This window comes from Bellilinea caldifistulae (genome assembly GCF_001306055.1).
Lineage (GTDB): Bacteria > Chloroflexota > Anaerolineae > Anaerolineales > Anaerolineaceae > Bellilinea > Bellilinea caldifistulae.
Genome location: NZ_LGHJ01000016.1, coordinates 115,344 through 171,824 on the forward strand (window position 1 = coordinate 115,344; position 56,481 = coordinate 171,824).

Here is a 56,481-nt window from a genome sequence, read left to right on the forward strand (position 1 = left end):
ATCGGCTGCGGTTGCCAGTTCGGCGGTGATTTCTGCGCCAGGGGAGTCGGTCATCTTCTCTACGCCGACAGCCAGCGCAATATCCATAAAGCCGGAAGCAACTGCCATCAATGCCGAGCGAAAAGCAGCCGCTCCCGAACTGCAGGCTGATTCAACGTGCATGGCATCGGCATAACGTACGCCAATCCAATCTGCGACAAATGCGCCCAGCTGCTGCTGGCGGTTGGCGGAGCCGGACATCATGTTGCCGACAAAAACGCCGTCAACACTGTTAATACCGGCATCTTGAAGAGCCGCCAGGGCGGCTTCTCCAGCAATTTCTCTGAGGGACTTATCCCAGTGTTCATCAATCGAGGTTTGACCAATTCCCAAAATGGCTACTTCACGCATAGCATGTTCCTTTTCTCAGTTGATTCAATGCTATTATAGCGATGTTAACTGTCAATCTCTATCAAATCCAGCGCGTATAGAACCTTTGAGGTAGTATAATTTCCGCCGTGTTTACCCAAAGGATATTAAGTCGCCCGGCACTGGTTTGGATACTCGTTTTGTCTTGCCTGTTAAGTCTGACTGGCTGTCATTCTCTGGCTCGTGAAGAACTTTCAACCGAAGCCGCTACAATGACAGAAAATCCAGAAATTGCAATTACAACCGGACCCTACCAGACAATGCCAACGTCCATCTTACCCCAGCCAACCTTCGAATTCGACTCCCCGGTTTATATCCATAGCGATCCTTTACCAGAGAATGTACAGGCTTCTTTGAAAAGCGAAAATAATATAGAGTGGGTTGAAAGCGACGAACTGGCAGATTACTCGATCAAAATTGTTCACTCGGGGGTTGCTCAAGGCACGGTTCTCATCCGGTGGGTTTACACCATTGTAGCTGCTTTCCCAACGATTCAAGATGAGATCAGCCTTGGGAGGGTGGTAAATTGTTGGCGAGGCGCCTGCGGTGGAGAATTTCGCCTTCTGGTGTCAGAAGAAACCCTGCCGATTTTTCAAAATTTATGGGGGAATCCTGATCCTCAAAGTGTTCTGGTCCTGCCGGCTGACAAACTGCTTGAAAAAGCATGGCAGGAAAGGGATTTGCGTGTCATCCTGCCGTTTGACCAGCTGGAACCACGCTGGAAGACATTGCGCGTAGATGGAATTTCACCGCTGGATCAGGACTTTGTGTTGGAGGACTACAGTTTAACCATCGAATGGGAATGGAGGCTTAATCATGATAAGCCGAATGATTTTCTCAAAAATCGAAAATCCGTCATTACCAACCGGCTGCCAGAAAAATTCACCAGTTTGATCCTCACCGGTACGACTGCGCTGGTACGCCATACTGCCGAGAGGATGGAGCTGAATGGATTGGACTATCCCTTGCAGGACATTGGCGAGTGGTTGCGTTCAGCGGATCTTGTGCATGTCAGTAATGAGGTTTCTTTTTATGAAAATTGTCCACCTGCGCTGCCAATGAGGGGCGGGCAACGATTTTGTACAAGCCCGCGATATGTGGAGTTCTTAAAGCTGGCTGGGGTGGATGTGGTGGAATTGACCGGAAATCATTTGCTGGATTGGGGTCCTGAACCATTCTTATATACTTTGGATCTCTATAATCAAAACGGAATAAAGTACTATGGAGGTGGTAGAAATCTGAAAGAAGCCCGTCAACCACTCCTGATCGAACATCATGGCAATCGTTTAGCCTTGATCGGCTGTAACCGAGCCGGTCCGGAAAATATCTGGGCAACCGATGATCAACCCGGTCCATCCCCTTGTAATATGAAGGAATTGGAAGAGGAAATTAGAAATGTTTTGGACAAAGGGTATTTACCGATTGTCACCTTTCAGCATTATGAGGTTGAGGACTTCATGCCGATGAACCTGACTTTGCAGGAATTTGAACAGACCGCCCAATTCGGGGCGGTAATTGTCAGTGGTAGTCAGGCACATTTTGCCCATGGGTTTGGTTTTTATCGAGATCATTTCATGCATTACGGTCTTGGGAATTTGTTTTTCGATCAAATGTTTCCCTTGCACCGCAGGCAATTCATAGACCGACATGTATTTTACGATGGAAAGTATCTCGGTGTGGAGTTACTTACCACAATTCTTGAAGATTATGCCAGGCCGCGGCCGATGACCAAGGATGAACGCGCAGAAATGCTGGCGGATTACTTTCGAGTAAGCGGATGGCTGGAATCGGAGAAGCCATGAGAAAAAAATGGATTACCTATCTTTTAATCGCCTTGTGGATTAGCGGTTGTAATGCCTCGTCTGTTAATCCCACTGTTACCTCGTTTGCTCAGGAACCAACCCAATCACAGAAAGTAAAGTCCACCGTTACAAATGTTCCCACGCTGGCGGTTCAACCATCACCGACTGCAGCCCCGCAGCCGGTAATCTGGCTGGATGCTTCTCTCCCCGAGGGATTACTCAATCAAATGGCTCACCAAAACTTGATGAGAAGCGAAAGCCAAAAAGAAAAGGCGAATATCTGGTTAGAGCCGGGTGCGTCAGATCGGGCAAACGTGACATGGGTATATGCACTGGTGACTCCATTTTCCTCCCTAATCGAGCAGATTGGCTTTGATCAATTAAGAAATTGGTGGCAAGGCAAACCCGATGAACAGGCGATTTCAATTTTTGTCACTGAAAATACTGCGCGCGCTCTTGAACCAATTTTAGGCAAATTCTCAACACACCATGTGGTTTTGAAAGAGAAGGATGAACTGTTAGATGCGGCATGGGAAAAGAGAGATGTGTTGGCAATTATTCCTTTCGAACAATTAGAACCACGTTGGAAAGTAATCTCGCTCAATGATCAGTCTCCGATCAGCAATCAATTCAAGATTGAGGATTATCCGCTGGCAGTCCATTATCACTGGAACTCCGCATTGTTCACGGATGAAAGCCTGGAATTACCAACTCTTGACTCGAATCGGGATGGAAATAAGTTAACCGTACTGGTGATGACGGGGGTGACCGCCCTTGTGCGGGCAACGGCGGTTCGGATGGAAGAAAAGGGAATGACCTACCCCGGTGAGGCAATTGGCGACTGGCTGAGAAATGCGGATCTGACGCATATCAGCAACGAGATATCTTTTTCTCCAAATTGTCCAGACCCAAAAATGGATCCCTATCCGCTAATCTTTTGTAGTAAACCCGAATATATTGAATTGCTCGAATCGGTAGGAACGGACATTGTTGACCTGACCGGAAATCACGGTGTAGATTGGGGGCGGGATGCTTTGTCCTTCTCTCTTGATCTCTATCGTTCTCGCGGATGGGCGTATTATGCTGCTGGCGAAAATCTAAATGAAGCGCGCGATGCCGTTTTGGTTGAGCACAACGGCAACCGCTTTGCTTTTCTGGGTTGTAACCCGGCAGGACCGGCTTACATTTGGGCTGGGGAGGACTTTGGAGGTGTGGCTCCGTGTGATTATGAATGGATTCAACAACGCATTCACCAGTTGAAAGATGAAGGATATCTGGTAATTTTTACGTTTCAATATTTTGAAACCTACCGTCATTGGGTTGAAGAATTCGAACGACGGGATTTCCGCATTCCTGCCGGGGCGGGTGCCGTTATTGTCAGTGGTTCACAAGCCCATCACCCGATGGCGATGGAATTTTATGGAGATTCTTTCATTCATTATGGCCTGGGCAATCTGTTTTTTGATCAGATGTGGGTGGATACGGTTACCATACCGGAAGGCACTCGAAAAGAGTTGATTGATCGGCATGTGTTTTATAATGGAAAACACATCTCAACCGAATTGCTGACGGCTTATCTGGAAGATTATTCCCGCCCGCGCCCGATGAGCGCCAGCGAGCGAGTGGATTTCCTGAAGGCAATATTCACCGCAGCAGGGTGGGGACCATATAATCCATAAATTTTTCAGGAGGTAATGATGAAAATTTGGGATATTTCTGTAACCATTTCGCCGACTCTGCCGACCTGGCCGGGTGATCCTAAAGCCATTGTCGAGCGGGTGAGCGCAATTGCCAAGGGTGCAAATGCCAATGTTTCGCGTATGGATATGGGGGTGCATACCGGTACGCATGTTGATGCGCCTCTGCATTTTATTGACGGAACAAGCGCCGTAGAAGCCATGAATCTGGAAGTGTTGATTGGCCCGGCCAGAGTGGTACAGGTTGGGGATGAAGTCAATGTAATCACCCGTGAAGTGCTGGAGGGTCTGGATATTCCATCAAGCACTAGCCGTTTATTGTTCAAAACCCGCAATTCGTATTACTGGGCTAATCAGGTGCAGGAATTTCAAACCGATTTTGTCGGAATTGATGAAAGTGGTTCAAAATATCTGGTTGAAAAAGGTGTTCGGCTGGTTGGGGTGGATTATCTATCGGTTGCACCGTATAAGCAATCCCGTCCAACTCACCAAATTCTATTGGGCGCAAATATAGTGATTATTGAGGGGCTTGATCTTTCGGCTATTCAGCCGGGTGAATATCAATTGATTTGCCTTCCCTTGAAAATTGAGGGTAGTGATGGCGCACCGGCGCGCGCGGTATTAATTCACGAGTGAGTCGGCCGGGATTAACCCGGCGTAATCAAGGTATAACCGCCGTCAATGACAATAACTTGCCCGCGTATCATAAATGCCTCCGGGCTGCAAAGGAAGGCAACCACTCTGGCTACATCTTCCGGTTGAACCAGCCGTCCGGCGGGGGTGTTTTCGATGGCGCGGGTGATGACCTGCGGACTGGAGAGTGAGGCGAAATGCTTGAGGGCATCGGTCTCAACAAGGGATGGTGAAACAGCGTTCACCACAATGTTCAACGGCGCCAATTCAACTGCCAGATACCGGGTCAGGGATTCTAAAGCGGCTTTGGATGCCCCAACCGCCACATAATCCGGCAAAACGCGATGACTGCCCGGCGATGAAATCGCCACAATTGCTCCACCACCTCTTTTTTGCATAAGCGGTGCAGCCCGTTGCGCCGAAAAAAGAAATGCGCGGGCATTGACATTGATGGTGTGATCCCAACCCGTTTCTTTCTGCTGGAGCGCCGGTCGGTTAAAACCGGAGGCAGCATTGCTGATAAAAATATCCAGTCCGCCAAATTGCTGTTCGATGAAATCAAACAAGCGGTGGATGTCCTCAATTTTTCCGACATTGGCGCGAAAAATTTCTGCCCGACGTCCCATTTGGCGGATTTGTTGGGCAGCTTCTTCGGCAGGGGCTTGATTGCGGACGAAATTAATCACCACATCCGCACCCCGTTCGGCGAGCAGCAGGGCAATGGCTCTGCCAATCCCACGTCCGCCGCCGGTGATCAGTGCAGTTTTACCAAGAAATGGGAGGATCTCATTCATTCAGGAGTCCCTTCCAGGAGAATGGGTTTCAATAAATCTCTTTCAAACTGGTGAATGTTTTCCATACCCAGTTCAATCAACCGTTTTTCGGCTTGAAGGGCATCATCTTTCAATTGAGCGAGGTTAACTCCACGATAGAAAGCAGGGTAAGCTGCCAGCCATTTTTTGGCACGGTTGAACATCTTAACCGCTCCACGATAATTCCCATTCAGGATATGATGATACGCAACCCCAATTTGGAGAATGCCGCGGTAAAATTCCCGGACTGGACCGGGTTCTTCTCGCCATGCCAACTCTAAAGCTTCGTGGGCTTCAAAGTACTCTCCCTTGTTAAACAATTCAATTCCAATACCGGCTTGAGGGTGAAGTTTCCCATAGCGGGATTGCTCAATCTCTTGCGGGTTAAAGCGTTGTTCAGGGTAAACCGGTTCGTTGGGCATAAAACATTTGCATAAATGGTGGCTTTTATTTTGGGGGATTATAGCACAGGTAATTCACGAATTTCCTTATCATTCGTTCGAGAGTTGTGATAGGATAGAAAAGACAATCCTCTAGAATTTTCAAGGTTAGAATATGTCTTCAAATCCCTCTGTTGACTTTTTACAAGCCTGCCTGGAGCATAATTTTTGGACGTGGTCCGCTCAAAGCAAAGTTAATCCTATCCCGGTCACCAAAGCCAAGGGGGTGTATTTCTGGGATGTTGATGGAAAGAGATATTTAGACTTGAATTCAATGGTGATGTGCGTCAACATCGGTCATGGTGATGAAAGGGTAGTTGAGGCAATCGTGGAACAGGCACGTCAGTTGCCATTTGCAGGTCCGCAGATGGCAACTCAAGCGCGAGGCGAGTTGTGTAAAAAATTGACCGAGATTGTTCCGCCGGGTCTGTCTAAATTTTTGTTTACCCTTGGCGGGGCTGATGCCAATGAAAATGCCATCAAACTGGCGCGGGGTTATACGGGTCGTTTTAAAATTTTGACACGCTACCGATCTTACCACGGGGCAACTTATGGAGCGATTTCGTTGACCGGTGATCCGCGTCGGGTAGCCTGGGAACCCACTACCATGCCGGGGGTGGTTCATTTTCTTGACCCCTATCGTTACCGTTCAACCTTTCACCGATTAAATCCAGACATCACCGAAGACGAGTTTTGCCGGGATTATTTGAATCATCTTGAGGAAATTATCCAGTATGAACGCCCTGAAACGATTGCAGCGATTTTGATCGAAACGGTCACTGGTACAAATGGGATTATCGTCCCGCCCGATGGCTATTTACAAGGCGTACGTGAGATTTGTGACCGTTATGGCATTGTGATGATCTGCGATGAGGTGATGAGCGGATTTGGTCGGACGGGTGAGTGGTTTGCGGTGGATCACTGGAAGGTGGTGCCTGACATCATGACAATGGCCAAGGGATTAACTTCAGCGTATGCCCCATTGGGGGCGGTTGCGATGAAACCAGAAATTGCCAATGCTTTCAATAATAAGGTCTATGAGGGGGGGTTGACCTTTAATGGTCACCCAATTTCGCTGGCAGCGGCGATTGCAACCATCCGAGTGATGCAAGAGGATCATCTCGTTGAACGGGCGAAGCAGATGGGTCAAGTGATGGCAGACATGCTGGCCGAACTGGCTCAGCGGCATCCTTCTATTGGAGAGGTGCGCTCGATTGGATTGTTCGGGGCTATCGAACTGGTGAAGAATCGAAAAAGTAAAATCCCAATGGCACCATTCAATCAAAACAGCCCGGAAATGATTGCTTTACGTAAGTATTTGCTTGATCAAGGCGTCTTTCTATATACACACTGGCATACGGTTTTGCTGGTACCCCCATTGATCATCACCGAAGAGCAATTAGCAGAGGGGTTTGAGGTGATTGACCGCGCACTGATCATTACCGATGCTGCCGTTGAAAAGTGAGTGCCCTAAATGTAACCAAATGTGGATTTTCACATCTAAACACTGGAATTTGAGATCATTGAGGAGATTGCACTATGGAATTTAATCTTTCTGAAGTTGGATTGGGCAAAAGCTCAAAGAAAGAAAGCAAAGTGGAAAAGGTTTTGATTTTAGGCGCCGGGCCGGCAGGGCTTTCGGCTGCTTTATATGCGGCAAGAGCGGAATTAAGTCCGCTTGTGTTGACCGGGACGGAGATGGGTGGACAAGCATCGCTCACTCATACCATTGAAAATTACCCCGGTTTTCCAGAGGGAATTGCTGGTGCTGAATTAGGTGAATTGTTTCGCCAGCAGGCAGAACGATTTGGGGCACGCTTTGAATATGATCTGGCTACGGCAGTGGACTTAAGCCAGCGTCCTTTTAAGGTTCGTACTTACAGTAATGAGTATCTGGCGGAAACTCTGATCATTGCAACTGGCGCCAGCCCCAATCATCTCAATGTACCCAAAGAGAGCGAATTGACAGGGCGGGGTGTTTCCTATTGTGCTACCTGCGACGGTTGGTTTTTCAAAGATAAAAAAGTGGTTGTCGTTGGTGGTGGAGATAGTGCCCTGGAAGAAGGCTTATTTTTAACCCGTTATGCAACGGATGTAACTGTTATTCACCGCCGGGATCAATTGAGGGCTGGCGCGATCTTACAAAAGCGCGCACGCGAAAACCCGAAAATTCACTTTATTTGGGATACGGTGGTTAGTGAAATCCTTGGGAATGGGGTAGTCAACGGTGTGCGCTTAAAGAATGTAAAGACCGGAGAAACAAGAGATCTTGAAACTGATGGTGTGTTTATCTTTATTGGTCACACGCCTAACACACAGCTCTTTCAGGGCCAATTAGACATGACACCTCAGGGATATATCGTTACGGATATGCAAATGCGGACAAGTGTTGAAGGTGTCTTTGCGGCTGGTGAAGTAATGGATCCGCACTATCGTCAAGTGGTCACTTCTGCCGGAATGGGCGCGGCAGCAGCGATCGAAGCTACACGATTTTTAGAGGCACATTCCAGCGAGTGAAGTTTACTGGATGATAAAACGGGTGCGCCTCCGCGAGAGCGCACCCGTTTTCGATTCAGGGGGTTGGGGAAGGCGGTGCACTTCCGGCGCTCCACCACACGAAAGTCCGTGAAGTGCTGGCAGCACCTGCGGTATCATAAATCGGTTTTCCGTCTGCGGAAGTGCCAATTTGCCGAACAGGGACTACATACCAGCGTAACACATGGGGAGTGTTGTCGGTGGGACGGAAGGAGGACGGTACGATGAATTTGGTATCGGTGACGTACTCGGTCAGACGCCGGCCTTTCCCTTCGGTGATATCTTCCACGCTCACGGCGTAGGCTTCATTTTGACGCAAGGTGCCCACCGATGCCCATTGTAAGGTGACCGAGTCGTTTGCTGCGGTGAATACAGCGCCATCAGCCGGAAGCAGGAGGTTGGGGGCTGCATAAGGTGGTGGATTTGTGGGAGTTGGGGTGGGGCCAGGGGTCGGCAGACGCTCGCAAAGCGGAATGTTGAGCGTCATCCCTTCATAGACCACATCCGAAGGTAAGCCATTGTAGGATTTGATGGCATCTGCCGAAACATTGTAGTTGCGAGCAATGCCGCTCAGGGTATCTCCGCTTTGTACTTTATACGGGAACATTTGACAGGCGACCTCGGTTGCCTGTTGGGGGCTGAGTGTGTTGGTGGGCTGCGGTGAGGGGGTTGGCGTCGGCTGTGGAATTAGCAGAATGTTGCCGGGGACCAAATTGTCACAGGCGGGTGATAGTTTGTTGAGTTGGATGATACTGTTGACCGAAACACCAAAATTGTACGCAATGGTCAGACATGTGTCTTTGGGTTGTATGCGATACTCTTGAGGTGGTAAGGGGGTGAAGGTGGGCTGCGGTGTAGGCGTTTCGGTGGTTGTGGGGGTCAGGGTAATTGTGGGGGTAAGGCTGGCGGTGGGGCTTGGGGTTGCATTGTCTGCTACGGCAGGAGCAGAGGCTTGAAACACGGCAAAAACTGTCCCTGCACCAATCCCAAGCAGCAAGAGGATCAAACCAATCGCCGCCGGAAGTGAGAGGGTTAGTTGGGGCATTCGCGGAGTTTCAACAAGATCCGCTTTCTTTTTCCCTTCCGTTGAAGAGTTTGTTTTTTCTGGATTGAATTGGCGGCCGCACACCAGGCATCGGGTTGCATTGATGCTTAATTTTGTCCCACAGGTTGGGCAAATTTTGGTTTTTGAGGTAAGTTCTTCAGGACTCATAGGCTCTATTTTAATCCAATCACCGGGAAACCCCCGGCGCAAGAGATTATAACACATTCAAAAATTTGACAAGGGCAAAATCGTTTTTGCACGGAATTTTTCAATGTGGTATGCTATGAGGAATGCCGACCAAAATCAGTCTTTATATACATATTCCCTTCTGCCGCCATCGGTGTGCCTATTGTGATTTCAATACCTACGCTGGTCAGGAGAGCCTGATACCGGCCTACCTCAAAGCGTTGCAGGCAGAAATTGAACAGGTGGCGGTAAAGTTAAACTTCCCCCACGAAATTGGTACGATATTTTTAGGGGGTGGAACGCCATCCTACCTTCCGGTTGAGGGGTTGCGAGAAATTCTCAATACTTGTCGGCGAGTGTTCCCGATTAGGGATGATTGTGAAATCAGCATCGAGGCAAATCCCGGAACAGTACATCGCGAGGGTTTGTCTGAATTGCGAAGGGCGGGGTTTAACCGGATCAGTATGGGGATGCAAAGTGCGAACATCCACGAGTTGAGACTGCTGGAGAGAGAGCATGATCCGATTGCGGTCATCCAAGCCGTCGCATCGGCACGTCTGGCCGGGTTTGAAAATCTTAACCTCGATTTGATATTTGGTATTCCCGGACAGACTATGGATAGCTGGAAGAAATCCATCCACTTTGCATTGGACTTGAAGCCAGATCACCTCTCACTTTATGCATTGACGATTGAACATGGAACGCCGTTCAAGAAATGGGTGGAGCGGGGTTTGATTAATGTACCGGATGATGATTTGGCGGCTGATCAATATGAATATGCCTGCCAGATACTGGAAGAAGCCGGGTTTGAGCATTACGAAATTTCTAATTGGGCGTTGAAAACCGGTGACCGGTCAAAAATGTGCCAACACAACCTTCAATACTGGCGTTACCTGCCCTATATCGGTGTGGGAGCAGGAGCGCATGGCTTTTTGGAAAACCATCGAACGGTTAATGTGAGGGGGATAAAAGCATATATTGATAGAATGAATTTTTCAGTAGAAATGCCCTTTCCGGCCTCTTCGGCGGCTGAACAGGTGGGTGAACTGGATTTGTGGACGCAAATGCAGGAAAAAATGATGGTGAGCCTTCGCTTGCTGAACGAGGGGGTCGAGGCGGCTTCTTTCGCTCAACGATTTGGAGTTGAGTTAGAGGAAGTATTTGGGGATCAAATTGCCAGGTTGACCAGGCAAGGTTTGCTGAAATGGGCAGGCAGCTCAGATCAGCGGCGTTTGCGTCTTACTCAGCAGGCATGGCTTTTGGCAAACCGTGTTTTTCGGGAGTTTATCGGCTTGAAAGAACCGCCAGTTTTCCGTAAAAATGCTCATTCGACCACAACGCGGGTGCCGTAACCGCGCCTTTCCATGTCGCCTGGTTCTGAAATCGGTAGAACCCAGCGAAAGAGCCATTTGGCTTCTTCGGTGCGCATATTAACGCAGCCGTGCGAGCGAGGGGTGCCAAAATCCTGATGCCAGTAGGTACCATGAAACGCAACCCCGGTTTGTTCAAAAAAACATGTCCAGGGCACACCAGGAAGTTCGTAATCCTCCGGATTTCCGGTTAGGCGTCCATCGCCCATGTGTTTTGAAGGCATTTTTGAATAAATGTTAAATTCGCCCTTCGGGGTCTCCCATGGGATCTCACCTTCGGGCTTATAGTTCAGGCCGGTGGACACGCGAGTCTGAAAAACGATTTCGTCGTTTTCGTAACAGGTCACTGTTTGGCGGCCGCGGCTGACAACGATGCGTTTCTTATGGTGTGGGACTTGCGGAGAAATGGGAGCGAGTTCTTCGTCTGGGATTAAGCGAAGATGATATGCTGGTACATGATATTCAATTTTCAATAATTCATCCAGGATTCGGTACCAGGCTTCGCCATCCGGGCCTTCGTCTATACTGGTGACCCAATGTACGGACTCATAATACAGGCGGTAAAGGGTTTGCCAGCCCTCAAAAGAGGTGTACCGCATAGCCTGGGAATAAGGTACGGTCACTTCGGCGAGCTGCCCTCCTTCGCGGATTTGGGAAGCGATGGGGTTGTACTGCACTCTTACCCGCTGGGTATTGGCGCGGTGAATGTAGCCGCCCCAAACTCGATACCAGAACGGGTTGTAGCCGGGGCCGGCTTCTGATTCGATCTCGTAGTAGACATTGACTAACTCATCCCGAAAGCGCTGAAACAAGATTTGGCTTTTATCGTTGGGCTGAGCATAAACACTGACCGAATGAACGGTGATGCGGATCAGGTCGTTTTTTTGATTATCTTCCTCAAAACCGGAAAATGGGCGAAATGCCAGGCCGGCCAGACCTGCTGCGGCACATAGCTTAAGAAATTCTCGGCGAGATAATCGGATTCCCATGGTGGGAAAATTATACCAATGATTCGGGTGTGATTTTTATTTTGTATTGAATGATTGAAGGTAGAATGGTTGATATGTCGGCGGTAATACTGGCTGTCTTTTCGGCAGTTTCGGGCGGGTTGGCAAACCTTTTTGCGCGGCGGTTGGTTTCGGTTAGTCAGACCCGCAACATGCTCAGTTTTAATTTTGCTTTGATGGCCGGTATGTTACTTCCGGCTACTCCGTGGTTTTTCCATCTCAACCTGAACACCAAAGGTTTGATTCTGTTGGCAGGCGCAATCAGTTTGGATGGACTGGCAAATTATGGTTACTTTCGTTCGTTCGAGAGAATGGATGCAGTGACGGCAAGCGGCTTGCTGGCAGTTTCTCCGCTGTTTGCGTTGGCTCTGACACCGCTTTTCTTGTATCAAGGTTCAAACCCTGGTTCAGGTCAGATTCTGGCGGTAGGTTTATTCACCTTCGGGATCATCATGATTCTTGTGGGATTGCGGAAGTATTCTGTTTCCCAGAAAAGTTTTCCGACAAAAGAGTTCGTCTTTCCCTTGGGAACGGCTTTTTTGTTTAGCATCAGCATGTTTTTCGTAAAGGATTTATTTCTTGGAAATTTTCTAAATCCCTTCACTTATTATTTTCTCCGGGCAGTAGTCATCAGCGTTGTTTCGTGGGTGCTCATCAAACCTGACCTGGGATGGATTAATGGTTTCAATCTCCTGTTAACCGCCGGCCGATTGATTTTCGTAATTGGACAATGGCTGTTTCTACTCACTGCCTTGAAAACCGGTCATCCGGCTGTGATTAAAGCAATCGCAGATCTTTCTCCGCTGGTTGTGGTAGTGTTTTCGTGGAGTGTGCTGCGGGAAAGGCCGTCATTCTTGCAAGTCGCAGGGATGATTATGATTCTGGCTGGGGGAAGCGTGTTAGCCTTTTACAGGAATTGAATGGGATTGATCTGGAAAATTAAAACACATCCCCTTACCATTTTTTTTGGTAGGGGTTATTTAAGTCGGGGCGAGAGGATTTGAACCTCCGACCTCTTGCACCCCATGCAAGCGCGCTAGCCGGACTGCGCCACGCCCCGATGGACGAGGGTTATTATATTCCCAAACCGTTGTTTTGGCAACCTTTTACCGGTAATTTTATTTCTCGCCTTTGGATTCAAAAAAATTGGTGTAGGCTTTATCCTCATCGAGGATGTGGTTGACCAGCCACTCCTTCAAGAAATTCATCATCTGGACACTCAGGCCGATTTTGCCCTCCTTGTATTGATTTTTGTAATCCATTACTTGTTGAGTCAGGCGATCATGAGATTCCTTGTGTTGGGTGTATTGAGGATAAGCGTGCTTGAGCATGAGCGCCTCTTCACTGGAAAAATGCCTGCGAGTATAGTCAACCAGCTCGTCAAGTATTTTTCCCAATTCTACCTGGCCTTTACCGACCTTCATGGCTTCGTATAGTTGATTGATCAAGTTGACCAGCTGCTGGTGTTGTTGATCAAATTTGGAAATTTTTACCGAATAACGATCTTCCCACTTAATCAGTGACATCTTGTTCTCCTGTTTGCAATTGTTCATGCTCATCTGAATATAGGGTTTTTGTTGATGGGTATCCATAAATTTGGAGTAAATTTTTTAGGGGACAAAGCCAATCGCATAAAACGTCGGTACGAATAAGACACGTGTTCCCTCCAGCCATGCATGGCGGTCGGCTTTTTCTAGTGCTTCGATTTCTTCGGGTTTGCAATAATTTTCCAGGTCTGAGCGGATGACCGACCACTCAAGATCAATCTCCTGCGGATGAGGTTGATCTTTTGTCCATTGAGCAGCCATAACCCCGCTTTCGATGTCAATTAACCCCGCCGTCTCGAACCAGGCACGAATTTTTCGACCGGTGAAGGGGTCTGCGCCTTGATCGCGTAATGATTGAATCTGATATTTTCCAATCGCACTCAGGGAGGATGGATAATCTATCCTGCCGCCGTAATCCGGTTCAGCCATGGCGATCACCGCGCCACCGCTACGTGTGATGCGAATCATCTCTTGCAGGACATTTGCTCCATTGACCCACATCAGAAAAAAATGACAAAAGCAATAATCCATGCTCTTCGAGACAAACGGCAGGTAATGAGCATCTGAACAAATCAGTGAGGCGGATGGCAGCAAAGTCTGAGTGATTTGCAGGCTCGAGAAATCTATATCCAGTCCAAATATACCGTTTTCGCCTGAAAATTCTCGCAATACTGCGCCGCTACCGCAGCCAACTTCCAATACCCGATTTAAGGGTTGTATTCCGGCTTTTTGGATCAGGTATGCGCGTAGTTGAGCCGTCCACCGGGCCTGTTGTTGATAGCGTTGATGCCAGTCTATCATGCTTCGGTCTGATTCAATTTTTGAGCATTTTGCCAGATTGTTGCCCAATCATCGGTGAGGAAATTGCCAAGAAGAATGGTTTTACCTTGCGCAGGTAGTACATCTCCATCGGGTTCAACGTAAAGCCAGGCGTTGCCAGCGCCGTCAAAATATTCTGCCTGTCCTTCGGTTTGTAATTCAAGACCGATGGGGTTTAACTCGGAGTAAGGTACTGGTAAGTCCCATACAAGGGACATCTGGTGAGCAAACGCATGCTCCTGCGCTTGTTGAAGGATGGGTTTCAAGGAAGGGTCTTCAATCGTAAGACTGAGCGATTTAACATTCAATTCTGCCAGTTTTTCAAGGATTTCGTTCAGCCGATTCTGATTACGAACGGAAATGGTCAGATGAACCGTTACAAAAAGGTCAGATGCAATCGAATCTCGGATGGCTTCCCAGCAGTATTCTTCCTGTTCGTCCAGCACAATCATCAAATGATCGAGACCTGCCTGAAGGATATCCGAAAGAAATTTATGCTCGGAGAAGCGGTATCCGCTGGTCAGCACACCGGTTACCATTCCTATCCTTTCGGCAAATTCAACCAGTTCAATTAGATCGGGGCGTAAAGCCGGTTCACCGCCCGTGAATATCACATGTGGAATGCCAGCGTTCCATGCTTTTTCCAAAATGGTTTGCCATTCTTTGGTCAGCAATTCCCTCTTTACCCTTTCAAGCGGGGTAGAACCGGTGGTACGGGGGGTAGGGGTAGCATAAGTCAAGGCGCAATCCAGCCGTAGCGGAGCACTCAACCGACGCTCATGCACATTCACGCGGTCAAATTCCAGATATGTAACCGGATCGAGGTCGGTTGTTTCAATCAAAGTCATCAACCGGTCACGGAATGAGATGAAATCTTGCCGGACCTGTTCTTTGCTGACCCGATATCGTTTGGATAATTCACTGGCGACTTCTTCTTCAGTATGCTGCTGGATGAGGTGATAGGCGTACTCTGCCCCCGTCTGATTGAGGTGAAGCACCGTTGAGGCATTGAGGATGAGTACACCGCTCCCATCCCCCTCGATTCGGAGATGAAGACGATAGGGAAAGGCGGCTTCGGGTGGGGCAATGAAAGTATAAATCCCCGCTTCCAGTGGTTGGACGGGTTGAAAAATGCGATTGATAGTCTCTCGAATTCGATTGAACATGGCCACCTCTGCTTTTAGTGGATGACATTTGTTGGAGTTTGTAAAGATTCGCGGGCGAGAGGACATCCGCCACCACATTCAACCACTAATGCACAATCGTGACATTTGGCGGGTAGATTTCGGCGTTCTCTAAGCGATTGTGCCAGCTCGTGATTCCAGATTTGATCCCACGAGTCGGTGATGATATTTCCCAACGAACTGTAATAGGATTGACAGGGAAGTACACTGCCATCCGGTTCAATGCACATGTTATAGAGCGCGGCAGTGCAGCCCTTAACACCCAATTCCATTTGAACAGGGTCAAAATTGCAGTATTCGGTTGGGGTGTACCAGATTAGGCGTTGGTTGTTTTGGGCGGTTTTGGCGCGGGCAATTTCCAGCAGGGCGGGCAGTTGATTTTCCGGAATGCCACTATTGACATTTTTGCCACGCCCGGCGTAGATCAGAGCGTTTAATCCCACAGTAGGCACTCCAATTTCTGCCAGAAAATCAAGTGTAGCGCTTAAATGAGGTGCATTGTCTTTCAGGAGAGTTGTGTTGGTCATCACAAAAAGCCTGGATTGTAGGGCATTTTTCAAACCATCGAGGGTTTCCTGCCATGCTCCCTTATGCAATACCATTCGATCGTGAATCTCTGGAATGTGGGACTCAAAAGTGATTTGCACATGATCCAGACCGGCGTCAATCAATTGGGAGAGGAAAGAAACATCCTTCAAGCGTCTTCCGTTGGTGTTAATGCCGGTGATTTGTCCATTTTGTTCGGCATGAGCTATCAGCAAAGGCAGATCGTCGCGAAGGGTAGGCTCGCCTCCTGTAAACACAATATGAGGGATGCCGATTTCCCAAAGTTTATCCAAAACTGAATACCAGAATTGGGTATCTTTTTCTGGGAATGCACGTGACCGGGCGTTATAACAGTGAGCGCAGGCATTGTTGCACCGGTAAGTAATTGCCAGGTCCATGCGGTACGGCCGGCTGGGATGTTTTGTAAATGGCGGAATAGTTTCAATTTCCAAATCACAAACCGGACAAACGCCTTCCGGGTTGATCAATGAGCGGAGCTGTTCGACAAACGAAAGGTAGTCCTGAGTTGCCTGTTGACGGGAAACCTGAAATAACCGCGTCAGCCAGCCAATCGCCTGATGTTCAGGAATTTTACTCAAAGCAAGGTAGGCCATGAGCGCTGCCGATGGGTTGAAATGATAAATGCGGCTGGCGTTGATCAGTAATGTTCCGCTCTGATCACTTTCAATGCGTAAATGAAGGCGGGCTTTTCCGCCATTCTCTTCAATCAAAAAGGAGTAAAGGCCGGCTGGCGGTGGAAAATGAACTTCCGAGGAGGAAAAAGTTCTGCGCAATTTTTCAATCCAGCGGGTTGAGAGGAAAGACATCCTGAATCTCCTGATTACCGTCCACCGCCAGCACAGGCGCAAGCGCAGCCAGCGCAAGCGCAGGCACATGCACAACCTCCGCCCCCTCCTCCGGAACGCCCGCTATAAGAGGAGGGTTTGGGCGGTGGATTGGTCTTATTCGTGATCCTTTCTGTGAAGGTGTTGACATTGCCTAATACACCGCTAGAGAAGGACTGAACGCCTTTGACCATGGAGGCAGCAAAGTCTGAACCGGGCAGTTTCGGTAGAGTGACGCTTCCACCGCCTGTAGGGGTCGGGATAGTGGTTTTTGCCATCCCGCCGCCACTGGTGGAAGGAGCACTGCGAATTACGGGATCGTAACGCCACCACCACGTGGGAACTCGCACCGGTCCGCTTTGGAAGACTTCCCGTGTTCGGTCATCCCAACGGCGATCAACCATCGTCCAATCCATGACCTGTTCATAGACATCCGACTTAACTTCGGGTGTTTCGGCGGCGGCAACCTGCTGCCAGGCTTTTTCCATGATGGTTTTGTAATAATCAATGGTTTCTTTGCGGCTAAAGCCTTTCATTTTTTCTGAAACCGATTTGATCAACCCAATGACGGTATCTTGAAGTTTCGCTTCTTTCAACTTTTTGTTGGTCTGCTTGAAAGCCTCCAGGAATGTCATCTCGTAGGGTTGGAGATTTTCGGGTAATGGATCACTGATTTTCAAGACGAGCGGTTCCCGGCTTTCAACGATGGCAGCCCCTTTTTTCAACACTGAAAACAGGATCATGGTTAACACTTTATCGAGAGGCTGCTCCATCAGGACCGCGGCTTCTACGGCGGTCAAACCGCGTTTAATGCCATGGCCCTCAACCGCAATTTTGGGCGGCAAATATTGTAATTTGCGCCGATTTGCCGCTACAGCCGATAAAATGGGGATAATGAAGAAAAATCCCACAAAGCCAGCTGTGCATAATGTACCAATGATCGCCTCAAAGTCAACTGTGCGAAGATTGGGCGTTTCGGTTGCGACAACCACCTGAGCAGGTACGAGACGAATGGGGAATGAAGCCCCAAATTTGTAAGGGGTATAGACGTTGGCTTTTTCAGCGTACCACGTGTAATAAACCCGACCCTGGTTGTCAAAACCCGACTCGACCGGTTCATTGCTGCCCGGCCAGTTGCCGGATGGGGTATGGTAGCGGGGTTCTTCGGGTTTTAAACCGGTCGGTAGTACAATGGTGAAATAGTATTCGGTGGTACCGCGAGTGAAATTCCGGTCGAAATTATTTGGAGTAATAACCAGGCTGGCGTACTCTTCGGCTTCTTGCAGGGTGGATTTACCCAATGCGCGTTCGACTTTTCCAACGTACACATGCAGAGTTCCCGTTTGTCCAGGCTGGATGGCATTACTTCCCAAATGGATTTCAACACCCGGATTGACATACTCCGAAGGGCGGATGAGGGTGGCTGGCTTTCCGTCAATCTCGGCAGAAATGGATTTTAAGTCGTAGTTTGAATTGGGCAGACCAATATCTACGATGTCAATCGCATCCCGGCCGGGCAGGTTTTTGAAGGTAATGGTGTAGTCGAGGCTTACGCTGCCATCTGAATTGACAAAAACAACCACCTCTTGTTTGGGAACTTCAAAGGACAGATTTTGGGCATGGACAGGCTGGATGCTCATACCGAGCATCAATGCAATGATCAACCATAAGAAAAAGAGACGAAGAGTTCGCATCTCACCCTCCCGGCTTACCATTTCGGTTCCTCGGTCAACTGATAGGTTGTGTGACAGTAAGGGCAGGTGACTACGGGCGCTCCGGCGACCATTTTGATGTCTTCCGGCTTTAAAGTTCCACCACAGGAACGACATTTGATGGCATCCATATTTACATTTCCGGGCAGATCAATTTTCAGAGTAACGTTGGTTTCGTCGGGTTTGGCTGATTTTCGCGTAGCCAAGAATACCAGCGCTAAGCCAATCCCCACCGTTATAACCCCAATCGGAATCCAACCCAATGAACCCTGATCGCCGGTAGAACCCCAGATGAACAACACCCCGAAAAAGATCAAAATTCCGCCGACGATCAAAGCAATAATTTTCCATGCGCTCATGGTCACCTCCAATCAAAATTCAGTGTAACATTTTCCAAAGGGGATGACAATTTGACAAAACTCATATTCGTAGTCTGAAAATTACACGATATTTACGTTTTTTACCTTTGATTGTATACGAGAAATTCAATTATTGGTTTTACCTTCCTGCTATAATTCGGTTGGGAGGAGTATGGCATGGAAGAAGAAGCTTTGAAGCAGGAATACGAAAGGCTCAAACAAGAATTAAACTACCATTCCTTCCGGTATCATGTTTTAGATTCTCCGATCATCAGTGATTGGGAGTATGACCGGATGATGCAGCGATTGCTGGAAATTGAGGCTCTGCATCCCGAATGGATCACTCCCGATTCGCCCAGTCAGCGGGCGGGGGCTGAACCACTCGAGCGGTTTGTCAAAGTACGCCATCCTGCGCCGATATTGAGCCTTGCAAACGGATTCAGTGCGGCTGATGTGCGAGCCTGGTTTGAACGGTTGGTTCGACTGGATGAGCGAGTTCTGCGTACCGATTTCGTGGTAGAACCGAAAATTGATGGATTAACCGTGGTGCTTCATTACCATGATGGTCAATTTGTGCTGGGCGCTACCCGAGGTGATGGTGAAGTTGGGGAAGACATCACCGCCAATTTGCGGACGATAAAATCCCTTCCCATTCGTATTCCGGTTAACCGGGATGGCCCGGCAGCCGAAGGCCGCATTGTTGTACGGGGTGAGGCGTTTATCAATATCCGGGATTTTGAAATCCTCAATCAACGCTTGATTGAGCAGGGCGAAAAGCCCTATCTTAATCCCCGCAATACGGCTTCGGGATCATTACGTCAATTGGATCCAAAATTAACTGCTTCGCGTCCGCTTCGATTGCTGGTTTATCAGATCGTTCAAAGCGATCAACCTGTGCCTGACACCCAATGGGGTACTCTCCAACGCTTGCGCGAGTGGGGCTTTCCGGTCAGCGATCAAGTCACTTATTGCAAAAATATTGATGAGGCTATTCGGGTTTGCGAGGAATGGGCAGACAAACGGGATACCTTGTCCTATGAAGCCGATGGAATGGTGATCAAAATCAATGATTTACGGCTTGCAGCAGATTTGGGGGTGGTTGGGAAAGACCCGCGTGGTGCTTTGGCTTTCAAGTTCCCGGCGCGCGAGGTGACAACCCGTCTGCTGGATATCGGAATCAACGTGGGCAGAACTGGGGTGTTGACTCCGACAGCCGTGTTAGAACCGGTTGAAATCGGCGGTGTGGTTGTCAAGCAGGCAACGCTCCACAATTTCGACTATATCTTCGAAAAGGACATCCGCATCGGTGATCGGGTTTTGATCAAACGGGCCGGGGATGTCATTCCGTATGTGATTGGGCCGGTAGCGGATGCCAGAACGGGGGAGGAGAAAGTTTTTGAGCCGCCTAAAACCTGTCCAGCCTGTGGTCAACCGGTTGAACATGTGCAGGGGGAGGTTGCCTGGTATTGTGTCAATTCGGCTTGCCCTGCCCAATTGATCCGCAATGTGGAGCATTTTGTTTCACGAGGAGCGATGGATATTGTCGGGCTGGGGATAAAAATTGTGGAACAGTTAATTGCCGCCGGTTTGGTGAAGGATGTTGCTGATTTGTATCGGCTGAAGAAAGAAGACTTGCTGAAACTGGAAGGGTTTGCTGAGAAAAAGGCGGAAAACCTGCTCCAGGCCATACAGGATTCCAAAAACCGGCCGCTCCAGCGATTGATCTTTGCATTGGGCATTCGAGGTGTTGGCGAAGTTCTGGCAAACGATTTGACCAGGTATTATTCCGATTTGGATGAACTGAGTCGCGCAACTTTTGAAGAATTGCAGCAAATTGAAGGCGTTGGCCCAAACATCGCTCAAGCGATTGTGGATTGGTTTAATCGTCCATCGAATCGTCAATTGTTGAAAAAGTTAAAGTCAGTAGGGGTTTGGCCGGTTGCCGAAAAAGTTACTCCCACAACCGAAAAACAACCTTTTCAAAATTTGACTTTTGTTGTGACCGGAACACTCTCCGGTTTCACGCGCGAAGAGGTGAAACAATACATCCAAAAGTTGGGTGGAAAGGTCAGCGACAGTGTCTCCAAAAAGACCGACTATCTGGTTGCTGGGGAGAATGCCGGGTCGAAACTGGAAAAGGCGCGGGAATTAGGAGTCAAGATCATTGATGAATCAACTCTGAGAAAGATGGCTGGCGAAATGGAATGGCGACTAGACCATGGGCGGTAAGAGAGTTATCCTCAAGGCTGGAAAAGAGAAATCCATCCTTCAGCGTCATCCATGGATCTTTTCCGGCGCGGTGGCATCTGTGGCGGGTGATCCACAAATCGGTGAGACGGTCGAAGTTTGCAATGATCGGGGAGAGCGATTGGGTTGGGCTGCATACAGTCCGCATTCCTCGATCCGTGCTCGGGTTTGGAGTTTTAATCCAAACGAGGTAATTAATCCTGAATTTTTTATGCGAAAAATCCAGGCTGCCCTTCGATTACGCGAGGTACTCAATCTCAATGAGCAAACTAACGCATACCGTTTGATTCATGGAGAGGCAGATGGAATGCCCGGCATGATTGTGGATTTGTACCCCGAAACAGCCGTGGTTCAGATTCTTTCCGCTGGAGCGGAATACTGGCGGGATGTCATTGTTGATCAGATTCAGCAAATTACCGGCTGCAAAGCGGTCGTAGAGCGTTCAGATGTAGAAGTTCGGCAACTGGAGGGGTTGCCCTTCCGCGAAGGGGTTATCAGAGGCAGGGACGTTCCGCAGCGTCTCAAGATTATTGAGAATGGCATTCAATACTGGGTTGATGTGATGGGCGGCCAAAAAACCGGCTTTTACCTTGACCAGCGCCAGAATCGCAAACGCTTGACTGACCTGGCGAGAGATCGAGAAGTGCTGAATGCGTTTTGTTACACAGGAGGCTTCACCCTTTCAGCACTGGCTGGCGGAGCAAAAAGTGTTCTGTCCATTGATTCTTCGGCGGCCGCCTTACATCTTGCAGAAGAGAATTTAAAGTTAAATGGATTTGACCCCACCAAAAATGAATGGCTGGAAGCAAATGTATTTGAGGAATTGCGACGATTAAGGGATCGGAACAAGAAGTTTGACCTGATCGTTTTAGACCCGCCGAAATTTGCTCCAACTTCTGCGCAGGCTCAAAAGGCAGCGCGGGCTTATAAGGATATTAATTTGCTCGGGTTTAAGTTGTTGCGAAGCGGGGGTATATTGGTAACTTTTTCCTGCTCTGGCGGGGTTAGCAGAGATTTGTTTCAAAAAATTGTGGCGGACGCTGCCCTCGATGCCGGAGTGAATGCCAAGATAATCGAAGTGCTAAGTCAGAGCGGCGACCATCCCGTGGCTTTGAACTTCCCGGAAAGCGCTTACCTGAAAGGTTTCATCTGTGTGGCGGAATGAGTATTCAGCAAACAAGGACACCCTCTTTGAGTGTCCTTGTTGGAGAGGTGGAGATGGCGGGAATCGAACCCGCGTCCGAAAGATTAGACCCACGAACCTCTACGAGCGTAGTTGGTCTTTGTTCTCACGGTGGATGCGCTGACCAACAGAACACATCCACCGCCAGCCGCTCGGACCCGAAAGTCCTCTTTCGCATTCTGCACGGCGAAGAATGCGGCAGCCTGACTTTGTCACGCCTGTTCTGCTACCGGTCAGGCAGCGGAGCAGACAGACGTGGCCTCACGAGGAGACCATTTGCGCTCAGCTCGGCTTAGGCAGCCAGAGGAAGAGCAGCGTAGTTTGTGCGATTGGCACTTATTTTTTGTGCTGATTTTACGAGGTCCGCACCTCTCGGCTCGCAGTCCGGGATCAGCCTCTCCCGTCGAGACCGTTCATCCCCGGAGCAATAGAATTATAGCACGGAAAGTTAAATATTTTATAAAAATTCTGAAATTCCTTGTCGGTAGTAAAATTGATTTGAACCATCCCATCTTTAGCGAGGGGTTATGATCAGAATTTATAAAAGCACTGAAAATGGTTTAATCCAACTGGATGATTTCATTCCAAACTGCTGGATTAATGTCGTGGATCCTACACCGGATGAAATTGAACGCCTCACCGTTGAAGGCATTCCGATGGATTTTATGACCTATCCCCTTGATCTGGATGAGCGAGCCCGAACCGAGCGGGAAGATGACGGAAAAATGCTCATCTTGATCCGTATTCCGTACTATCAAGGTCCCAAAGCGGATGCTCCCTACATTACTATTCCCCTTGGGATTATTCTGACCGACCAATATATTATTACCGTGTGCCGCTGGCAGACGGACATTATCCGCGAATTTGAAAGCGGGCGGGTGAGAGGTTTGTCAACCGGCAAACGCATCCGTTTTGTACTGCGGATATTATTGAGTAATGCATCCAAATTTCTTGCATACTTAAGGGAAATAAACCGGAACGTGGAGCAGACAGAAGACCGATTACAACAATCGCAACAAAACAAAGAAGTACTGGAATTGCTTCAATATCAAAAAAGCCTGGTGTATTTTACAACTGCCTTAAAGGCTAATGAACTTCTACTGGAAAGACTGCAGCGGACACAATTATTCCGAATGTATCCCGATGATGAGGATTTGTTGGAGGATGTCATTACCGAGAATCAACAAGCGATTGAAATGGTGAATATCTCTTCAAACATTTTGAGCAGTATGATGGATGCCTTTGCTTCGATCATTTCTAACAATTTAAATGTGGTAATGAAAATCCTGGCCTCGGTAACCATTCTGGTTAGCCTTCCCAATTTGATTACCAGTTTTTACGGGATGAACGTGGAACTTCCTTTGCAGCAAAATCCCATTGCCTGGGAATTGATTCTAGGAATATCCCTCTTCATGGTGGGAGTTGCTTTATTTATTTTCATCAGGCAACGATGGTTTTAGAGGATGTTTGGAATATAAAATGAATTTAACGGGCGGAAGCCCGTTTTTTTTTGAGCGGCTTTGTACAGTATTTTCACAATCTGGTTAATTTTCATTACAATCAATTCAGCGTGGTGACGAAAGGAAAATCACAAAGATGAAACGCGTCATTGAAAACTCGAAAATTTGGCGTATTTCCGCAAATGGAAATCATTGCGCCGATTTTATTCAGCTAATCAACTTAAAGAAAACTTATGCTGAAGGTGGGCAACGTCACGTTATTTTGGATGGGGTAAATTTAACGCTGGCAAAAGGTGAAATGCTGGCAGTCGTCGGTAAAAGTGGAAGTGGAAAAACCACATTATTGAATGTCTTGAGCGGAATCGACCGATTGGATGAGGGACAGGTCATCATTGATGGAATTCACTTGAATGAACTGAACGAAAATCAGCGTACGCTTTTCCGCCGAAAAAAGATTGGTTTTGTATTTCAGTTTTTTAACCTCATTCCCACTCTCACGGTTTGGCAGAACATCCTCTTGCCGCTCGACTTAAATCAACAGGCAGACCGGACTGGCCTGGAGAGGGCGGAAGCCTTGCTGGATGAGGTGGGATTGCTCTCGCGCAAAAATGCCTATCCGGATCGTCTTTCAGGGGGTGAACAACAGCGGGTTGCGATTGCCAGAGCGTTAGTGCATGACCCGTTACTGGTTTTAGCCGATGAGCCTACCGGTAATCTGGATGAAGTAAACAGCGCCAGGTTGCTGGACTTGCTTGACCGCCTGACGCGGCAAATGAATAAAAACCTGATCATGGTTACCCACAGCCGTGAAGCGGCGGCGATTGCTGATCGAGTGGTGGATTTAAAAGATGGGCAATTGGTCGAGCGTTATGAGTAATCCAAAGAGGTTGTGGCTGCCAAATAGTTTGCTTCAAATTGCTGTTCAAACGCTCCTGCGCCGGCCGTGGCAGAGTGTTTTGATCTTGCTGGGAGTTGCGCTGGGGGTGGCGGTAATGGTTTCGATAGACCTTGCCAATGCCAGCGCCAGCCGGGCTTTTGAACTCAGCACCGAGGTGATCACCGGCAAGGCCACTCATCAGATTATCCCTTCTGGTATTGGAATTCGAGACGATGTGTATGCTCAATTGCGGAGATCCGGAACGCTGAATCTGGCAGCCCCAATTGTGTCTACCTATGTTTCGATCCCAACCATCAAAGGCCAGGCGTTTCAACTATTGGGGATTGATCCATTTGTTGACCGACTTTTTCGGGATTATTGGATGCCCGATTCGTTCAGCGGGCAGGCTTTTTTTGAATTGCTCACCCGGCCGGGAACCGTGATGGTCTCTACCACTCTGGCTGAACGTTCAGGGTTAAAGGTGGGAGATGAGCTGGTCATTGAAGCAGCCGGCCGGCAACAATCAGTAAGGATTGCAGGTGTATTGCAGCCGAGTGACCGATTAGCAGCACGCAGTCTGGAGGGTGTCTTAATCGCCGATATTGCCACGGCTCAGGAGATCAGTGGCAAGGTGGGTTACCTTGATCGTATTGATCTGATCCTGCCCTCGCAAAATCTTGCGGTCATTGAAAAAATCCAATCCCGGCTGCCACCTGACTTGCGGTTGGAAACGGTGCAAGCAAGACAGGGTAGTGTCCGTCAAATGACTGAGGCGTTCCAATTGAACCTGTCGGCCTTGTCTTTACTGGCACTGGTGGTCGGTTTATTCCTGATTTACAATACCATGACCTTTTCGGTGGTTCAGCGCCGGGATTTATTTGGCGCGATGCGTTGTCTTGGGGTAACCCGCCGCGAGCTTTTCTTCCTTGTCAGCGGTGAGGCATTCATCATCGGTTTGATTGGCTCGGGTTTAGGAATACTGCTGGGGGTTTTGCTGGGTAGAAACACTGTCGGGATGGTTTCCCAGACAATCAATGACCTTTACTTCACGACTACTGTTCAAACCGTTGGCATCCCGGTAGAAAGTTTAATCAAGGGTGGGATTGTCGGTGTGCTGGCTACTCTTGGTGCTGCGATCCCGCCAGCTTTAGAAGCTGCCTCGATTGAGCCGCGATTGGCGTTATCTCGTTCTGGTCTGGAAAGAAAAGCCGAATCGGTGATCTGGTTGCTGGCTGCGGGAGGGCTTTTATTGAGCATCACCGGATACCTCGTATTTCAGGTTCCGGGTAATCATCTGGTGTTTGGGTTTGGGGGGACTTTGCTGGTTGTAGTCGGTCTGGCCATGTTTTCGCCTCTTCTCATGAAGTTGCTACTGACTGTTCTGAGACCCGCTTTGGAAAAAACATTTGGATTTTTAGGAAATATGGCGCCCGGAAATTTATTAAACTCCATCAGCCGGACGGCTGTTGCGGTTTCTGCCTTGATGGTGGCAGTTGCAGTAACGATTGGGGTGAGTCTGATGATTGACAGTTTCCGTTTTACCGTTACGCAATGGCTTGAACAAACCTTGCAGAGCGATATTTACATCTCTGTGCCGGGTTTTAATGCCAATTCGTCCTTCCTCCCCATAGATCCGTTGGTCGTTGAGCAATTAAAGATGCGGGATGATATTGAACGGCTGGACACACTGAGGGCAACCCGAGCAATCAGTCAGGTGGGAGAAATCAATCTCTCGGCTACTTTCAACCCTCAAATTGGCGCTGAGCGGATCTTCAAAGAAGCCGTTGGGAGTGCCGATCAGATTACACTGGCGATGCAGGAAGGAAAGGTAATTATTTCCGAACCTCTGGCGAATCGAGCAAGATTAAAAGTCGGCGATCGGATCGAATTTCAGACCCCCAAAGGCTCGCGTCCCTTCCAGATAGCGGGAATTTATTATGACTATGCTTCGAGCGAAGGCAGTGTATTGATGTGGCAAGATGTTTATCGTCAATACTGGGAGGACGATGCAATTACCGCAATTGGGCTGCGTTTGAAATACGGTATCAATCCGGACGAAGCCGCCGCGCAGATCCGGGCAGGTTTACAAACCAATCAAAACTTGCTGGTTCGGGCGAACGCAACCTTGCGGGAGGATGTGATGGAAGTATTCGACCGCACCTTTGCGATTACATCTGCATTGCGGATTCTGGCAACCCTTGTCGCGGTCATCGGCATTCTCAGCACGCTTTCTTTACTGCAAATTGAGAAGCAGCGCGAAACCGGAATCTTGAAGGCTTTGGGAGTAACCGGTAAGGAATTATGGCGTTTGGTAATGCTGGAAACCGGTTTGATGGGATTGATTGCCGGATTGCTGGCCGCACCAACAGGCTTTGTCCTGGCAATTATTCTGATTGAGGTAATTAATTTGAGATCCTTTGGCTGGACAATTTTGCTTTCCATCAATCCAATGGCATTTTTTCTGGCAATTTTTATTGCACTGGGGGCGGCTTTGACGGCGGGAATTCTTCCGGCAATCAAAATGAACCGCCTTTCAGCAGCGGAGGCAATTCGTTATGAATAAGATAAGAACTGTATTGGTGGTGGGCTTGGGATTGTTCGCTTTGGTTTTGGGGTGGCGATGGGGTTTTGCCTCACAGGAAAGATCGGCGGCGGTGCAAACCAGCATTATCGGGGAATTGAATTTGCCCGGCGAGGGTAAATTCGTTCGCGCAGAAGCCCCAATGGTGTTTGAATTTCCCAAAGATCACGGCGCGCACAACGATTTTCAAACCGAATGGTGGTATTACACCGGTAATCTGGCAAGCGAAACGGGCAGACGCTTCGGGTACCAGTTAACTTTCTTCCGCCGGGCAATTGTACCGCCGGATATGCGCACAGGCCGGCCTTCCGAATGGGGAGTTGAACAGGTTTACCTGGCCCATTTTGGGTTCACCGATGTTGAAAACGACCAGTTTTACGCCAGTGAGAAAATTGGACGGGGTGCAGCCGGCCTTGCGCAAGCGATTGGAGAACCAGCCTATCAAGTCTGGTTGGATGACTGGCAGGTGGTTCAAATTGGGGACAACCAGTATGAGATGAAAGCCAAAACCGATCAGGTGGCGATTGAACTGGAATTGAGGAATTTGAAAGGAGAGATACTGCAAGGGGATCGTGGTTATAGCCGTAAGGGCGAGGAAGCCGGTAACGCATCTTACTACATCAGTCAGACCAGACTGGAAACCCGTGGAGAGATCCGGATTTTAAACGAACAATTTGAAGTGAGTGGGTTGAGCTGGATGGATCATGAGTTTAGCAGCAGTGCTTTGGGGGAGGATCAGGTTGGATGGGATTGGTTTGCCCTGCAATTGAATAACGACATGGAACTCATGTTGTTCACGTTGAGGAAATCCGATGGGAGTATAGACCGTTTTTCAAGCGCAACCCTTATTTTACCGGATGGTCAAACGCGACAATTCACATCAGATCAATTTTTGGTTGAAGTAAAGGACCAATGGAAAAGCCCAAAAACCGGTGCTGTGTACCCATCGGCGTGGTCAATTCGGATTCCATCGGTTGATCTGATTCTTGACCTTCGGCCGCTTGTCTCCGATCAAGAATTGGTGGTTTCGTATATTTATTGGGAAGGAGCAGTATATGCGGAGGGGAAAATTGGAGAACAGATTGTCAGCGGTTATGGGTATGTTGAATTGACCGGCTATGGACAATCCATGCGCGGCCGCTTCTAGGTTGCTGTGGGCGGAACAGGACTCGAACCTGCGACCCCATCCTTGTAAGGGATGTGCTCTAACCTACTGAGCTATCCGCCAAAATTCGACCACATCCTTCGTGTACAGTCATGTAATTGTGGTCGTTTTTGGGAATTTTAAGGTTCGAGGTATTGACAAGGGATGTGGTCGTTTGTTTCAGTATCCACAAGCAGATCATAGCGGGACAACTTAGAAGCTTGTCGCCAATTTCGGGAGTTAAGAGATAAATCAATGATCATATCGTTGATTGAAAGATGAATTTGAGCATGGTTACAGTAAATATCCGGTCCATTCTGAACGGAGACCGCCTTTTTCAGCATATCCAGAATTGGGTTTACGGAAGTGACGGGTATTTTTTTGGACATTGGATTTTCCTTTGTTAGAACACCAGTTCTATTTCTCTTTTAACGCACTTCGAGCCGGTTTTGTTGCCCGGCTCGGTGTGGATGAGGGTGGTTTTTTGTCTTTTTGGCGTTCTGTCTTGAAGCGCAGAAGTTCTAGTATTTCCTGACGCTCATCGGGGGAAAGTTGCGAAAGGTAGTGAAAGAACTGCTCTTGATACTCAGTATCTGGCGAAACCGGCGGAAGCAGACCGGCGGCACGGAAGACGGTTTCGGGGGGTAGATTCAGCGCGCGAGAGATGGACACTAAAACGTCACTATCTGGCTTCTCTCTTTGTCTATTGATGTAATTGCTAATAATTTGTCTAGGAATACCTGCCCGTCTAGCCAATTCAGCCTGTGACCACCCTCGTTTATTTATTTCATTCAATAGCCAATCTGAAAAGTCCATAACTGATTACAGTTTGTCATAATTTGCGTATTTTTTGGATGTCAAACCGTAAACACGTATTGACAATTTGTTTATATTTCTGTATAATGTCATCAAGCGTTGACATTTAGAAAACAAAGGAGGTCAAATGCCGGACTTTTACATCAGGACAAGCGATCAAGAGGTTGAACGCATGCTGAAACAGTTGGCTGAAGAAGACATGCGCTCGATTTCAATGGAGGTAGCTTGGCTCATCCGCCAGGAATGGGCGCGCCGGTACTCGCAGCCAAATCCGGCAATTTCGGTGGCGGATGCAATGCTGGCGAGCGAAGAGGTCAAGAAGGGGGAATAGATGAATACAACCATTATTCAATCCCTGAACACAATTGAAGACCTCATTGAATCCGCGCGCAAGATGGTGGATTATGGCGAATATACCCACGACCCGGAAGGCTTCACCGCCGCCAGGAGTGCTTTGAACCAAGCGATTACGCACATATCCGAGGTGAAACAATCTCTCAAATCCATCCATGAAGCCATTGTACAGGAGCGCGTATGACATGCGAAATTCGGCTGGATTACGGCGTGATTACGGCGGTCTTGCTTGGGCTGTTGTTGTTCGGCATTGGCTACAACAGCCTCGTGGCATGGCTGGAACGCCGGGGCTACACCGAGGGCTTCTTGAGCCTGATTGTGGCTTTCGGCGTAGCCATGACGCTGGCTGGCGTTGCGATACTGAGTATCCATGCTGCACTGCTGACCCTGCTGGCATTTGTAGCCACCGGTACGCCGATGATTGTTGGCTCCATTGTGCGATACCTGCGCCGGCGGGATGAGGCAAAGCGGGCAATGCTGGATGAGGTTAAACGATGACCAAACCGCGTGAGTGGCCTAACAGCGCGAAGGAAGCGCGAGACCGGAGCGCAGAGGAAGCCATCCGGGCTTTGCGGGCCATTGAGCCATTGCTGGAAAAGGAGGTGACCGAAATAGAAAGAGTACGCAGACTGGCTATTGCGATACACGCACTACAAACCATCCTGCGTCTTCTGGAACGGGAAGGCGCGCAGACAAGACCGTAGAAAGGAGAAAAGATTATGCCGATGAGTTGGAGTACTGAGTATGGCTTGCGGCGCGCAATTCGAAGTGGCGATGAAGAACACATTGAGGAATTGCTTCACCGCAACAGATTTGTCGATTTCGACGAGGTAAAGCAAATTTTCGAGGACGAGCGCAAAGGACGCATTCGTCCGATTGGAAACATTGAATACGGCGATCTGGAAATCCGCGATAAGTTTGGCCGACCTGATGTGCGGCGGAGGTGTTAAGTGGAATACAGAAAAATCTATACCCAGTGTGGATGGGTGTACTTGGAGGAAAAACCAATGACGCTGGACGAAATTGTTGAAATCATCGGCGACGCACTTGAAGATGCGTATCCACACCGTTCACTAAAGTTCGCTGCCATGTACTTGATTGCTGAGTACGAGCGGCGGCTTCTGCCCGACTGGATCGAGGCGCTGGCAAACGGAAATCTGGACGTGTGGGATGCGGTGTTAGACGAAGTGCGAAACCTGAAGAAGGCGGAGGAAATGGAAAATGACAACTATGACGATGTCTAATTCAAAAACCCTCTCGCCGTACCCGATCGTCCTGACGCTGATTGTCATCACTATGGCGGTATTGTCATACCACGCCATAGCCAAACACGGATCAGCAGCATACGCCGCTTCACAGTGCGCCGACAGCCCGGAGGTGCGCATGATCAACCCAATGAACGGAAGAGTTGCGTACATTTGCTGGACTGAGCGCGGCTGGGGGGTGTATATCCAAGCGCCCGATGGGACGAACGTGACCGCGTTTGTCAAGGAGAAGTTGAAAAAACTGGCAGACGTTATTCGCTACATGCGGAACACCGGCTACGAACTTTTGCAATAAAAAACCGCCCTGTGCGGGGGCGGTTCAGTCCACCGTGGACAGTGGACCCAGGTAATCCCATTATATCACGAAAGGAGAAAAAATGGTTGAAAATCGTGGACAAAAATATTTAGACCCAGGTGAAGCAAGCCGGGTGCAAAACCATTATGTTTGTGCGGTTTGCTGGGGCCACCTGATGAGCTTTTACAGGGTCGAAGAAGGCAAGCCGCCCTATGTCGAAGTGGTGTGCGCCCGCGCGGTTGACGGGAAGTGCAGCGGCACAACCTTTGTGACCAAAGCGTATGCCGAACGCCGGCGGCAGGAATCACAGGCAGAGCTTTGGGAAGCGCGCGCCAATTTGCGGGAAATTTTAGACCTGCCGCAGTCTGGCAAGACGGCAGACGAATTGATTGACGAGTTATTCGGAGGGTAAGATGCCAATTGCAGGATTGACCGACCGCGGGCTGGCTTTTCCACAGATCGGCGTTATCCGCAAGGGAGCGCCGAAAGGTGAAAAATCCCCCGGCAGGGATTTGACATACTTCCGTGTGGAATTCGATGCCAGCCGGCCGGATTTGAAAGAAAAATTCGAGTCATATTACGGCCCGCAGCCGCGCCGCTTGAATGTAGTCTTTCCGTTCAACGACTTTGACCGCCAGGTTAGCATCTGGTATGAAGCCTACAACAAAGGACGCATGGTAGCGCGGGCCGGGACGGTGGCCGGATTGGACCCGGCCAGAAATTACTATCTTTTCAAAGCCGATCCGCGCAACGGTGAAGTGCTGGCAAAGGACGGGTACTGGTTATCGTCCGGTGAGCCGGCGGAATACGACAAGAGCACGCCGGAATACACCATGACCTACACCGGTAAGGACGGCAAAACCAGACAACTGCCCGTGTACTGCAAGCCGATCACCCGGGTCAAACTGGTGATCCGCGAGCTACGCGAGATGGCGTATGTCTTACTGCGCTCATCCAGTATCTACGATGCGATCAACATCAGCGAGCAGCTGCTGGCATTGTGGGAATTGACCGGCCACCGCTGGGCCGGTGTGCCGTTGATTGTGTCGCGCAAACCGGTGCAGATCATGTGCCCGGATGAGAACGGCAATCGCACCTATCGGGAAAAATGGCTGGTGCAGTTCCAGGCCGATCCGTTATGGAGCGAGCAGAAACTGCTGGGCATGAACGCTGAAGCCCTGCGGCTGGCCTCTGGTGTGGTAGATGCCAGCAGAGCCATAGCCGCCTTGCCGACCGGGATACAGGCAGACGAAGATGATGAAGATGAAGATTACATCGAAGCGGAAGAACCCGATGGCTGGGAGGTGAACGCACCAGAAGTGGAGGAAGCGGATGAGGTCATCGAACCGCAGCCGGTCGTTGTGAGCGGGAAAACCAACGGTGCGCGTCCTTATCCGCCGGAACAGTTGAAAAGTCATCTGTTTGAAGCGGCGGAGAAACTACCGGAAGCAAGCGCGAAGATGATTTCCGAGGTGGCGGCCACGTTGGAATACATCTATATGTCGAAGGACAAGCGGCAGATGTTTCTTAACTGGTTGTGCGGGAAGGAATCGCTGCGCGAGACGGATAAACAATTGACGGCAGCGCTGCACAGATGGCTTAAGCCGCAATATTCAAATCAAGCGACTGCATACATCCCTCAGGATGAACACGCCGCAGCGGAGGCAAATGCTGCGCTTGAACAGTATCTGGCGGAGACTGGGCAGGAAAAATTGCCGATTTAGTCTTTGCCAGCGTCGGCGGCGAGCCTCCCGCACGCCGAGCCGGATAGCGTAACCGGCATTCTGGAGGAAATTATGCGCATCAAAACATTTGACACCGGCACGCAATTCGCTGATTGGCGTCATCGAAACTGTGAGCGGTGCGCGCTCAGATGGAGAGACAACCGATACTTCTGCCTCATCGAGCGCGCGCTCGATGAAGCGTACATTGGAGATGGCTATGTAGATGATGATATCGCGGCGCGAATGGGATACAGCGATACTGAGTATACCTGGGACTGTCCAGAAAGGATAACAAGATGATCGAGCTATTGAAACGCTGCAAGCAAAGGAAATCATGGAGAAATTCTATACGCCAGGCAACCCTGCCGTGAAAATTGAATTCAAAAATAACAAGGAGGAACTATGTATCTAATTCGCTCTATCGCATCACCCGAAACCGCCATTTGCATCACGGAGGAACAACTGGAGGAAATACGCCAGATGGTCAAAGAGGTTTGCAGGATGTTAAAAAGAGCCAAACTCCCTATAACGGACGTCCAAATGCCGTTCGATAATCGCGAGTATTACAACGTCCCTTCGATTGGACTACCAGAACACAATCGCAACAAACTTTATCGCGACTGGTTCTGCGAAATTTCCGAGAAACCCTCCGCGGGGATGGAATTTCGCGGCGTTTTTTTACAGTATGGCATATTTACTGATGACAATAAACGTATTGAGTCGGTGAAGGTAAAACCTTACGTTTGCGCTTACCACAAGGAAAACGAGCAATACAAGGCAAATTATTTTGAGTTGCCGGAGGAATTACTGCAAACACGAAGAAACGGCAGAAAACTCCAGAAAAATACGGCGGGCGATGTGGTGGGGACACGCAACTGTCGGCGAGTATTGGATGCCACGCGGGAATGACATACTCATCAAAAAGCCGACTCCCCGCAATCGGGTTCAAATCCCGACCCGCCGACTAATAAAAACGCAGCAAAAGGAGGAAAACATGAAGTTCGATTACTCAGAAATAATACCCCAAAAGGAGGCAGTGATGACGATGAGCCGGCTGGGTGTCAGTGGATTTGGAGTACTGCCGGAATGAGCGACTATATCTCGTTGCAGCCTGGACTTGAGCGCGCCGTACTGCGCGTGCTGGACAACTACCGCGGAAGAACGAACGCCATCGGGCGCAATGAATTGACTGCGCTGGTAAAGCGTCTGGGATACCCGACCAGCGAGCGGCAGGTTAGAGAAGCAATCAAGCAGTTGCGGCGGCAGGGGCATTTGATTTGCTCCGCTCCCGGCGATGATGGCGGGTACTACATCGCTGAAGATATGGCGGAATACCAGGAATTTCGGCGGATTGAGTACGCAGCAAAGATAAACGACATGATGGAAACTCTGCGGGCGATGGATGATGCAGCGAAAGCGGCGTTTGGCGACAGCGTCCAGATGCGGTTGTGGTGAGGGTGGAATGAAGCAATGGATCAAGTTATACATTGAAATTCTGGACGATCCGAAAATGGGTCGCATGTCAGATCGTCTGTTCCGGCGCGCAATCGAATTATTTTTGATGGCGGGCAGGAGCGGAAATGACGGCGTTTTGCCGCCGGTTGACGATCTGGCCTGGATTTTACGCATTGAAGAAACAACACTCGTTGAGGATTTGCATAGCCTCGCGGCAGTTGGTATTGTCCACGAACAAGAACCGGGCATCTGGGTTGTTACGAATTTTGCCGAGCGACAGGATGCAGACACAAGCGCAGAACGCATTGCAAATTATCGAAAACAGAAACGTGTAACGAAACGTTACAGCACACGTAACGATGATGTAACGAAACGTTACAACAATAGTAACGAACATGAAACGAAACGTTACGGAGATAAAGAAGAAGAAGTAGAAGAAGATAAAGAAGAAGAAGTAGAAGAAGAAGTAGATGCAGATGCAAAAAACAGCGGCGGCAACAACAGCGATGACATTACTGCATATTTTTCTCCCGAAATGCAACCGCTGATTGAGGCATTTACGGCAACCACAGGCATTTACGCGCCTGTTGGTGGTGGTGGACGCACAAAACGTTGGCATGATGCCATGATCGAGCTGATGCGTATGCGTGCGTCGCCGGAAGAAATTACTGCGACCTGCACCGAGATGCTTGGCCAAGGGCTGAAAATTGCGGGGCCGTGGTCAATCGTCAACGGTCTGAACGTGTACCGTTCGCGGCAGCGTGCGCCGAACGGCAAAAACAAAAATACACCGAAGCCTGCGGAGAAGCAGTACACGCCGGAGCAAATCTACGAAGCCCTGTACGGAGAAAAACCATGACGATCTGGTCACGCATTTGGCCAAGAGAGCTGGAAGTTTACAAATCCAACCCAAAAGCCATTCCGATGGGTGGCGGTCCATACCCGAACTTGTGCAGTAACTGTGGCGGCCACGGAGTGATGATGGTATTTGTGATTGATGGCGGACCATATCCTACGCCGATCGGAAAAGTCAAGTGGCTGGACTTGCCGGAAAATCCTCCCGATCCGCAGACACCTAGCAAATCGGGTTGGTATTCGGGCAAACTTGAGGTGGCACATTGCCCGGTTTGCAAGGATGGGCGCATGGACACTTACATCCAGCAGAACTGTGGTTTGAGCGGAAGTGACCTGTGGGTGAGCATCGAGGATTTCAAGACTAGCGGTGTTAACGCGGAAAAAATTACAGCAAAACAAGTTGCTGCTTCACTGCTGGCCATGAACCAGTCACCGAACGGATTTGTAGTTTTCACTGGCGGTTACGGGGTTGGTAAAACCCATTTACTTAAAGCCATCACCAATGGCTTTCGCTTAGTCCGAATTATGGCTAAATACAGCACGATGACGGACTTGCTGGCTGACATCCGCGAGCGGTTTGGGGACGAGCATGGCGTACATGCGGTAGAGGATGCGATTGACGATCTGCGTCGTGCCAAAGTGTTGTGCATTGACGAGATAGACCGCGTCAACCTGACGGCCTGGGCGAAAGAGACCATCTTCCGCCTGCTGAATGCGCGTTATGAGGAGCGGGATAAATTATTGACCGTTATGGCTACCAATCTCGATATCAATAATATGCCGCCGGAACTAGGCTATCTGGCCAGCCGCTTTTCCGGCGGCGTTGTGGTGCAAGTACCCGGACCGGACATGCGCCAGGCGCAGGGTATCAAGGCACGTAAAGAACTGCTAGAAGAGGTTTTGTCATGAAATTCTTAATCGAAAAAAACTTGTGTCCGGTGGGCGAAGAGATTGAACGTGATCTGGACGACCTGCTGGCCAAACAGCGCATCGAGCCGACGGCCGAGCGCAGTCACGAAATCCACAAGTTGATCAAGTTGTATTTTCGGCATCGCAAAGAATGTTTTGACTGCAAAGTACAGATCAGGGTGAGATGAGCATCAATAATCAGAATCAAATCTTCTTTTGCGGATATGTGATGTTCCCGGGTGTGGATGTGAACGAGTACTGGGATTTTGTGCGCAAATCCATGCCGATTCGGGACGTCAAAAACGGGCTTGAGATGGGCATATTTCCGCCGGGGCTGGTTATGAAGGATGATTACAACAATCTTGCGATTGTGGATCGCGACCGGCGGACGTTGAGAAAACTATCCTGGTGGGTATAGGAGGCAGAAATGGGAGGAAATCCGTACAAACCAAAAAAAGTAAGCGACTGGGTGGACTTGCTGCTGGTGTGTATTCTGGCCTGGCTGCTGGTATTACTTGCCATAGTTTGGCTTCCAGAGATTGTAATATGGTTGATGAAGTAACAGCGAAGATTTCATGAACTTCGAATTATCCCAAGAAGATGCTGCTGTTTTGAATGCCATCCGCCAGGTGTGTGAAGGAACAGGATTTGGGCGGGTGGTTATTGAAATCTATGGGGGACATATAAAATTAATCGAATCTAGTACCTTTATTCGGGTTGCACGAAATAATAAAAATGATAAAATAAGAGACGAAAGCTCGACCGAGGCATTGAATCCCGGAGCAGTGTAAAAACTGTTTCCGGGTTTTTTGTTATGTAAGATTAGATTCAATACCCTATGACCAGAGCTAGAATTTCGCGTAACCGAATCAAAAAAGCCATTCCAGGAAGCGGGGGAATCGTGATGATTGTAGCCCGCAAAGCGGGATATTCCTGGGGTGCTGTGCGTGACGCCATCCGTGCTGATGAGGAACTTTCTCGGATGATGCAGGATGAATCCGAAACAGTCAACGATGTTGCCGAGTTGACCATTGTGGAAAAGATAAAAGGGGGTGACGAGAACAGTGCCAAGTGGTGGTTGGCAAGAACTAGACGAACTAAATTTGGTGACAGCGTCGATATTACTTCCGGGGGGCAGCCAATCAAAATTGAGGTTGAATGGAGAACGATAGATGTCGGTCAGAGTGAGACTTCCGGCGCTTCACAGGAAACAAGCGGAGATAGCATTTAGCCCAAAGCGTTTTCGGGTGGTTTGCTGCGGCCGGCGTTTTGGCAAGACTCGTTTGGCAGTTTTGCTGGCACTAGATGAGGCACTGCGCGGTGGTTCTGTGATGTGGATTGCACCGTCATTTGACAAGGCTATGATTGGCTGGAGACTGTTTGAAGAATTAAGTGTTCCTCTTTCTGGCTTATTAACTCTTCGGCGAGGCGAGCGGCGGATTGCGACTGCTTCAGGAGGCTGGATCAGTATCAATTCGGCTGACAGCGAGGGTGGATTGCGCGGGGAAGGACTTTCGTTGGTTGTGGTGGATGAAGCTGCGTATATTAAAGACTTGAAAAAGATTTGGGAAACTGAATTGCGACCGGCATTAACGGATCGCATGGGCAAGGCAATTTTTATCTCCACCCCGGCCGGCTTCAATTATTTTTACGAATTATTTCGCATGGAAGACAATGATCCGAATTGGCAATCGTGGCAATTGCCATCTTCGGCCAATCCATTTTTAGATAAATTGGAATTGGAGTCGGCGCGTCAACACTTGCCTGCGTTGGTTTATCGGCAGGAATACGAAGCAGAATTTGTTCAATTAGAAGGTGCGTTATTCCGTAGAGAATTTTTTGAACTTGTGGAAGATTCGCCCGCTTTGGTTAAAGTGGCTCGCTATTGGGATTTAGCCGCCAGCACAAAAACGCTGGCAGATTATTCAGCAGGCGTCAAGGTGGGCATTGATAAAGATGGCTTTGTCTATGTAATGGACTGTGTACGCGGGCGCTGGGAGTGGCCGGCACTGATCCGCATTATTGGCAGTACTGCACGGGCGGACGAGAGCGTTTGTACTCAGTATGTGGAGGCAGTTGGGACGCAGCGAGGTATGCTTGACCTGCTACATGCAGAACCCACACTGGCGGGAATTGCTTTTCGGGGAGTGACTTTGCATAAGGATAAAGTTACGCGTGCTAATGCTTTTCTGGCGCGAGCTGAGCAGGGCAGGGTGCGATTACTTCGTGGCGCATGGAACAACAGCTGGCTGGACGAGATTTGTGCTTTCCCGGCTGCTGAACATGATGATCAGGTAGATGCAACTGTAGGGGCTTTCAACGCCTTGCAAGGTAATTATGCTGGGCTTGCCGATTTCTATCGCAGGGAATTGGAGAAGAAGAATGGACGCTATCAAAACTGACCTGACCGAGCGGTTGGGCGCATTGGTTCAAATGGCGCAAGCAGCAAATGCGGCTTTATTTGGTCCTGGTGCGCCGCCGCAGCCATTACTGGATGATGAGCCGCCGCGTTTGTTTGAGTATCAGCCAGGTATCAATCTGGTGACCGTGCCGCGGGCTGGTTTTGGCGTATTGCCGTTTTCTGTGCTGCGCGCTCTGGCGCAAACCAGCAAAGAAATCCGTTTGAACATCGAGTTGATCAAGCGGACGATGCGCGGTTTGGAGTGGGACATCATTCCGCGTGTAAAGCAGGGAATTGGTTATCAGGTTGTCACAAAGGAAGTGGTAAAATTCTTTGAGCAACCGGACGGTGTACACGATTTTGACTCGTGGGTAAATCAGCTGCTAGAAACGTTGTTGACGATTGATGCGGTGACAATTTATCCCGACATTCAAAATGGAAAACTGGTTTCTTTGGATTTAATTGATGGTGCTACTATTCGACCGTTGCTTGATCTGCGCGGCCGCATTCCGAGACCGCCGCTGCCGGCTTATTTGCAAATGTTGTATGGGATGCCGGCAACACATTATTCAGCAGATCGCCTGATCTACGCGCCGCTCAATACGAAGACCCACACGCCGTATGGAGAAAGTCCCATTGAGTGGGCACTCATGGCGATCAACACGGCGATTCGGCATGATGCAGTGCGTCTGGGTTGGTTCACGGAAGGCAACATCCCAGGTGTGCTGGTGAGTGTGTCGCCGGATTGGACGCCGGAGCAATTAGCCACATTTACTGAGTATTTTGATGCATTGGCAAAGGGAGATATTCAGCGTGCAAGCAAAATCTTGTTTGTGCCGGGCAATGGGGCGCAGTCCATTTTTCAGCCGCAGCAGGGGGATGCAGACAAAATTGAAGTGGATAAGTGGCTGATGCAGGTTGTCTGCTGGGCGTTTGGCAACAATCCAGCGGAGTTCGGTCTCATTCCATCATCCGGTCTTGGCGGATCGGGATACGTTCAAGGCATGGAAAATGCTCATTATCGTTCGATGATTGGACCCATCACGGGGTATCTCAAATCTTTGTTTGATAGGCTTATTCGGGATTATTTGCACAGGCCGGATTTGGAATTTAAGTGGATTGGTCTAGAACCACCGGAAGATGAGCTGCGCCGGGCGCAGATTGATCAGGTGTACCTCTCGATGGGAGTATACTCACCGGCCTATGTGCAGGAGCGGTTGGGGGTGCCGATGGAGTTTCGGGATACATCTCAACATGGAGATATTTCCCAATTAGTGCCATTTTTACAACGAGCGATCAAGGCTGATTTAGCCGATTGGCGTGAACGGGCGAGACGTGAGTTTAAGCGTGGGCAAAGGTTTTCGGTTTTTTACAGTCAGATTATTCCTAGTAATTTATATTCTCGAATTGTAAAAGAGCTTGAAAAAGCTGAATCTTTGGAAGACATTGATAACTCTTTCGAGAAAGCAAAAAACTATCTTCAACACACTCAGTATCTGTTGAAATGTCTGCTCCCCGCTCAGGAGGTCGGGGAAGAGCAACCCTTTTGCTACCCATGATTTGGAAAAGCAAGTTGAGCCGTATCATCCCGAATATGCCGCGAATCGGGTAAAAAGTTTGCTGGAACGGTTAGAGGAGGAGCTGCAGCAAGCATTGATGCGCTGGTTTACTGAATTCCTCGATGACCTGATAGGTGTGAAGAAAATAGCAAAAGACGAACCGCTGCCCGGCTTCATTCTAGCCCGACTAAATGATCAGGTTTGGTGGAAAACCTGGAGCGAGAAATTAGCCGAGATTTTGACCAGCAATATACTCAGTGCCATGAGAGCCGGCAGTCACAGTGCCGGGCGTCAGTTGGCCATGAACTTGTCTTGGGATTATATTCAGCCAGCCGCAGTGGAATGGGCGAGGCAAAACGCGGGTAAACTGGTAACCGGTATTTTACCGGACATACAAACGGGCATTTCTCAAATAGTGACCGCTGGTTTGAGCGAAGGCAAGACCATCTATCAAATTCGAGATGAAATTGCCGGTCTGCGGAATGATGCAGAGCAAACCGTTTTCCCAGATTGGCGGGCGGCTCGAATTGCGCGGACAGAGGTTATTCGTGCTCATGCTCAGGGGGCTAAACTCGGCTATGAGGAAAGCGGCGTGGTACGTGGAATGCGTTGGTTAGATGGGCAAACGGGCGCGTGTCCAAAGTGTAAGGAATTGCACAACAAAACGATTCGGCTGGGCGAAAAGTTCTACATTGATCCGAAATTTGGTGATGGCTTGCCGCCGCGTCATCCGCATTGTCGTTGTGCGGTTGCGCCGGTGACGCTGGATCAGGTGAAATATTTACCTACCGATCATCCGTTAAGAAATAACCGGCGAAACAGTATTGAGGAAATAACAGACATACAGGCTTATACTGAGATCGGAGGAGTACGGGTAACCGGTGAGCGTTTGCGTCATGCTAAGTTCGGACATCCAGAATCAACAAGTCAATCTTTGCAAGAGCTAATCAACCGTATTGAAGGAAGCATTCAAAAGCCGGGAAAGTTTAATGATGTTCGACATTATATACAAGACAAAAGTGGAAAATGGTGGGTGATTGTCGTTTCACCTGGTGAAGGTTCACCGTTTATGGTCACATTCCATCGAGTTCACAAACCGCCTAAAAAATAAAAGCCCTTTCGGGCTTTGCGCCTGCCGGAGCGCCCACCATCCCGGTCTTCTCAAGGCGTGCTCTGGGCGACTACACCCCAAGCGCATGATTATTTTAGCATAGATAAGAGGCAATTTCAATATGTCAACCAAAAAAGATTTGGTAATTAAGGGCTTGGAGAAACTTATAGAATTAATTGAACAAAGTAGTGATTTGCGAGAGGAAGTTTATTTTCCCATTCGCGATGCAATGGCACAATCCGGTAAATTACTGGAAGACCAAATCAAGCAAAACCTGACTGATAATGACAGTGTCGTTACCGGCGATTTGCGCGGTAGCGTATCTTCCAGTGAGGTTCAGGTAACCAAAGAGGCGATATTTGTAGAAATCGGCGCAGGGCGGGGTTTGCCGTATGCGCAGGCAGTGGAATACGGAACGAAGCCGCACACGCCGCCGCTTTCGATTACCGAACCGGGTCAGCCGTTGTATAAGTTTGTTGAGATCAAGCGGCTAGCCGGAGTGTACTCAGTCAAAACAGGGCGCAGATTGGGCGGAAAGAAACGGCAGGTGGATGAAAACCGCCAGGCGGCGCGGGCGATCTGGGCGCATATTCGCAAATTTGGAACAAAACCGCATCCATATTTTATGCCGGCGATTGAGCAAACGAAGGAACGGATCGTAAAACTTTTCGAGGAAGCGGTTGAAAAAATTGCTGAAAGTATTCTAAAAAGTGCTTGAATTTACGGTAAAAATGTTCTATAATTGAAGTAACAATTCGGCTCGGAAGGGCTTTGCTAGACTGCGGAATGGAGAGGACGACTTGCGTCCTGAAAAACGGGTCTAGCGAGAGTAAAGAGGGCGATGTACGTCCTGTGATGTTTGAAACCTCTTGAGAGGTTTGCTAGACATTGCAGGACGCTTTTTTGTTTTGGAGTTAAGTATGCCATATCCTAGTGAACATGCTGCCAGACTGATTGATCCAGACCGCTTTGATGCCGATTCATTTCGCCGAGAAAACGACAAGTTCGGTGAAGGGATTCACGCTATTTTTGGAAGATTGAAGGGCGAAGACAGTATGACCTTGCAGGCGATTCGCTTTGATGCGGACAAATTTTCTGCTGAAGAAGCGCGCCAATGGCTGAAGGCACATGATTACGAGCCGATTGCCTTTGAAGAAGCCGAGGAAAAGGCAGAAAAAGGCCTGGCGTATTTTGTGCCACTACAAAAGGTTATTGAAGCGCGCCGCGAAGTTTGGGGAGTTGCCGCGGCAGAACAACCAGACTCAAGCGGTGAAATCATGGATTACGAAAAGTCTAAGCCGCATTTCTGGGAATGGTCGAAACGTGTCCACAAAGCCAGCAAGGGAAAAAGTCTTGGCAATGTGCGGGACAGCCATACTAGCAAGGCGGTTGGCAAGGTGATCAAACTGCTTTTCGATGATGCCGCCAAAGTAATTCGTGTAGGTGTAAAGGTGGTGGACAGTGAAGCTTGGCAAAAAGTCATCGAGGGCGTGTTTACCGGTTTTTCAATTGGCGGCACATACGGCCGGCGTTGGCCGGATGAAATGAACAAAGGCTATATCCGCTATGAAGCCATTCCGAATGAAATCAGTCTGGTTGATCTGCCCTGTATTCCAGGAGCGATTATTGAAATGGTCAAAGTGGATGGAACTCAAATCATACTCAGTAAAAACGAGGTAACCATGAAGGACAAAATTTTAACTACTCTCAAAAAGCAGTTAGGCGATTTGAGCGAAGAAGAGATATCCGCTATCGCCGATGAGTTGGCTGCCATTATCGAAGAAAACGAGAATGCTGAGAGTGAGACTTCAGAAGAAGCTCAAAGCGATTCGGAGAACGAATCGGAAAAAGCGGCTGAGGAGCAGCCGAAAGGGGTTACTGCCGATGAAGTCAAAGAAATCGTTCTCGCTATCTTGCAAGAATTTGGATTGGTGGAAAAAATCAATGACCAATTGGCGCTCAGTGAAAAAGTTGCCGACATGACCAAATCTGAAATCGCCGATTTGCGCAAGTCGCTGAACACGGTTGCAAATGATATGGCTAAACTGGCTGTGGTCATTGAGGAACTGGAAAAACGCGGCGGAAGCGGCCCCGTCCTGCGTGAAATTGGATCGTTATCACCGCAAGCCAGTGCTGCGCTGCAAAAAGCCGAAGCATTGAAAACCGAACTGGCTAAGACCACCGATCCACTGGTTCGACAAAGTTTACAAAACGAAATTGCACGGCTTGAAATTCAGGCTGTGCAGCAATCTGGAAGATAAGGAGAATCAACATGATTGAAAATCTTTCTCAATTAACTCGTGAGGCGGTTGCCGAGTTTTATAAAGCATTGGGAAAACCGATGCCAGCCGATGCACTGAAGAAAGCCGGCGTTACTCAGGCGACCGGTTTGGTAGCTTATGACCTGCAAGCACCTGCTAAGAATCTATTCCCAGTTTTGACCCCAATTCGCAACCGCACACCACGTGTTTCAGGTGGTGGTGGTACGTCAACCAATTGGAAAGCGGTGGTAGGTATCAATACGGCCGGATTGCGCGGTTTTGTGCCAGAGGGTGAGCGCAATGGTGTGGTCACCACTGATGTTCAGGACAAGAGTGCGCCTTATCGTACCTTAGGGCTTGAGGACAGCATCACTTTTGAAGCCGAACGCGCTGCAGTTGGTTTCGAGGATGTGCGTGCCACGCAAGCTCAACGATTGCTCTGGGCCACCATGATTGAAGAAGAAATCGCCGATCTGGGCGGAAACTATACTGTTCAGTTAGGTACGCCTTCTGCGCCAACTGTAACTACCGAAGCAAGCGGTGGCTCAATTGGAGCCGGTACCTACAATGTGATTGTTGTGGCCTTAACGCTGTACGGGTATCTGTCATCCTCGCTAAGCGGCGGGGTGGTTGGTCAGGTCAGTGTTACTCCGGCCAGCGGCGGTTCACCGTTCACATATGGCGGCGGATCATCGAATAAGTCCAATGCGACCAGCACCGGTGCAATTACCGGCTCGACTAATGTGATCAAAGCCAAAGTGACACCTGTTACGGGTGCCGTGGCTTACGCATGGTATGTGGGCACCAGCGGTAATGAAGTGCTGCAAGCCATTACAACTGTCAACAGCGTTGTGCTGACCAGTCTGGTGACTTCCGGCCGGCAGAATGCCAGTGCGATTACCGGGGACAATTCGCGTAATCTGCTCAGCTATGATGGTATTTTGTACCAGGCATGGACGAGCGGTTCTGGTGCTTACATCAAGGTCATGCCGGATGGTACTTTAGGGACAGGTACTGGGCTTTCTGCTTCCAGTGATGGAGGTATTACTGAGATCAACGAGATGTTCCGCTGGATGTGGGATAAGTATCGTCTGTCACCGACCCGCATCTATGTGAATGCTCAGGAAGCGGACAACATTACCAAGAAAGTTTTAACGGCATCCGCCGCGCAGATTCCGTATGTGACGGGCATGGAATTCACTGCCGGTATGCGGGTGAAGAGCCTGCTCAACCGCTTCGCGATGGGTGTAGCGCCAGAAGTGCCGTTGGAAATTCATCCTAATCTGCCGCCTGGTACGCTGGTAGCGGTTACTGAGCAATTACCTTATCCGATCAACGGTGTACCCAATGTGATGGAAATGCGCTTGCGTCAGGATTACTATCAAATCGAATGGCCGCAGCGCACGCGGAAGTACGAGAGTGGCGTCTACTTTGACGGCGTTTTTGCCCACTACTTCCCACCTTCTATTGGGATCATTACCAATATCGGGAATGCGTAAATGTACTGGGGAGGGGCTTGAGAAAGTCTCTCCCCTGCATTGAGGTGCTATGAAGTACCGAGCATTGGGAAACTTACACAGTATTAGCCGGGGCGATTTTGTTGCCTATGTTGAAGATGGCCGGATTGAACTGCCGGAAGACATAGCCAGGGATTTACTGCAATCCGGTGAAATCGCACCCGATACTGAGCATAAAGAAATAAGCAATGACAGATTACACGACTTTGGCAGCAGTGAAACGAGCGCTCGGAAGCGTAGAAAACGCGGATGATGTGCTTTTGATGGAATTAATCACGCAGGCCAGCCGAACGATAGATAGATTTTGCGCTGGTGCGGATAACTATTTCGTCAAGGAAACGCTGTCAAATGTCATCTTGCGAGGATATATCTCTGAAGGAGTTTTGCGGTGTTGGCCACCGAAGCCGGTCATCGAAAGTGTGTCTTATCTTGCTTATCGTTCATCGGCTGGCGAGAATTGGCATGAATTAGATCCAACCAAAACGGAAATTTTCAAGTCTTTTGTGTCTTGGAATGGCGTATATGGACAAGGAAAGGTTCAGGTGAACTTATCCTTCACCGGTGGATTTACGCCGTTGCCAGACGACCTGGTCAATGCAGCCACACTACTGAGTGTGCGATTTTACAAAGAAATCAAATCGGGCTTGACGGACAGCATTGGTGTGGCGGAGCTGGGCATGCTTCAATACACGAAAGCATTGCCGGAACGGGTTCAGGTCATGCTGAAACCATATAGACGGATTGTGTTATGACGGACATTAGACAGCGGTTGGTGGAGATACAAAGCAATATTGCGGGCGTCAAGCGTGCTTATATGTGGGCGCCGCAGTCGCTGGCCGATTCGGACTTGCCGGTATTTTGCAACTTTGCTGGTGCGTCAACCGTCAGTCAAATATCGGAAACCATTGTAGAGGAGACCCGCACCTGGCTGATGCGGCTGTACGTCAAGCCGGTATTGCAAGGAATTGACGGTGAGGTCGAGAAAGCCGTTGAGCCGTTTTTTTCAAATGTGCGTGATACGTTTTTGTCGCATCCCATGCTTGGCAGCGGAGCAAAAGACTCTGTGTTGCCCTGGATTGAAAAAGTCACATGGCTAGGAGACAGCGGCATTCAGGTTTTGAGTTACGCTGGACAGAATTATTTGGGTATCGAATTCAGGTTATCAATTACCAAGATTGTGCCGATTTCAACTGCATCGTATGAGTGAGGTTACTATGGAGATGATCAGCGAATCAATGATCAATGGAATTCCATTAGTCCTGGTTGTTCTTGGTCTGGTGGAATGGTCGAAGCGGCTGGGAGTATCCGGTAAGGCTTTGCAGATACTCAGTATGCTGGTTGGTGTAGTTTTGGGCGTGTTGTACCAGTTCAGCCAGCAGCCGCTTGAAGGATTTTCTGTATGGTTTGGCGCAGTGGTCTATGGTCTGGCACTCGGCCTGGTGGCCAGTGGGATTTATGATGCTGTGCGGAGTGCCGTTAACCGAGGTTGAGGATGACCGCAGCTGAAGAACGCGTTAGTAACATCAGTTTGCAACGGCAAATTTCCGGCCTCTCATCGCGTCTGGATCAGGTTGCGGCGGATGTTGCGGAGATTAAGATCATGCTCAAAGACATCGAGGCACGCGTGAGGAAATTGGAAACTTATGAAGCCGGATCGCATCCGCTCATGGACAACAAAATTGACGCCGCCTGGCGAAAATTAGAAGAACATGATCGCCGGATTGATAATTTGACTAATATCGTTGCTAAACTTGATCAATCTAACCGCCTGATGGCCTGGTTAGGTGGCATACTCGGATCAACGGTTCTCATTTGGCTGGTGACGCAGATACTGGGGGTGGTTAGATGAGTATCGTTTTGATTGTTGGTTTTCTACTTGTATTTGGAGTAACTTTTATCATTGGAATATTTCCAATTGCGTCCTGTATTCTATCCTCAATGATTTCAAGAGATGAGGAGCAGCATGGCAGATAAAGCATTAGGCTGTGATGTCAGCCACTGGCAGGGCGAGATAAATTTTGAGAAGATGCACGATGCCGGTGCGTCATTCGTGTTTCTCAAAGCATCCCAGGCAACCTGGACAGATCGCCGCTTTGTGGAAAACTACCGTGCCGCAAAACAAGCTGGTTTGCTGGTGGGAATGTACCACTATTTAGATTGGTCAGTTCCTTCTGGTCAACAGGCGCGCTATTTTGCTGGTTTAATAGCGGATTATCCGCCAGACATCGAACCGGTCATTGATTACGAAGAGCGCAGGAATGCTCCAAATCGGCTGGCGGCTATTTCAGCCCTTAATGCTTTTATTCAGACAGTTGAAGATTTAATAGGCCGGTTGTGTGTAATCTATACCTCGCCGGGTTATTGGCGTGAATACGGCGATACTTCTGATAGATGGAAAAAATACCCGCTGTGGGTTGCGCATTATGGCGTAACGCGCCCAACGGTGCCGGTCCCGTGGACAGACTGGCTGTTCTGGCAGTACACGGATAAAGGCGATGGGGCTTTGTATGGAGTAGAAAGCAAACAAATTGATTTGAACTGGTTCAATGGCACCGTTGAGCAGTTACGGGAACGTTATCAGTCAAATTCTGTTGCTTTGCCGCCGCCAATCGTGAAATCTGTCAAATTAAGGGTAGTCGTCCCGGTTCTGAATATTCGTCAAGGGCCGGCTACGTCCTTTGCGCGCATTGGTGATTTGCGACAGGGCGCACAAATTACCGTTGAAGCCATCAAAGTAGAAAATGCCCGGCGGGTCTGGGTTAAGCACTCAGCCGGCTGGTCAGCATTGGTCTATGACGGGTCGGTATTTATGCAGGAGATCGTATGAAACATAAGGTTGACGAAAAAATACCCTGTCCGCTTTGCGGAAAATTATTATCGCCCCATCATACTGAGTGTGAGGTGAGATACTTTTGCGACTGTGCAGGTTACAGTCGTCCGGTGATCGAAATTCAAAAAGAAGGAGTAAAGCAAAATGGCAGCACCAACTGAAAAAACATTGAATTACGGTTTGCGCTATGCTTGTGTATACGAACTGGACAGCAACGGTTATCCAAAAGCCAGCGGTGCAACGGCTTATGAGGGCATCCAGTTCAAGGGGTCAACTGCATTTGACCTGACCATTCCAGATGCGCGCAAGCTGACCGGATTGGGTGAAGACGGTATCACTCAGGTTGTATATTTGCCACCTCAGGAAGGTGCAGATGCGCGGCTGAATGTGGAAGCATCCGATCCAGTACTGGCTGCGCTTCTGGATGGGACGAAGGTAGCCACCGTAGGTGAAACAACCGTAGTTGGTATTGCAACCGACAAACAGGGCTTTGAGCCGCGTGTGGCGCTGCTGCTCTATCAAGCAGCTAAAGGATTGGAGACTGGCAAGACCTACTGGCATAGTTTCATTATTCCATCGGCCCAAGTGGTGCGCAAATCACCCGGCATGGGTGCAGATAAAGCCATTACTCAGTATCAGGTGGCGCCCAATCGGGTGAAAAAGCACTTGTGGGGCGTGGCTTTCTCCAACAACACGGAAGGCTTTTTAGAAGCGCAAGTTCTGGAAGTTTGGAGCAATTACCCGCTGCGGATTGCATCGTATCTGGGCGATGGGACAACGACGGCTTTCAATTTTCCAGCCAACTTTCCAGCAGTGTCCACGGACGGCATTAAGGTTTGGAAAAATGGTACGGAAGTTACCACCGGTTTGACCAAGACGGTTACCGGAATTACGTTCTCGACTGCACCTGCTAATAACGATGTAATTGTCGTTCTGCGTGAGGTTGCCGGATGAGAAAATTGGAATTGACCGCCGAAGGTGTGACTGTTTGGTTGACTATCCGTCATGCCACCGTAAGTGATGCGATGCAGCGCGGGATGCTGGCTGCCAAAGCAGCCGAGACAGATTATCCCAGTGATGTTGAGCAGGCTGTTGCAGTAATGATCTATCCGCGCTGCATCGCCTGCGCGCAAGGTGAAATCGAGCAGAATGGTGAAAGAAAATCCATTGAACATTTAACACCTTTGGAGTTCTGCGCCTTGCCTTACGAGATTGGCGAAGCATGGTTAGAAGCTGTCCTTGAGGAAAATCCCGGTTGGTCTTTGCAACCGCTTGAAGAGCAAGACAACGAAAAAAAAGACTAGATGTTGTCAGACAATTAGAACGGTTTTACTGTTCAAAGGCTGCTGGGGATTTTCCGGACGAATCGTTTGGTTTGGGGGAAATCCCCACTTCTATTCTCAATCAGGCGCTGGACATTTTACTGGTGCTAGAGGCAATCGAGTGGAAATGGGACATCACCACCATACTCAGTCAGCCGGATGATCTGCTTCGAGCGGTGTTGCGACTGAAATCGGTTGGTGAAAAGTTGCGAAGGGAGCAATCAGATGCGGAGTAAGCGCAACAGCCAAAACAAAAAAACAATCCATGCTACGGGAAATCCACAGGCTGCAATGTATAGACCCGGATTGGGCACAAAAACCGCCAGTCCGACCAGGACAAAAGATGTAATAAACATGGAAACAAACCAGATCGTCCCGGCATTAGAAGACCGCGACGGCGGCTCCCATGTATCTTCATCGGGATCATTCTTGAACCAACTGCTATACATATTTCTATTTTAGGTGATTTATGGACGAAAAACAACTCCGGTTTTTGTTGATGTTCGGATCAGACGCTTCGAAAGCGCAGGAAGACTTCAAAAAATTGCAATCTCGCGCCGAGGAACTTCAAAAACGTATGCAAACCTTGCGCGAGACGATGAAATTGCATCAGGCGGTTGGTAAAGATGTAACTGCTCTTGAAAAAGAATTACAAGCGATTACCCACGAATTAGTAGAATTGGATCAAAAAGCGCAGCGCGCTCAAACCGCATTGCGTGGCATGGCCAATAGTTCACGGGATATACGTGATAATTTATTCAACCTGCGCGACATTGGCGAAAAACTCGACCGGATTGGTGGAACATTTGAGCGCTTTGGTAGAGGCATATTGTCGCCGTTAACCGGATCAATCCAATCTTACTTGCAATCCGCATCGCCTTTTGACACGGTTGCTTTTGCCTGGAAGCAAGCCCAAATGGATATACAGCAATCTTTCATGCGGATTGGTGCCGTAGCCACAAATGAACTATTGCCGGCCCTGCGTATGGCTGCCGATTTGGTTGCTAAAATTGCTAACCTGGTTGAGCGTAATCCTGATCTGGTCAAGGCCGGCTTGATGTTTGGCGGAAGTCTGGTTGCAATTGGCGGGCTGGCACAATTGGCTGGGCAGATTACGATGCTGGTTGGGGTTACAAAGGCGCTCAATATTCCGGCCTTGCTCGGCAGTATAGGTAGTGCTGGCGGTGCACTGCTCAATCCATATGTTGGCGTGACTGCTCTGGTTGGCATGGGCGCAGCGGCCGGTTACAGCGCATTATCCCGCACTGATTTTGGCGCGCAGCGCAATATGCAGGCAGCACCGGGACAATTGGCTACCATTGCGGCTTATTATTCCGGCCGTATTGGATTATTTGGTTCCGAAGAACGCGGGCAGCAGTGGGCAATGATGATTGGTCAATTGACGGGAGTAGTTGAAAAACATGCCGAAGCCGCCCAGCGTGATGCAATGGCAACCCAACAACAACTAGATGCATTTGCTGCTTATGAGCAAGCCCAGCAGCAGCGTACTGAGTATGAAAGGCGGGCACAGGCAGAGCGCAATCAGATTATCGCTGAGTTCGCTGCTCAACGGGTAGAAATTGAACGAAACTACGAAAATAATCGCAAATCGCTGATTGCTCAATATGCCGAACAGCGTCTGCGTCTGATGCGCGATTTTGCCCGCACCGAACGGCAGGCAGAGCAGGACTATTATCAAAACCGGCTCAAACTATCTCAAACATATCAGGTTGATGTTCGGCGGGCAGAAGAAGATCACCAACGGCGGATGCGGCAATTACGCCAAGAACATGATGAACGTTTGCAGGAGTTAATCGAAAATCGGGATGCGCTGGGTATTATTCGTGAAAAACGATCTTATGAACGCCGTCGGCAAGAGGAAGAAGAGACGTATCGAATACAATCTGCCCGCCGGTCCGAAGATTTTGCCCGTCAAATTCAGGAAATGGAGAGCCAGTTTGCCATACAGCGCCAGCGTCGTCTGGAGGATTATCGCCTACAACTCAATGATATGGCAGAACAGCACCGGCAGCGTATGGCTCAATTGGCCGTGCAGCGAGCAGAGGAATTGAAGCGGCTGGATGAACAGCAGCGCAAACGGTTGCAGCAGTTTGACCGGCAGTATCAGAACGAATTACAGCAGCTGCGCAATGCCGAACAAAATCGGCTCAATGTCCTGCGAATGCTGGCATTGAATGATCAAGCCTTACTCCAAAGAACCGGCGCAGAACTTACAGCCCGATACAAAGCCTGGCTGGAACAACAAGTCAAAGGCTTTTTGGACACAAAACCACAGCGGCGCGCATCAGGCGGTCTGGTCAATGCCTGGCAGCCTTATTTGGTAGGCGAGCAGGGACCGGAATTGTTTGTTCCCGGAATTAGCGGAACCATCGTACCGAGCTCATTGACCCGCGCCATGCTCTCGGATACTCAGTATAGGGGGGAGAAAGTTGTCAATATGCGAATTGAAACATCCAGTCTGACGCTAAATCAAGTCATGCGAGAGGTGGAGCGGCGCTTGGATCGGCGGGACCGCGTGCTGGCACGGGCAATAGGAGGTTAACATGGCCGATTTCAGAATCGGGACTTCGCAGGACAATATGACAAATATTGAATTATTAACCGTACCGTTGCCTGTACCGCGTTCGATCTTTCGCGAGTATGCAGAAATAGTAACAGCAGCAAGCGGGCGGGCGTACGGCCGCGGTTTACCGGTTTGTAAGTGGATTTTTTCTGTGTTGACTTCTGGGCAGCGGCAGCAGTTGAAATCCTACTGTGCCGGAGCATCGGCAGTGGTATATATCCGCACAATAGCCAATGATGACCAGTACTACAACTACCGTGCCATCATGCATTGGCCGAATGAAGAAGAGCGTGATCCTTCGAAGCGCCGAGACAGACTGGAATTTGAAATTGAATTTACTCATCTGGAAAAACTATGAGCCGTGCTTTGACTTCTCAAGAGTTGCAAATCTTGCGTTCGGATGGTCTGGCTACAAAACTGTTTGCCATTATTGATCAGCCTGTTACTGTTTTTAGTTGTCGGGTAAATCAAACTTTTTCGGGCAGTGAACCGATCGCACAAATTACGTATAACAATGCCAGTGGGAACATGAACAATGTGTTGTCTGGCATGACCGTTTTGGTTGGCAGCACTGCTGGCGCATGGGATAAAGGCCTGGCGCGGGTGCGGAAAACATGGACAAGCAGTATTGCTTATATTGGGGAAACATCCGAAATAGAATGGACAAATGGTCTTTATCTGACTGTAATAGATGAATTTTCAATTTGGCCGCGGCATTTACGGATGATCGGTGAAACGCCATATATGGATTACGACATTCCGTATAGCGATCAGCACAACAATTTCAATCCGGTTGTTGTAATGGGACCGGATCGGGTTGTCAAACTAAATAGTGCCAGTGTGAATATCAATTTGGATGCGTCTCCATCCTGGGCGTTTGGTAGCACGATTACTCAATATGCCTGGGGGGTTGTGAGTGGTAGTGGTACTTTGACGAATGCAAATACCGCAACGCCTATTTTGACCGTTACCACACCGGGACGAATTGTTTTGCGCTGCACTGTAACGGCGGCAAATGGAAAGAGCAGTACAGGGTATCGAACGATTTATGTTTACGATGACAGTACAACTTTGACGGAAGTGCAATTAGATGACCTGACAGGCAATTTGGATCAGGGTGGATATGAATTCAGTGTATTGCTGCCAAAGCCGGTATCCATTGTGCCGCGTGATTATTTGAAGGTTATTTTGTTTGCTGAAGAATATCCGCAATCCATAGGGTTTAATGGTGCTGAAAACATTCTGGCAATCGGCTGGCTGGATGAAAAAGAATGCATGGTAGATGAACAAAGTGGTCAAAGCCGGTTAGCGGTGAAAGGTGCACAATACTGGCTTGGGCGAATGATGGCTTTTCCGACCGGCGTGGAAAACACCAGCAGCACTCCAACACAATGGACGCAAATACAGGGATTGACGGTTGACAAAGCCATCTGGCATTTGCTGTATTGGCGCAGCACTCTGCCGAATTGCGCGGATGTGATACTGAGTGGTGATACACGAATTGCGCCGGCATTCAGAGCGGTGGGAAACTTGTGGCAGCAAATCAAATTGATTGCCGAAGAAAGCATTCTGGCCACGCCGTTTTGCGATTCGTACAATCGTTTTCTGTTGCAGGTCCATCCTAACTTGCGGACTGCTGCCGCAAGAACAAATATTCCGATTATCATGTCGCTTTCAAAAGACGATTATGAGTCTGTTGAGGTTTCAATCCGAAGTACGAATGTGGCGCAATATGAAGTTTCCGGTATTGGTCAAAACAATGAGCCAATTCTGGCTAAATCACCCGGTAAAGTTTTTGGGCGTTTCGGTCAGATACTCAGTAAAGAAGGACTTCTGTTCAGTAACAATCAAAATGCTTTGGAAACGGCCGGTTTGCTATTTACTCGTGAGAAACGGTTGTATGATTTTACAATTCATCTTATAAGTCCAAATAGGGTAATTAGTTTAGTGCCGTTTGGATTTTTATCTCTAGTAATAAATGAAGCGGATACACCAGCGAAGATAACTTTTTCTGGCAATGTCATTCCATATCGTGTTGAATATAGTTTTTCAAATGGGATATTGAAGCAAACGGTTTTTGCTGAACCAGAAGTGTTTCCAAGCATTGCTCAAAATATTATTGTGCCTGCGACACCGATTGTTGGCACACCTGAATTTTCTTTGCCGGATTTTGAGTTACCCACCTGGCCGGCATTGACGCCGGGGCGATTTTCGCCGCCTCTGATACCAGGTGATGACCCGCTGCCGCCCGAAGAAGGCGCGACCTGTCCCGTAAACGCTCCGGCCAATGGACCTTACATCTGGTCAATGTTTTATACACTGGTCAGTAACAGTACGTATCGTGTCAATTTGCCGATACGAGTTGTGATTCGATCCAGTAATCATGACAATAAGACGGTTTGGGGCATCCGTGGTCGGTTTTTGAAACTTAATCAGGATACCAATGTCTGGGAAGAAACGAATGAAAATACGTTTTACAACATTTATGCTTACAACAGCGCCGGGCAGCGAATAGCTACTGGTTTGAAAGACACGGTTTCCGATTGGCGTTACCGCACAGGAACTTTTCAACCGCCGGCTGCGGCAGAAATTGCTTATATCGGTGTGGAAATTGAGGCAGATTTGTTACGGCCAACGACCATTTATCCAGAAGTTGAAGCAGGTCATTTTTGGGATGATTGGGGTAGGGAACATGGCGAGCTGTCTTGGGGTTATCTCGGCGCTGGAATTTGGGCATTTATCAAGAACGCAAAATTAACCTACAACTATTCATGGAATGTATTCACAAAATTGAGACTTGGTGACTACTATGAATATTACCATGTGCCGTTCGTTATAAAACAAAAGGTACATGCATCTCAGGATAAAGGAAATATACTGTGGGCGCAAGGACAATTGCGATCGGATGCATTGGGTTGGACAGAGTTATGGTATGACGATTTTGCGGATGGTTTGATAACACCGCCATATCTCTGGTTTGTAGGCAAGGAATCTCAAGCGCTAGGCAGAGCATATACACACATAACTACAGCATTTGAAATACGTCCATCCGGTCAGACTCAGATTGTCATGCAGCATTACATCGAATGCTGGCGTAAGGCACGATATAAAATCGAATTACAAACTGTTGAGTTATGGAACGTTTGTCCTGTACCGAAGGAGGGATGATGAATAATTTGCAAAATGCATTGGCAAAATTAATCAAACACAAGCAGGATATTCTTACCGCTTATCCTGCTCGTTTGGGTGACGGCTCTGGAAAAGTTATTGCTGGTGCGGGTTTAGTCTATGTGCGTGTAGATGATAGCGTTACTATTGCGGCTTGCACGAACGTACCGCCAATTCATGATCTGAACGTTTGGGTGGGGTATGACCAGTTCCAGACAAGTCTGTTACGCGTATTGGGTCAGCGGGATATAACCGGTAAGCAAGATTTTGCGCCGGGGGTTTCAGCCCACGCTACCATGCATGAGTTTATGGGTGCGGGATCGCTGGGTGGTACCGATGTGATCAAAGTGCAATTGCAACAATTTATGCCGTTGGCAGTTTGGCCATATCAGCAACTAAAAGTTATTGTCTATCCCGGCGTCGTATGGATTGATAATCAATATAAATTGATTGCAGACACGAATCAATACGGCAAGCCTGTACCAAAAGTTATTGACTTCACTGAGTATCCAGCACCGGCGGTTAACAAGGAAATGTATTATCTGATCGGTATTGATAATACAGGCAATATACAAGTGGTAGGCGGCACGCAGGTGGATTGGGGGACGATTACACTCAATGATATACCAGACATACCATCCGTGATGCGTTATCCGCTCGCGGCAGTGCGGCGAACAAATGAGCAAGATGCAATTGTAATGAATCGCGAATCTTCCGATATTGTAGATTTGCGGTTTCCGCTGGCACACAAGCATACGGAGAACGATTTACCCAATAATGCTTTGAAGATTGGTGGGTATCCTGTGGACGTCAGTGGACTAACCGTGGGCAATACGTTGGTCTTCGATGGGACAAAATTTGCACCGGGCGATGCCGTTGGGGGGGGAGGGGGAATTCATTGGTACGTGGATGGACATCTTGAATCTAGCAGTGTAATTGTTCGCTCGTACGTTGCGCCGCGCGACATGACCATCCGCAAAATCTTTATGATGTTAGAGCAACTAGGCACAAGCGGGACGACTACGATTGATATTCGCAAGAACGGCACAACGATTTTTACCAATCCGACCAGCAAGCCGTCATTGGCGTACAACGCAAGCAACAGCGTAACAAGTGCAGTGTCAGAAGTAACCAGTGTTAGCGAAGGCGATATTTTGACACTACACTTAGACAGTGCGGCAATTGGCGCAGAGGGCCTGAATGTAGTGATTGACACCAGTAGTGGTGGAGGTGGTAGTGTTAGCGGTTTTGATGTTGGCATTGACGCGCCAATAAACTGGCCGTCGTCGCAACACAACGAGGAGTTCGACCAGTCGCTCGGCTCAAACTGGACTACCGTCAACATGGGGAGTAACTGGTACGGTGTAGCCAATGGCGCGCTGATTGTTAAACTCACAGGAGTTACAGACGAAAATGCAAGAATGGTGGCGAAGCCGATACCGTCGGGCAACTGGGTCTGTTACGCAAAAGTCGGCCTCGTCTCGCCAACATACGGTAGTGTTTCTAATTTTGTTAGCGTTGGAATCGGATTGTACGACCAAAACAGTGGAAGATTTGGATTACTGATGAATCAGCGAAACACGAGCGCCATTGAACTGTGTTTCCAGCTATGGAGC

61 protein-coding genes, 2 tRNA genes and 1 other RNA gene (2 of these 64 running past the window's edge) are annotated in these 56,481 nt (G+C 48.9%); 49 read left to right on the forward strand and 15 right to left on the reverse strand.

Annotated features, from left to right (window positions below; all coding sequences use genetic code 11):
- Positions 1-390, reverse strand: partial view of a thiolase domain-containing protein gene (locus AC812_RS10455; RefSeq protein ID WP_061915879.1) — the 5' portion only. 771 nt of this gene lie to the left of the window's left edge; only the first 390 of its 1,161 coding nucleotides appear in the window; the start codon lies at positions 388-390; its stop codon lies beyond the left edge, outside the window.
- 158 nt (positions 391-548) lie between these two features.
- Here AC812_RS10455 and AC812_RS10460 point away from each other — a divergent pair, with 158 nt between their 5' ends.
- Genes AC812_RS10460 through AC812_RS10470 form a run of 3 tightly spaced genes read left to right on the forward strand, consistent with a single transcriptional unit; the run spans position 549 to position 4,543 of the window.
- Positions 549-2,210 carry a CapA family protein gene (locus AC812_RS10460; RefSeq protein ID WP_145962545.1) on the forward strand — a complete coding sequence of 554 codons (1,662 nt, stop codon included), beginning with the start codon at positions 549-551 and terminating at the stop codon, positions 2,208-2,210.
- Positions 2,207-3,889 (forward strand): CapA family protein, encoded by a 1,683-nt coding sequence (locus AC812_RS10465; RefSeq protein WP_061915884.1) that lies wholly within the window; start codon positions 2,207-2,209, stop codon positions 3,887-3,889. Before AC812_RS10460 ends, AC812_RS10465 begins: the two co-directional genes overlap by 4 nt.
- Before the next feature lie 15 nt (positions 3,890-3,904).
- The gene (locus AC812_RS10470) at positions 3,905-4,543 is read left to right on the forward strand and encodes a cyclase family protein (protein ID WP_061915887.1); all 639 of its coding nucleotides are present in this window, start codon (positions 3,905-3,907) and stop codon (positions 4,541-4,543) included.
- An 11-nt stretch (positions 4,544-4,554) separates the two neighbouring features.
- Here the strand turns inward: AC812_RS10470 and fabL are convergent, their stop codons facing one another.
- A complete protein-coding gene (gene fabL / locus AC812_RS10475) occupies positions 4,555-5,334 on the reverse strand; it encodes an enoyl-[acyl-carrier-protein] reductase FabL (protein WP_061915891.1) in 780 nt (259 codons plus the stop codon).
- Positions 5,331-5,774, reverse strand: coding sequence for a DUF309 domain-containing protein (locus AC812_RS10480; RefSeq protein ID WP_061915894.1), 444 nt, complete (start codon positions 5,772-5,774; stop codon positions 5,331-5,333). The genes fabL and AC812_RS10480 overlap by 4 nt, the downstream gene beginning before the upstream one ends.
- Positions 5,775-5,907: 133 nt before the next feature.
- Here AC812_RS10480 and AC812_RS10485 point away from each other — a divergent pair, with 133 nt between their 5' ends.
- Complete coding sequence (locus AC812_RS10485; RefSeq protein WP_061915896.1) at positions 5,908-7,257, forward strand: aminotransferase class III-fold pyridoxal phosphate-dependent enzyme; 1,350 nt, start codon at positions 5,908-5,910, stop codon at positions 7,255-7,257.
- 74 nt (positions 7,258-7,331) lie between these two features.
- Positions 7,332-8,309 (forward strand): thioredoxin-disulfide reductase, encoded by a 978-nt coding sequence (trxB, locus tag AC812_RS10490; protein WP_082149043.1) that lies wholly within the window; start codon positions 7,332-7,334, stop codon positions 8,307-8,309.
- 55 nt (positions 8,310-8,364) lie between these two features.
- Here trxB and AC812_RS10495 read toward each other — a convergent pair whose 3' ends face one another.
- Positions 8,365-9,372, reverse strand: coding sequence for a LysM peptidoglycan-binding domain-containing protein (locus tag AC812_RS10495; protein ID WP_145962546.1), 1,008 nt, complete (start codon positions 9,370-9,372; stop codon positions 8,365-8,367).
- Positions 9,373-9,662: 290 nt separating this feature from the next.
- On the opposite strand from AC812_RS10495, the gene hemW reads away from it, so the two are divergent.
- Positions 9,663-10,910 carry a radical SAM family heme chaperone HemW gene (gene hemW, locus AC812_RS10500; protein WP_061915902.1) on the forward strand — a complete coding sequence of 416 codons (1,248 nt, stop codon included), beginning with the start codon at positions 9,663-9,665 and terminating at the stop codon, positions 10,908-10,910.
- On the opposite strand, the gene AC812_RS10505 is transcribed toward hemW, so the two are convergent.
- On the reverse strand, positions 10,883-11,917 hold the full coding sequence (locus AC812_RS10505; RefSeq protein WP_061915905.1) for a L,D-transpeptidase: 1,035 nt from the start codon (positions 11,915-11,917) through the stop codon (positions 10,883-10,885). The two genes, hemW and AC812_RS10505, sit on opposite strands and share 28 nt — an antisense overlap.
- 74 nt (positions 11,918-11,991) lie before the next feature.
- Here AC812_RS10505 and AC812_RS10510 point away from each other — a divergent pair, with 74 nt between their 5' ends.
- The gene (locus tag AC812_RS10510) at positions 11,992-12,855 is read left to right on the forward strand and encodes a DMT family transporter (protein WP_061915909.1); all 864 of its coding nucleotides are present in this window, start codon (positions 11,992-11,994) and stop codon (positions 12,853-12,855) included.
- Positions 12,856-12,920: 65 nt separating this feature from the next.
- On the opposite strand, the gene AC812_RS10515 is transcribed toward AC812_RS10510, so the two are convergent.
- From AC812_RS10515 to AC812_RS10545, 7 genes are all read right to left on the reverse strand, one after another.
- A tRNA-Pro gene (locus AC812_RS10515) sits at positions 12,921-12,995 on the reverse strand.
- A 58-nt stretch (positions 12,996-13,053) separates the two neighbouring features.
- On the reverse strand, positions 13,054-13,461 hold the full coding sequence (locus tag AC812_RS10520) for a bacteriohemerythrin (protein WP_061915911.1): 408 nt from the start codon (positions 13,459-13,461) through the stop codon (positions 13,054-13,056).
- An 84-nt stretch (positions 13,462-13,545) separates the two neighbouring features.
- Positions 13,546-14,283: a class I SAM-dependent methyltransferase gene (locus AC812_RS10525; protein ID WP_061915915.1), complete on the reverse strand. Its 738-nt coding sequence runs from the start codon at positions 14,281-14,283 to the stop codon at positions 13,546-13,548.
- Complete coding sequence (locus tag AC812_RS10530) at positions 14,280-15,467, reverse strand: radical SAM protein (protein ID WP_061915917.1); 1,188 nt, start codon at positions 15,465-15,467, stop codon at positions 14,280-14,282. The genes AC812_RS10525 and AC812_RS10530 overlap by 4 nt, the downstream gene beginning before the upstream one ends.
- 14 nt (positions 15,468-15,481) lie before the next feature.
- Positions 15,482-16,858, reverse strand: a complete 1,377-nt coding sequence (locus AC812_RS10535; RefSeq protein ID WP_061915919.1) for a radical SAM/SPASM domain-containing protein — start codon at positions 16,856-16,858, stop codon at positions 15,482-15,484.
- A 14-nt stretch (positions 16,859-16,872) separates the two neighbouring features.
- Entirely contained in the window at positions 16,873-18,570 is a 1,698-nt protein-coding gene (locus tag AC812_RS17995; protein ID WP_061915921.1) for a hypothetical protein, read from the reverse strand.
- Between the two features lie 14 nt (positions 18,571-18,584).
- Entirely contained in the window at positions 18,585-18,947 is a 363-nt protein-coding gene (locus AC812_RS10545; protein WP_061915923.1) for a hypothetical protein, read from the reverse strand.
- A 177-nt stretch (positions 18,948-19,124) separates the two neighbouring features.
- Between AC812_RS10545 and ligA the strand changes: the two genes are divergently transcribed.
- A complete protein-coding gene (gene ligA / locus AC812_RS10550; protein ID WP_061915926.1) occupies positions 19,125-21,176 on the forward strand; it encodes an NAD-dependent DNA ligase LigA in 2,052 nt (683 codons plus the stop codon).
- Positions 21,166-22,359 (forward strand): class I SAM-dependent rRNA methyltransferase, encoded by a 1,194-nt coding sequence (locus tag AC812_RS10555; protein WP_061915929.1) that lies wholly within the window; start codon positions 21,166-21,168, stop codon positions 22,357-22,359. Before ligA ends, AC812_RS10555 begins: the two co-directional genes overlap by 11 nt.
- 45 nt (positions 22,360-22,404) lie before the next feature.
- Here the strand turns inward: AC812_RS10555 and ssrA are convergent.
- Positions 22,405-22,798: a transfer-messenger RNA gene (gene ssrA / locus AC812_RS10560) on the reverse strand.
- Positions 22,799-22,904: 106 nt separating this feature from the next.
- On the opposite strand from ssrA, the gene AC812_RS10565 reads away from it, so the two are divergent.
- From AC812_RS10565 to AC812_RS10580, 4 genes are all read left to right on the forward strand, one after another.
- The gene (locus AC812_RS10565) at positions 22,905-23,837 is read left to right on the forward strand and encodes a magnesium transporter CorA family protein (protein ID WP_061915932.1); all 933 of its coding nucleotides are present in this window, start codon (positions 22,905-22,907) and stop codon (positions 23,835-23,837) included.
- Positions 23,838-23,973: 136 nt separating this feature from the next.
- A complete protein-coding gene (locus AC812_RS10570) occupies positions 23,974-24,714 on the forward strand; it encodes an ABC transporter ATP-binding protein (RefSeq protein WP_082149048.1) in 741 nt (246 codons plus the stop codon).
- Complete coding sequence (locus AC812_RS10575) at positions 24,707-27,277, forward strand: ABC transporter permease (protein ID WP_061915935.1); 2,571 nt, start codon at positions 24,707-24,709, stop codon at positions 27,275-27,277. The genes AC812_RS10570 and AC812_RS10575 overlap by 8 nt, the downstream gene beginning before the upstream one ends.
- Entirely contained in the window at positions 27,270-28,442 is a 1,173-nt protein-coding gene (locus tag AC812_RS10580) for a lipocalin-like domain-containing protein (protein ID WP_061915938.1), read from the forward strand. The genes AC812_RS10575 and AC812_RS10580 overlap by 8 nt, the downstream gene beginning before the upstream one ends.
- Before the next feature lie 7 nt (positions 28,443-28,449).
- Here AC812_RS10580 and AC812_RS10585 read toward each other — a convergent pair.
- A tRNA-Val gene (locus AC812_RS10585) sits at positions 28,450-28,522 on the reverse strand.
- A gap of 334 nt (positions 28,523-28,856) precedes the next feature.
- Positions 28,857-29,255 (reverse strand): helix-turn-helix domain-containing protein, encoded by a 399-nt coding sequence (locus AC812_RS18275; protein ID WP_061915944.1) that lies wholly within the window; start codon positions 29,253-29,255, stop codon positions 28,857-28,859.
- Positions 29,256-29,382: 127 nt separating this feature from the next.
- Between AC812_RS18275 and AC812_RS10595 the strand changes: the two genes are divergently transcribed.
- The 36 genes from AC812_RS10595 to AC812_RS10780 all read left to right on the forward strand — a co-directional run.
- On the forward strand, positions 29,383-29,586 hold the full coding sequence (locus tag AC812_RS10595) for a hypothetical protein (RefSeq protein ID WP_061915947.1): 204 nt from the start codon (positions 29,383-29,385) through the stop codon (positions 29,584-29,586).
- Positions 29,587-29,793, forward strand: a complete 207-nt coding sequence (locus tag AC812_RS10600; RefSeq protein WP_061915950.1) for a hypothetical protein — start codon at positions 29,587-29,589, stop codon at positions 29,791-29,793.
- Positions 29,790-30,107 carry a hypothetical protein gene (locus AC812_RS10605; RefSeq protein ID WP_061915952.1) on the forward strand — a complete coding sequence of 106 codons (318 nt, stop codon included), beginning with the start codon at positions 29,790-29,792 and terminating at the stop codon, positions 30,105-30,107. Before AC812_RS10600 ends, AC812_RS10605 begins: the two co-directional genes overlap by 4 nt.
- Positions 30,104-30,313: a hypothetical protein gene (locus tag AC812_RS10610; RefSeq protein ID WP_061915955.1), complete on the forward strand. Its 210-nt coding sequence runs from the start codon at positions 30,104-30,106 to the stop codon at positions 30,311-30,313. The genes AC812_RS10605 and AC812_RS10610 overlap by 4 nt, the downstream gene beginning before the upstream one ends.
- Positions 30,314-30,334: 21 nt before the next feature.
- Positions 30,335-30,559 carry a hypothetical protein gene (locus AC812_RS10615; RefSeq protein WP_145962547.1) on the forward strand — a complete coding sequence of 75 codons (225 nt, stop codon included), beginning with the start codon at positions 30,335-30,337 and terminating at the stop codon, positions 30,557-30,559.
- 57 nt (positions 30,560-30,616) lie between these two features.
- Complete coding sequence (locus AC812_RS10620; protein ID WP_145962548.1) at positions 30,617-30,853, forward strand: hypothetical protein; 237 nt, start codon at positions 30,617-30,619, stop codon at positions 30,851-30,853.
- Entirely contained in the window at positions 30,831-31,169 is a 339-nt protein-coding gene (locus AC812_RS10625; protein WP_145962549.1) for a hypothetical protein, read from the forward strand. The genes AC812_RS10620 and AC812_RS10625 overlap by 23 nt, the downstream gene beginning before the upstream one ends.
- Before the next feature lie 82 nt (positions 31,170-31,251).
- Complete coding sequence (locus AC812_RS10630) at positions 31,252-31,581, forward strand: hypothetical protein (protein ID WP_061915967.1); 330 nt, start codon at positions 31,252-31,254, stop codon at positions 31,579-31,581.
- Position 31,582: 1 nt separating this feature from the next.
- Positions 31,583-32,893, forward strand: coding sequence for a recombination directionality factor (locus AC812_RS10635; protein WP_061915970.1), 1,311 nt, complete (start codon positions 31,583-31,585; stop codon positions 32,891-32,893).
- A 402-nt stretch (positions 32,894-33,295) separates the two neighbouring features.
- Positions 33,296-33,802: a hypothetical protein gene (locus AC812_RS10645; protein ID WP_061915975.1), complete on the forward strand. Its 507-nt coding sequence runs from the start codon at positions 33,296-33,298 to the stop codon at positions 33,800-33,802.
- Between the two features lie 177 nt (positions 33,803-33,979).
- The gene (locus AC812_RS10655) at positions 33,980-34,348 is read left to right on the forward strand and encodes a hypothetical protein (protein WP_061915981.1); all 369 of its coding nucleotides are present in this window, start codon (positions 33,980-33,982) and stop codon (positions 34,346-34,348) included.
- Between the two features lie 7 nt (positions 34,349-34,355).
- On the forward strand, positions 34,356-35,207 hold the full coding sequence (locus AC812_RS10660) for a hypothetical protein (RefSeq protein ID WP_061915984.1): 852 nt from the start codon (positions 34,356-34,358) through the stop codon (positions 35,205-35,207).
- A complete protein-coding gene (locus tag AC812_RS10665) occupies positions 35,204-36,112 on the forward strand; it encodes an ATP-binding protein (RefSeq protein ID WP_061915987.1) in 909 nt (302 codons plus the stop codon). Before AC812_RS10660 ends, AC812_RS10665 begins: the two co-directional genes overlap by 4 nt.
- Positions 36,109-36,300, forward strand: coding sequence for a hypothetical protein (locus AC812_RS10670; RefSeq protein WP_061915990.1), 192 nt, complete (start codon positions 36,109-36,111; stop codon positions 36,298-36,300). Before AC812_RS10665 ends, AC812_RS10670 begins: the two co-directional genes overlap by 4 nt.
- Positions 36,297-36,530 (forward strand): hypothetical protein, encoded by a 234-nt coding sequence (locus AC812_RS10675; RefSeq protein ID WP_061915993.1) that lies wholly within the window; start codon positions 36,297-36,299, stop codon positions 36,528-36,530. The genes AC812_RS10670 and AC812_RS10675 overlap by 4 nt, the downstream gene beginning before the upstream one ends.
- A 9-nt stretch (positions 36,531-36,539) precedes the next feature.
- Positions 36,540-36,674 (forward strand): hypothetical protein, encoded by a 135-nt coding sequence (locus AC812_RS18280; protein ID WP_272897782.1) that lies wholly within the window; start codon positions 36,540-36,542, stop codon positions 36,672-36,674.
- 13 nt (positions 36,675-36,687) lie between these two features.
- Positions 36,688-36,903 (forward strand): hypothetical protein, encoded by a 216-nt coding sequence (locus AC812_RS10680; protein WP_061915995.1) that lies wholly within the window; start codon positions 36,688-36,690, stop codon positions 36,901-36,903.
- A 110-nt stretch (positions 36,904-37,013) separates the two neighbouring features.
- The gene (locus tag AC812_RS10685) at positions 37,014-37,343 is read left to right on the forward strand and encodes a hypothetical protein (RefSeq protein ID WP_145962550.1); all 330 of its coding nucleotides are present in this window, start codon (positions 37,014-37,016) and stop codon (positions 37,341-37,343) included.
- A complete protein-coding gene (gene terL / locus AC812_RS10690) occupies positions 37,285-38,514 on the forward strand; it encodes a phage terminase large subunit (protein ID WP_082149050.1) in 1,230 nt (409 codons plus the stop codon). The genes AC812_RS10685 and terL overlap by 59 nt, the downstream gene beginning before the upstream one ends.
- Positions 38,495-40,072 carry a phage portal protein gene (locus tag AC812_RS10695; RefSeq protein WP_061916005.1) on the forward strand — a complete coding sequence of 526 codons (1,578 nt, stop codon included), beginning with the start codon at positions 38,495-38,497 and terminating at the stop codon, positions 40,070-40,072. The genes terL and AC812_RS10695 overlap by 20 nt, the downstream gene beginning before the upstream one ends.
- Before the next feature lies 1 nt (position 40,073).
- Entirely contained in the window at positions 40,074-41,183 is a 1,110-nt protein-coding gene (locus AC812_RS10700; RefSeq protein WP_061916008.1) for a phage head morphogenesis protein, read from the forward strand.
- Positions 41,184-41,304: 121 nt separating this feature from the next.
- Complete coding sequence (locus AC812_RS10705; RefSeq protein WP_061916011.1) at positions 41,305-41,901, forward strand: HK97 gp10 family phage protein; 597 nt, start codon at positions 41,305-41,307, stop codon at positions 41,899-41,901.
- A gap of 202 nt (positions 41,902-42,103) precedes the next feature.
- Complete coding sequence (locus tag AC812_RS10710) at positions 42,104-43,444, forward strand: hypothetical protein (RefSeq protein WP_061916014.1); 1,341 nt, start codon at positions 42,104-42,106, stop codon at positions 43,442-43,444.
- An 80-nt stretch (positions 43,445-43,524) separates the two neighbouring features.
- Positions 43,525-44,943, forward strand: coding sequence for a hypothetical protein (locus AC812_RS10715; RefSeq protein ID WP_082149065.1), 1,419 nt, complete (start codon positions 43,525-43,527; stop codon positions 44,941-44,943).
- A 206-nt stretch (positions 44,944-45,149) separates the two neighbouring features.
- Entirely contained in the window at positions 45,150-45,713 is a 564-nt protein-coding gene (locus AC812_RS10720) for a hypothetical protein (protein ID WP_062158900.1), read from the forward strand.
- Positions 45,710-46,168 carry a hypothetical protein gene (locus tag AC812_RS10725; protein ID WP_061916025.1) on the forward strand — a complete coding sequence of 153 codons (459 nt, stop codon included), beginning with the start codon at positions 45,710-45,712 and terminating at the stop codon, positions 46,166-46,168. Before AC812_RS10720 ends, AC812_RS10725 begins: the two co-directional genes overlap by 4 nt.
- A 7-nt stretch (positions 46,169-46,175) precedes the next feature.
- Positions 46,176-46,451 carry a hypothetical protein gene (locus tag AC812_RS10730; RefSeq protein WP_061916029.1) on the forward strand — a complete coding sequence of 92 codons (276 nt, stop codon included), beginning with the start codon at positions 46,176-46,178 and terminating at the stop codon, positions 46,449-46,451.
- Between the two features lie 2 nt (positions 46,452-46,453).
- A complete protein-coding gene (locus AC812_RS10735) occupies positions 46,454-46,810 on the forward strand; it encodes a hypothetical protein (RefSeq protein WP_061916032.1) in 357 nt (118 codons plus the stop codon).
- A 114-nt stretch (positions 46,811-46,924) separates the two neighbouring features.
- The gene (locus AC812_RS10740; protein ID WP_061916035.1) at positions 46,925-47,788 is read left to right on the forward strand and encodes a GH25 family lysozyme; all 864 of its coding nucleotides are present in this window, start codon (positions 46,925-46,927) and stop codon (positions 47,786-47,788) included.
- 147 nt (positions 47,789-47,935) lie between these two features.
- Positions 47,936-48,745: a hypothetical protein gene (locus AC812_RS10745; RefSeq protein WP_061916038.1), complete on the forward strand. Its 810-nt coding sequence runs from the start codon at positions 47,936-47,938 to the stop codon at positions 48,743-48,745.
- Positions 48,742-49,095, forward strand: coding sequence for a hypothetical protein (locus tag AC812_RS10750; protein ID WP_061916040.1), 354 nt, complete (start codon positions 48,742-48,744; stop codon positions 49,093-49,095). The genes AC812_RS10745 and AC812_RS10750 overlap by 4 nt, the downstream gene beginning before the upstream one ends.
- 71 nt (positions 49,096-49,166) lie before the next feature.
- Complete coding sequence (locus AC812_RS10755) at positions 49,167-49,349, forward strand: hypothetical protein (protein ID WP_061916043.1); 183 nt, start codon at positions 49,167-49,169, stop codon at positions 49,347-49,349.
- A 233-nt stretch (positions 49,350-49,582) separates the two neighbouring features.
- The gene (locus tag AC812_RS18000; protein ID WP_061916049.1) at positions 49,583-51,676 is read left to right on the forward strand and encodes a hypothetical protein; all 2,094 of its coding nucleotides are present in this window, start codon (positions 49,583-49,585) and stop codon (positions 51,674-51,676) included.
- Between the two features lies 1 nt (position 51,677).
- The gene (locus tag AC812_RS10770) at positions 51,678-52,055 is read left to right on the forward strand and encodes a hypothetical protein (RefSeq protein WP_061916052.1); all 378 of its coding nucleotides are present in this window, start codon (positions 51,678-51,680) and stop codon (positions 52,053-52,055) included.
- Complete coding sequence (locus tag AC812_RS10775; protein WP_061916055.1) at positions 52,052-54,865, forward strand: hypothetical protein; 2,814 nt, start codon at positions 52,052-52,054, stop codon at positions 54,863-54,865. Before AC812_RS10770 ends, AC812_RS10775 begins: the two co-directional genes overlap by 4 nt.
- Positions 54,865-56,481, forward strand: the 5' portion of a protein-coding gene (locus AC812_RS10780; RefSeq protein ID WP_061916058.1) for a hypothetical protein. It continues 255 nt past the right edge of the window; only the first 1,617 of its 1,872 coding nucleotides appear in the window; its start codon is at positions 54,865-54,867; the stop codon falls past the right edge of the window. The genes AC812_RS10775 and AC812_RS10780 overlap by 1 nt, the downstream gene beginning before the upstream one ends.

What these genes read in the sequence shown, in the direction of transcription:
- AC812_RS10465 (WP_061915884.1), top strand. Translation starts at nt 2,207, where the DNA reads ATGAGAAAAAAATGGATTACCTATCTTTTAATCGCCTTGTGGATTAGC.
- AC812_RS10470 (WP_061915887.1), top strand. Translation starts at nt 3,905, where the DNA reads ATGATGAAAATTTGGGATATTTCTGTAACCATTTCGCCGACTCTGCCG.
- fabL (WP_061915891.1), bottom strand. Translation starts at nt 5,334, where the DNA reads ATGAATGAGATCCTCCCATTTCTTGGTAAAACTGCACTGATCACCGGC.
- AC812_RS10480 (WP_061915894.1), bottom strand. Translation starts at nt 5,774, where the DNA reads ATGCCCAACGAACCGGTTTACCCTGAACAACGCTTTAACCCGCAAGAG.
- AC812_RS10485 (WP_061915896.1), top strand. Translation starts at nt 5,908, where the DNA reads ATGTCTTCAAATCCCTCTGTTGACTTTTTACAAGCCTGCCTGGAGCAT.
- trxB (WP_082149043.1), top strand. Translation starts at nt 7,332, where the DNA reads ATGGAATTTAATCTTTCTGAAGTTGGATTGGGCAAAAGCTCAAAGAAA.
- AC812_RS10495 (WP_145962546.1), bottom strand. Translation starts at nt 9,372, where the DNA reads ATGCCCCAACTAACCCTCTCACTTCCGGCGGCGATTGGTTTGATCCTC.
- hemW (WP_061915902.1), top strand. Translation starts at nt 9,663, where the DNA reads ATGCCGACCAAAATCAGTCTTTATATACATATTCCCTTCTGCCGCCAT.
- AC812_RS10505 (WP_061915905.1), bottom strand. Translation starts at nt 11,917, where the DNA reads ATGGGAATCCGATTATCTCGCCGAGAATTTCTTAAGCTATGTGCCGCA.
- AC812_RS10510 (WP_061915909.1), top strand. Translation starts at nt 11,992, where the DNA reads ATGTCGGCGGTAATACTGGCTGTCTTTTCGGCAGTTTCGGGCGGGTTG.
- AC812_RS10520 (WP_061915911.1), bottom strand. Translation starts at nt 13,461, where the DNA reads ATGTCACTGATTAAGTGGGAAGATCGTTATTCGGTAAAAATTTCCAAA.
- AC812_RS10525 (WP_061915915.1), bottom strand. Translation starts at nt 14,283, where the DNA reads ATGATAGACTGGCATCAACGCTATCAACAACAGGCCCGGTGGACGGCT.
- AC812_RS10530 (WP_061915917.1), bottom strand. Translation starts at nt 15,467, where the DNA reads ATGTTCAATCGAATTCGAGAGACTATCAATCGCATTTTTCAACCCGTC.
- AC812_RS10535 (WP_061915919.1), bottom strand. Translation starts at nt 16,858, where the DNA reads ATGTCTTTCCTCTCAACCCGCTGGATTGAAAAATTGCGCAGAACTTTT.
- AC812_RS17995 (WP_061915921.1), bottom strand. Translation starts at nt 18,570, where the DNA reads ATGCGAACTCTTCGTCTCTTTTTCTTATGGTTGATCATTGCATTGATG.
- AC812_RS10545 (WP_061915923.1), bottom strand. Translation starts at nt 18,947, where the DNA reads ATGAGCGCATGGAAAATTATTGCTTTGATCGTCGGCGGAATTTTGATC.
- ligA (WP_061915926.1), top strand. Translation starts at nt 19,125, where the DNA reads ATGGAAGAAGAAGCTTTGAAGCAGGAATACGAAAGGCTCAAACAAGAA.
- AC812_RS10555 (WP_061915929.1), top strand. Translation starts at nt 21,166, where the DNA reads ATGGGCGGTAAGAGAGTTATCCTCAAGGCTGGAAAAGAGAAATCCATC.
- AC812_RS10565 (WP_061915932.1), top strand. Translation starts at nt 22,905, where the DNA reads ATGATCAGAATTTATAAAAGCACTGAAAATGGTTTAATCCAACTGGAT.
- AC812_RS10570 (WP_082149048.1), top strand. Translation starts at nt 23,974, where the DNA reads ATGAAACGCGTCATTGAAAACTCGAAAATTTGGCGTATTTCCGCAAAT.
- AC812_RS10575 (WP_061915935.1), top strand. Translation starts at nt 24,707, where the DNA reads ATGAGTAATCCAAAGAGGTTGTGGCTGCCAAATAGTTTGCTTCAAATT.
- AC812_RS10580 (WP_061915938.1), top strand. Translation starts at nt 27,270, where the DNA reads ATGAATAAGATAAGAACTGTATTGGTGGTGGGCTTGGGATTGTTCGCT.
- AC812_RS18275 (WP_061915944.1), bottom strand. Translation starts at nt 29,255, where the DNA reads ATGGACTTTTCAGATTGGCTATTGAATGAAATAAATAAACGAGGGTGG.
- AC812_RS10595 (WP_061915947.1), top strand. Translation starts at nt 29,383, where the DNA reads ATGCCGGACTTTTACATCAGGACAAGCGATCAAGAGGTTGAACGCATG.
- AC812_RS10600 (WP_061915950.1), top strand. Translation starts at nt 29,587, where the DNA reads ATGAATACAACCATTATTCAATCCCTGAACACAATTGAAGACCTCATT.
- AC812_RS10605 (WP_061915952.1), top strand. Translation starts at nt 29,790, where the DNA reads ATGACATGCGAAATTCGGCTGGATTACGGCGTGATTACGGCGGTCTTG.
- AC812_RS10610 (WP_061915955.1), top strand. Translation starts at nt 30,104, where the DNA reads ATGACCAAACCGCGTGAGTGGCCTAACAGCGCGAAGGAAGCGCGAGAC.
- AC812_RS10615 (WP_145962547.1), top strand. Translation starts at nt 30,335, where the DNA reads ATGAGTTGGAGTACTGAGTATGGCTTGCGGCGCGCAATTCGAAGTGGC.
- AC812_RS10620 (WP_145962548.1), top strand. Translation starts at nt 30,617, where the DNA reads ATGACGCTGGACGAAATTGTTGAAATCATCGGCGACGCACTTGAAGAT.
- AC812_RS10625 (WP_145962549.1), top strand. Translation starts at nt 30,831, where the DNA reads ATGACAACTATGACGATGTCTAATTCAAAAACCCTCTCGCCGTACCCG.
- AC812_RS10630 (WP_061915967.1), top strand. Translation starts at nt 31,252, where the DNA reads ATGGTTGAAAATCGTGGACAAAAATATTTAGACCCAGGTGAAGCAAGC.
- AC812_RS10635 (WP_061915970.1), top strand. Translation starts at nt 31,583, where the DNA reads ATGCCAATTGCAGGATTGACCGACCGCGGGCTGGCTTTTCCACAGATC.
- AC812_RS10645 (WP_061915975.1), top strand. Translation starts at nt 33,296, where the DNA reads ATGTATCTAATTCGCTCTATCGCATCACCCGAAACCGCCATTTGCATC.
- AC812_RS10655 (WP_061915981.1), top strand. Translation starts at nt 33,980, where the DNA reads ATGAGCGACTATATCTCGTTGCAGCCTGGACTTGAGCGCGCCGTACTG.
- AC812_RS10660 (WP_061915984.1), top strand. Translation starts at nt 34,356, where the DNA reads ATGAAGCAATGGATCAAGTTATACATTGAAATTCTGGACGATCCGAAA.
- AC812_RS10665 (WP_061915987.1), top strand. Translation starts at nt 35,204, where the DNA reads ATGACGATCTGGTCACGCATTTGGCCAAGAGAGCTGGAAGTTTACAAA.
- AC812_RS10670 (WP_061915990.1), top strand. Translation starts at nt 36,109, where the DNA reads ATGAAATTCTTAATCGAAAAAAACTTGTGTCCGGTGGGCGAAGAGATT.
- AC812_RS10675 (WP_061915993.1), top strand. Translation starts at nt 36,297, where the DNA reads ATGAGCATCAATAATCAGAATCAAATCTTCTTTTGCGGATATGTGATG.
- AC812_RS18280 (WP_272897782.1), top strand. Translation starts at nt 36,540, where the DNA reads ATGGGAGGAAATCCGTACAAACCAAAAAAAGTAAGCGACTGGGTGGAC.
- AC812_RS10680 (WP_061915995.1), top strand. Translation starts at nt 36,688, where the DNA reads ATGAACTTCGAATTATCCCAAGAAGATGCTGCTGTTTTGAATGCCATC.
- terL (WP_082149050.1), top strand. Translation starts at nt 37,285, where the DNA reads ATGTCGGTCAGAGTGAGACTTCCGGCGCTTCACAGGAAACAAGCGGAG.
- AC812_RS10695 (WP_061916005.1), top strand. Translation starts at nt 38,495, where the DNA reads ATGGACGCTATCAAAACTGACCTGACCGAGCGGTTGGGCGCATTGGTT.
- AC812_RS10705 (WP_061916011.1), top strand. Translation starts at nt 41,305, where the DNA reads ATGTCAACCAAAAAAGATTTGGTAATTAAGGGCTTGGAGAAACTTATA.
- AC812_RS10710 (WP_061916014.1), top strand. Translation starts at nt 42,104, where the DNA reads ATGCCATATCCTAGTGAACATGCTGCCAGACTGATTGATCCAGACCGC.
- AC812_RS10715 (WP_082149065.1), top strand. Translation starts at nt 43,525, where the DNA reads ATGCCAGCCGATGCACTGAAGAAAGCCGGCGTTACTCAGGCGACCGGT.
- AC812_RS10720 (WP_062158900.1), top strand. Translation starts at nt 45,150, where the DNA reads ATGACAGATTACACGACTTTGGCAGCAGTGAAACGAGCGCTCGGAAGC.
- AC812_RS10725 (WP_061916025.1), top strand. Translation starts at nt 45,710, where the DNA reads ATGACGGACATTAGACAGCGGTTGGTGGAGATACAAAGCAATATTGCG.
- AC812_RS10730 (WP_061916029.1), top strand. Translation starts at nt 46,176, where the DNA reads ATGGAGATGATCAGCGAATCAATGATCAATGGAATTCCATTAGTCCTG.
- AC812_RS10735 (WP_061916032.1), top strand. Translation starts at nt 46,454, where the DNA reads ATGACCGCAGCTGAAGAACGCGTTAGTAACATCAGTTTGCAACGGCAA.
- AC812_RS10740 (WP_061916035.1), top strand. Translation starts at nt 46,925, where the DNA reads ATGGCAGATAAAGCATTAGGCTGTGATGTCAGCCACTGGCAGGGCGAG.
- AC812_RS10745 (WP_061916038.1), top strand. Translation starts at nt 47,936, where the DNA reads ATGGCAGCACCAACTGAAAAAACATTGAATTACGGTTTGCGCTATGCT.
- AC812_RS10750 (WP_061916040.1), top strand. Translation starts at nt 48,742, where the DNA reads ATGAGAAAATTGGAATTGACCGCCGAAGGTGTGACTGTTTGGTTGACT.
- AC812_RS18000 (WP_061916049.1), top strand. Translation starts at nt 49,583, where the DNA reads ATGGACGAAAAACAACTCCGGTTTTTGTTGATGTTCGGATCAGACGCT.
- AC812_RS10770 (WP_061916052.1), top strand. Translation starts at nt 51,678, where the DNA reads ATGGCCGATTTCAGAATCGGGACTTCGCAGGACAATATGACAAATATT.
- AC812_RS10775 (WP_061916055.1), top strand. Translation starts at nt 52,052, where the DNA reads ATGAGCCGTGCTTTGACTTCTCAAGAGTTGCAAATCTTGCGTTCGGAT.